A 57,671-nucleotide genomic window follows, 5' to 3' on the forward strand; every position below is an offset into this window, starting at 1 on the left:
TGGTGTGGACGCCGTCGAAGATCAGCTTTTCGTAGCTCTCGTCGACGATGGCGCGGGTGTCGGTGCGTTTCAGCCAGCCGGCGATGCGGTCCAGTTCCGCCTCGCTGAGCACCGCGCCAGTCGGATTGTGCGGATTGTTGATGATGAGGATGCGCGCTGGCGGCAGGCTGTCCAGCACCTGATCGGTGATTTCGGCCGGCAGGTCAAGCAGCACCGGCTCCAGTTCCAGCAGCTTGCAGGTAGCCACATAGGCGGGCCAGTGCGGTTTGAAGATGATGACCGCGTCGCCCGGATCGGCCATTACGTACAGCGCCTGATACAAGGCCTGCTTGCAGCCGTTGGTCACCAGGATCTCGGCAGGCGTGGCGGGAATGCGGTTGTCGTTGACTACCTTGGAGGCCAGCCGGGCGCGGACTTGCGCGTCGCCGCCGACGGCGGTGTAGGGCAGGGAGGGCAGCCGCAGGCCTTGCTGCACCGCGTCCAGCACCATGTCCGGCGCCTGAAAATGCGAGATGGCGATGGAAAAATCGATGATCTGTTGGCCGCCTTCCTTCATGGCTTCCACGCGCCCGTGCATGGCGGTCGTGGCCAGCGGTCTGGAACGTGCAATGCGGCGCGAGAGGTGCATATTGATTCTCTTTTGGAAATATTTATTCTACTTCAATCGGCCCTGCAAGTGAGAGGGAGATTTGGCAATCGTGCGCGAAGGTCTGGTATGCTTACGCCCTTATTTAATTCGGTATGTATGAGGAATTGATGCAATTAATAACAAAAACAGCTTGCCGCGCCGTGGCGCTGGCCTTTGTCGGCACGATGGCTGCCGCACACGCACAGGACACCATCAAGATCGGCCACGTCGCCGCAACATCCAGCGCCATCGCCCACCTGGGCAAGGATAATGAAAACGGCGCGCGCATGGCGGTGGATGAGCTGAACGCCAGGGGCCTGATCATCGGCGGCAAAAAATACAAGATCGCGCTGTTGGCGGAGGACGATGCCGGCGATCCGAAGCAAGCCACCACCGCCGCGCAGAAGCTGGCGGACGCCAAGGTGGTGGGCGTGGTCGGCCACCAGACTTCCGGCACCACCATTCCAGCCTCGCGCATTTACTATGACGCTGGCATTCCGCAGATTACGCCATCGGCCACCTCGCCGCAGTACACGCGCCAGCGCTACAACACCACCTTCCGCAACATCGCCAACGATGAGCAGCTTGGCCCGGCCCTTGCGCGCTATGCGATGCAAACCTTGCAGGCCAAGCGCATCGCCGTGGTGGACGACCGCACCGCGTACGGCAAGGGCCTGGCCGACGAATTCGCCAAGACCGTCAAGCGCACCGGCGCGGCCAGCGGTAGCAGCGTGGTATCGACCCAGTACACCAACGACAAGGCCACTGACCTGATGGCCATCCTGACCGCGATCAAGGCGACCAAGCCGGACATGATTTTCTTCGGCGGCATGGATGCGGTGGCGGCGCCGATGCTGCGGCAGATGAAGCAGCTGGGTATCCCCGTCAAGTTCATGGGCGGCGATGGCATGTGCTCGGACTCGGTGCCGCGCCTGGCCGGTGAAGGCATGAACGACGGCCAGGTGATCTGCGCCGAAGCGGGCGGTATCGAGCCGGCGCAGGAAAAGGGCATGGCAGATTTCCGCGCGGCGTACAAGAAGCGCTTTGGCGTCGAGGTGCAGACCTATGCGGCGTATTCATATGATGCGCTGATGACGCTGGTGGACGCGATGCAGCAGGCGGGTTCGCCGGAACCGGCCAAGTATCTGCCGTTCCTGGCCAGGATCAAGCACAAGGGCATCACCGGCACCACCTCGTTTGACGCGCGCGGTGATGTGCAGGATGGCGCCATCACCATCCACACCTTCAAGGGCGGCAAGCGCCAGAAGCTGGCTGTAATCAAATAAGCCCTATCCAAAGACAGGCTGCCGCAGATTGGCAGCCTGCTACGGTTTGTGTAATAATAGGAATGATTCTTATTCCTTGCTAACCCGACTGTGTCCACTCTTGTGCCTTCCCATCATGACGCCGGCTCGCTGTACAGCAGCCATCATGGCTGGCTGCACAACTGGCTGTGGCGCAAACTCGGCTGCCGCGACGGCGCGGCCGATATCGCCCATGACACCTTCGTGCGCGTGCTTGATGCCGGCACGCTCGACGCCCTGCGCGAACCGCGCGCCTACCTGAGCACCATCGCCAACGGCCTGCTGGTCAACCACTGGCGCCGCCTGACGCTGGAACGCGCCTACCTGGACGCGCTGGCGCAGCAGGAGGAATCGCTGGCTTCGTCGCCGGAGGAGCGCGCGCTGGTGATCGAAGCGCTGGTGCAGGTCGATGCGATGCTCGACAAGCTGTCACCGAAGGCGCGCGAAGCCTTCCTGCTGTCGCAGTTCGACGGCCTGACCTACAGCGCCATCGCGGCGCAGTTGCAGGTGTCCGAGCGCATGGTGAAAAAGTACATGGCGCAGGCAATGCTGCAATGCCTGTTGATCGCCAATGGCTGAACCGGCAATCCTTGAATACAACGTGCTGGAACAGGCGGCTGAATGGTTCGCTGTCCTTGGCGCGCCCAACGCCAGCATCGCGGAGCGCGAAGCCTGGCAGCGCTGGCTGGACGCCGCGCCCGCCCACCGCGAAGCGTGGCGTCGTGTCGAAGAAATCAACGCCCAGCTGCATGGCTTGCCCGGCGTGCCTGCGCGCGCAGCGCTGGCGGCAGCGCCGCGTCGTCGCCGTGCGGTGAAGGCGCTGCTGTTGCTATGCGCCGGCGGCGGCATGGCCGGCCTGGCGCTGCGGCGCGAGCAGGCCGGCGAGTATCTGGCAGCGCTGAATGCGCAGCATCGCAGCGGCATCGGCGAGATCGCCGCGCTGCCGCTGCCGGACCGCACGCTGGCCTGGCTGAATACCGACAGCGCCGCCGATGTCGCCTATGGCGAAGACCAGCGGCGCATCGTGCTGCGGCGTGGCGAAATCCTGCTGCACAGCGGTCACGATGGCCATCTGCCTGCGCGTCCGCTGGTGGTCGAGGTGCGTGGCGTGCGGCTGCGCGCTCTGGGCAAGCGTTTCGCGGTGCGCATGACGGAGCAGGGCACGCGGCTGGCGGTGTACCAGGGCGCGGTGGAAGTGGGTGGCCAGAGCGTGGTGCCGGCTGGTTCGCAGGTCGACATCATCGACGGCCGCCCCGGCGCGCTGACGCCGGCGCATGAGGACAGCAGCGCATGGTCGCGCAAGCTGTTGATTGCCACGCAGATGCGGCTGGAGAATTTCCTCGCGGAGCTGGCGCGCTACCGTCATGGCCATGTGAGTTGCGATCCATCGCTGGCCGATCTGCGGCTGGTGGGTAGCTATCCTTTGAACGACACCGACCAGGCGCTGCAAATGCTACAGGCCGCGCTGCCGGTGCGCGTCGAGCGCACGCTGTCGTGGTGGGTGACTGTCAAACCGCGCTGACCATGAAGAGATTGTTCTTGCTGGCCCTGCTGCCATCGCTGGCGGTGGCGGCGCCCGTCATTCCCGCCGGCTCGCTTGACCAGGTGCTGCGTGACTATATGCTGGCCAGCGGCGCCTTGCTGAGTGCCGACGGCCGCCTGACGCTGGACCGGAGCAGTCCAGGCCTGGCCGAATTGTCGGCGCCAGAGCGCGACCTGCCGCGCATTCTCAACGGCACCGGACTGGAAGCGGTGCGGCTGGCCGACGGCAGCTATCTGTTGCGCGGGCAGACGCCACCACCTGAAGCCGAGCTGCTGCCGGAAGTGGTGGCGCGGCCGGCAGCGCAGGCGCCGTTCGATGCGATCAGCTATTTCGCGGTCAAGGGCGGAGCACCGCTGCGCGACGTACCGCAGGCTTTGAGCGTGGTGGAGGCGACGCAACTGCACGAACGCGGTCTGCTCAGCATGGGCGAAATGCTGGCCTACGTGCCAGGCGTGCAGGCGACGCTGGGTGAGGGTAATCGCGACAGCGCCGTCTTCCGGGGCTATAACACCAGCGCTGATTTCTTTGTCAATGGGCTGCGCGACGACGTGCAGTATTACCGCGATTTCTACAATACCGAAACGGTGGAGGTTCTGAAAGGGCCGAACGCCACGGCGTGGGGGCGTGGCGGTTCCGGTGGCGCCGTCAACCGCACCACCAAGCAGGCCCAATGGCGCGATATCGGCGAGGCTGATGTGCAGCTGGGGACGTGGCAGGACCGGCGCGTCAGCGTGGATGTCGGCGGCGCCTGGAATCCGCAACTGGCGTGGCGGCTGAACGCTGTCGACGAAAGCGCGCGCTCGTATCGCGATGGCGTGTGGCTCAAGCGGTATGGCGTTGCGCCATCGCTGTCCTGGCGCGATGCCGGCGGCACGCTGGTCCAGCTGAGCTATGAGCATTTTCACGACCGGCGCACGACTGATCGCGGCGTGCCTTCTTATGCGGGCCGTCCCGTGGACAGCGATCCATCCACCTTCTTTGGTGACGCCGCCAACAGCTACAACGGCGTGGATATCGATGCGATGACGCTGCGGGTCGAACGGCAGCTGGCGCCGTCGCTGAAATGGAGCAGTCAGCTGCACTATGCGGTCTACGACAAGTATTACCAGAACGTGTTCACCGGCGGCGTGGTGGACAACGGCGCGACTGCGCTGCTGATGGCCTACAAGCGCAGCGCGAGGCGCAGCAACCTGCTGTACCAGGGCGAGCTGGAAACCGTGGTGGACACGGGCACCCTGCGGCATCGCCTCAACGTTGGTATGGAACTTGGCCGACTGCGTACCGATAACGCCCGTGCCACCGGCTATTTCGACAGCCTGGGCACGGACGTGCAGTATGCCTATGTGCCGGTGGCGCAGCCGGCCATCCATCTGCCGGTGAGCTTCCGCCCCACCGCGACCGATATGCAGAACGCCAGCCGCGCAGAGAATGCCTCGTTGTACATCCAGGACCAGATCACGCTGTCGCCGCAGTGGCAATTGCTGGCCGGCTTGCGCGCGGAGGCGGTAAATGTGGATTTCCGCGATATCCGCAACGCACAGCAACTGGCTAGCCATGATCGCCCGCTGGCGCCACGGCTGGCCTTGACCTATCGTCCGCTGCCGCCGCTGTCGCTGTACGCCAGCCTGAGCAAGACCTATGTGCTGCGGGTCGGCGAGCAAATGACATCGCTGACGGTCGATAATCAGTCGCTGGTGCCGGAAGTGGTGCGCAATCAGGAGATCGGCGCCCGCTGGGATGATGGCGGGCTGTCGGCCAGTGTCGCGCTGTACCAGCTGCGGCGCGGGAATGTGCTGGTCGAGGACCCGCTCAACGCCGGCGAGACCATGCTGGTGGAAGGGCAGCGCGGCCATGGCGTCGAGATGGAGCTGGCGGCACGCATTCATCGCGGCTGGCGGCTGAACCTTGGTTACGCGCGCCAGCATTCGCGTCTGTCATCGGTACTGGATGGCGCGCAAATGCCGCATACGCCGCATCAGACCCTGTCTGCCTGGAGCAGTCATGCGCTGGTGCCGGGAGTGGAGGCGGCATTTGGTGTGATCGCGCGTAGCGCCATGTACACCTCGACCAGCAATGCGGTGCAACTGCCAGGTTATGCACGGCTGGATGCCAGCCTGGCGTGGCAGCTTGACCAGCGCAGCCGCTTGCAGATCCGCGTTGAAAACCTGACGGACCGCGCTTATTTCGGGGCGGCGTACAGTGACAATAATATTATGCCGGGTTCTCCGCGCGCCGTGCGGATAGGGCTCAACAGCCACTTTTGAAAATATTTTTGTATTTGTGGTTCCCTTTTTTGCGTCTCGCTTGGCAAAGGAGATGTAAGGAGGAGAGTGACATATGCAACAGCCGACGCATGGAAGCGCAGCGCACCAACGGGTGCAGGAATGGATACGCAAATCGCCGTTGCGCATCACGAAGGCCCGGTCGGCCGTCGCCAGCGTGCTGCTGCGCCAGACGGAGCCGATCAGCGCCGAGGTGGTGTTCCGCCAGTTGATCGAAGATGACAAAAATATCAGCCTAGGCTCGGTCTATCGCATCCTCAAACAAATGGAGGACGAGGGACTGGTGCTGCGCGACCGCCATGTGACCTCGGGCGGCATCAAGGCGATCTACTCCATCCAGTCCGACACGGCGCACAACCGCAAGTATGTGTTCCGCTGCGATGTCTGCGGGCGCCAGCAGCGCATTGCCGATGCGGTACTGGCTGGCCAGCTGGCGAATGTGGCAGCGCTGGAAAGCTTCGATCTGCCGGAAGAGATATTGATTCCCGCCCGTTGCCGGGGATGCAACCCGGCCTGAAGGCTTTTTAACTCGCCGTTAATGATGGCTGAAATAGACTGCGCGCTTTCCTACGCAATCTGGTTCGTCCATGCCTGTCTTTTCCCGCTCTGCGGTCGCGCTGCTCGCGCTGGCTACCGTCTTCATCGTCTGCTCGCTATTGGTGCTGGACGTCCGTACGCTGATCCCTCCTGATGAGGGCCGCTACGCCGAAATGGCGCGCGAGATGTTCCTCACTGGCGACTGGGTTACCACCCGCCTGAACGGCATCAAATATTTCGAAAAGCCGCCGCTGCATTCCTGGATGAGCGCCGTGGCGTTCACCTTATTTGGCCTGGGCGATTGGCAGGCGCGTCTGTGGAATGGCTTGTGCGGCATCGCTGGCGTGTTCATGGTGGCCTACACCGGGCGGCGCGTGTTTGGCGGTCGCGCTGGTTTGTACGCGGCGCTGGTGCTGGGCTCCATGCTGTTCTGGGCGGCGGCGTCGCAATTCAATTCGCTGGACCTGCCGGTGGCCGCTACCATGGCGCTAGCCCTGTGCGCGCTGCTGCTGGCGCAGCGGGATGGGGCCAGCGATGCGCAGCGGCGCAACTGGATGCTGGTGTGCTGGGCGGGCATGGCGCTGTCTGTGCTGACCAAGGGCCTGATCGGCGTGGTACTGCCGGGAGGCGTGCTCGCGATCTACCTGCTGGTGAGTGGCGATCGCACCATTCTGCGCCGCCTGCATCCGCTAGCCGGGCTGGCGTTGCTGCTGCTGATCGCCGTCCCGTGGTTCCTGCTGGTTGGCGCGCGCAATCCGGAGCAGCCCCAGTTCTTCTTCATCCACGAACATTGGGATCGCTTTTTCCTCAAGACCCATCATCGTGAAGGTCCGTGGTACTACTTCCTGGTGCTGATGCTGCCGGCGGCGGTGCCGTGGCTGCCGTTGCTGCCGACAGCGCTGGCTGCCGCGCGCAAGCGGGTGGCAGGCCGCTTCCAGCCGATGCAACTGTTGCTGGTGTGGACGCTGTTCATCCTGTTCTTCTTCAGCTATTCGAGTTCAAAGCTGCCGGGCTATATGCTGCCGGTGTTTCCCGCCATGGCGCTGCTGATCGGCGTGCATCTTGAACGGACCACACGCGCAATGGCCGTTCTGGCTGCGGTCCTGCTGGCAGTGGTGGGAGTGGTCGGGCTGGCGTGCGCGCCATTTATCACCACCCTGGATACGCCGTTCCTGCACGCCGGCTTCGCGGCGGCGCTGCTGTGCGGGCTGGCGGCCTGGCTGGCGGAAGTACGAGGACAGCGCCTCGGCATGGTGCTGGCGGTGGCGCTTGGCGGCTGGCTGATGACGCAATTGCTGATGGCGTCGCACGAGCCGTTTGGCCGCCGCAAGGCCGGCCTGGATGCGGCCATGGCGATCCGCAGCGAACTGCGCGCCGATACGCCGGTCTATTCGGTCGGCACCTACGAACAGTCAATGACGTTCTACATGGGCCACACGGTGATTCCGGTGGCCTATGAGGGCGAGCTGGAGTTCGGCCTGGCACAGGAGCCTGTGCGCGGTATCGTGTCCCTGGAAGAGTTCTACAAGCGCTGGCGTACCGCCGCCGCGCATGGCCAGCCGCAGTACGCCATCATCCGCAACGACCTGTATTTCGAGGCACGCAGGCTAGGCTTGCCGATGCGCGAACGGGCGCGCGGCAACGAGATGATCGTCATTTCGTCGCCTTAATGCGCCGTTAATGATTGCTTCGGCAGAATCGCAGACTTCAATGATTACCTGATGGTGCAGCAAGTGAAAAAAGTATTGATCCTTGGCGTGAACGGCTTTATCGGCCACCACCTGTCGAAACGCATCCTGGAAACGACCGACTGGCATGTGTATGGCATGGACATGAATACCGACCGTATTCCGGACCTGCTGGCGCATCCGCGCATGCATTTCTTCGAGGGTGACATCACCATCAACAAGGAGTGGGTTGAATACCACGTAAAGAAGTGCGATGTGATCCTGCCGCTGGTGGCGATCGCCACGCCATCGACCTATGTGAAAGCGCCGCTGCGCGTGTTCGAGCTGGATTTCGAGGCCAATCTTCCCATCGTGCGCTCGGCAGCCAAGTACGGCAAGCATCTGGTGTTCCCATCGACGTCGGAGGTGTATGGCATGTGCCATGATGACGAATTCGATCCGGAGAATTCGGAACTGATCTGCGGCCCGATCAACAAGCCGCGCTGGATCTATTCGAACGCCAAGCAGCTGATGGACCGCGTGATCTGGGGCTATGGCATGGAGGGTCTGAATTTCACGCTGTTCCGTCCATTTAACTGGATCGGTGCAGGGCTGGATTCGATCCACACGCCGAAGGAAGGCTCGTCGCGCGTGGTGACGCAGTTCTTCGGTCACATCGTCCGTGGCGAGAATATCTCGCTGGTCGACGGCGGCCATCAGAAGCGCGCCTTTACCGATATCGACGACGGCATTGATGCGCTGATGAAGATCATTGAAAACAAGGACGGCGCCGCCACCGGGAAGATCTACAACATCGGCAATCCGGTCAACAATTATTCGATCCGCGAGCTGGCTGGCATGATGCTGGACCTGGCAGGCAAGTATCCAGAATATGCGGCTGGCGCACGCCAGGTCAGTATCGTCGAAACCACGTCGGGTGCGTACTACGGCCCTGGCTACCAGGATGTGCAGAACCGTGTGCCGAAGATTACCAACACCTGCGAGGAACTGGACTGGGCCCCCAGGACCAGCATGGCCGGCGCGCTGAAGAAGATCTTCGACGCCTATCGCAGCCAGGTCGCCGACGCCAAAGCGCTGGTGGAGTAAGATAAGGTGTTGATAACGGTTGGGAGATAGCGGCGTGCGTCTGCTTCTGGTGGAAGACGATCCGATGATCGGCGAAAGTATCGTGGAAGGACTGCGTAGCGAGAGCTACGCGGTCGACTGGGTGCGTGACGGCCGCGATGCCGAACTGGCGCTGAAGACGGTCGATTATGATCTGATGCTGCTGGACCTGGGCCTGCCGGGCAAGCAGGGCATGGAGGTGCTGCTGACGGCCCGCAAGCGCGGCGCCGATCTGCCGGTGCTGATTATCACCGCGCGCGATGGTACGCCGGCCCGCGTAGCAGGGTTGGACGCCGGTGCCGACGATTATCTGGTCAAACCTTTCGACCTGGATGAGCTGCTGGCGCGCATCCGTGCGCTGCTGCGCCGCCGCGTCAACCGCACCCGTTCGGTCATCGAACACGGCGCGTTGACGCTGGACCTGGCCAGCCACGAAGTGACGTTCGAAGGTGCACCGGTCAAGCTGTCGGCGCGCGAGTTTTCCGTGCTGCGCGCCTTGCTGGACAACCCGGGCAGCGTGGTGTCCAAGAGCCAGCTGGAGGAAAAGCTGTACGGCTGGAACAGCGAGGTGGAAAGCAATACGGTGGATGTCTACGTTCACCACCTGCGCAAGAAGTTCGGCACCGACTTTATCAAGAACGTGCGTGGCGTCGGCTACAAGATCCCGGTGGCGCAATGATGAGCATCCGCCGCCAGTTGTTGCTTGGCCTTTTGGGCGCGATGCTGTTCTGCGTGCTTGGCGCAGGCGCTTCCCTTTACCGCTCGCTGCTCAGCGAGACCAATGAACTGGCCGACCTTCAGCTGCGCCAGCTGGCTGCCGCGCTGCCGCACGAATTTTCACCTGATAGCGGCCTGCCCGTCGCCGAAGATCCCGAAGAAGAATTTGTCCTGCAAGCCTGGGATGAGGAAGGCAATCCGCAAACGCTGCTGCCGGGGCGGCTGGAACTGCCACGTTACGCAGTGCAGGGCTTTTCGATGGCGATGGTCGGCGGACAGCAGTGGCGCCTTTATGGCGAGACGCGGCGTGGTCGCTACGTGCAGGTGGCGCAGCAGATGGCGGTGCGTGACGAACTGGCGGCTGCCATGACCTTGCGTGCAGGTGCGCCGTTACTGGCTTTCGGCGTGGTGCTGGGCGTGCTGATTCTGGTCGTCGTGGCGCGCGCGCTGCGGCCAATGAACCGTCTGGCGCAAGCGGTGGCAGGGCGCACGCCGGATGCGCTGACGCCGCTGGACACTGACGACATGCCGCCGGAGCTGCGTCCGGTGGTGCTGGCCTTGAACGGCTTGATGCAGCGCTTTGAAGCGGCGCTGACGGCGCAGCGCACCTTTGTCGCCGATGCGGCGCATGAACTGCGCTCACCGCTGACGGCACTCAAGCTGCAATTGCAACTGGTGGAGCGTGCCGGCAGCGACGAGGCGCGGCAAGTGGCGCTGGCCAAGCTGCATGAACGGCTGGATCGCGGCACCCATCTGGTGCGGCAGCTGTTGAGTCTTGCGCGGCACGAGACGCCACTGGGCGCGGCGCAACGGCGCCAGGTCGATCTGGGCCTGCTGCTGGAAGCAGCGGTGGCCGATCATTCCGCGCTGGCCGATAGCCGCAATATCGATCTGGGTATCGAAGCGCCAGCGCAGGTGACCATCGTTGCCGATGCCGACGGCTTGCGCGTGCTGCTGAATAACCTGGTCGACAACGCGCTGCGCTACACGCAACAGGGCGGCAAGGTGGATTTGCAGGCGGCGTATGAGAATGGCCGCCCGCTACTGCGTGTGCGCGACAACGGGCCAGGTGTGCCGGCCGAGTCGCGTGCGCGCCTGTTCGACCGTTTCTTCCGACCGGACGGGCAGGAGGTGTGGGGTTGCGGCCTTGGCCTGTCCATCGTCCGCAACATCGCCGACCATCATCAGGCCGATATCGTGCTGTCCGAAGGTGAAGCAGGGCGCGGCTTGTGCGTGACGGTGTTGTTCAAGACGTAGAACGCCTCCTTGTTTTCGACGCGTTCCAGCGTCCATCCTTGGCGCGCGTAAAAGCCGTCGGCGCGGGTATTGGCGCCCGTGCTCAGGCGCACCGCCTCGCAGCCTTGCGCAAACAGCCAAGCTACCGCCAGGTCCAGCAACTGGCGGGCAATGCCACGGCCCTCGTATTCCCGCGCCATGAATAGCGCCCAGATAGACGCGTCCTGACTGTTTGCGTAGCAGAAGCCGGCAATCACACCGTCTACTTCCGCCACCCAGCCGCGCCCCAGCTTCTGTAGATAATCCTCGTACATCTGCTGGGTGATCCGGGCTGGATCGGACAGCTTGTTCTCCGCGACAGCTAGCCGTATCCGCGACATCGCCGGGATGTCTGCGGAAACGGCGAGGCGCAGGGCTGTTGGCATTATGCGCCTGGCGGCGGGCCGCCAGCGCCAGGACCGCCTGGGCCGCCGGGTCCGCCCGGGCGCGGGCCCCAGCCGCCTTCTTCCTGTTTGTCCGAGCTGGACGAAGTGCCACCGAAGCGGTACGACAGGCCGACATACACCACGCGGCCATCGAAGCGGCGGATGCTGGTCTCGCGCAGCGTATTGCTGTTGATGATGGTTTCCATCTTGTTGGTGTTGAACAGGTCCGTCACATTGGCCACCAGCGTCAGTTGCGACGTCACGTTATGGCGCCAGCTGGCGTTGAGCGTGCGGTTGGGCGAACGATAGCCCTGGCCGGATAGCTGCTTGCCCATCATTTGCAGCGCCAGCTGGAACTGGTTGGCCGGATCGTATTGATAGTTCAGTCGCACGCGGCCGCTCAGCGAATTGGCTGTGCGCTCCACCAGCACGCCGGTGTCGTCGTAGAAGCTTTGCTGCGCGCGCATCAGGTTACCGCTGGTGTTCAGCGTCAGCGATGGCGTCAGCTTGCCGTTGACGGTGAATTCGAGGCCGCTTGAATGGCTGCCTTCACCATTGGCCTTGGTGGTCAGCAGCACATTCGGCGCCACGAAGTAACGGTAGTCAACGATGGCGTCGGTGTCGCGGCGGTAGTAGCCACGCAGATTGGTTTCGAGGCCGCCGAAGCGCGTTTCGTAGCCGATCTCGAACGAATCGGTCTTGGTTGGCTTCAGGGTCGGATTACCCGAAGAGACGTTGAACTCGTCGCGGTAGGTCACATACGGATTCAGGTCATTCGCGTTCGGGCGGCGGATGCGGCGCGCGTAGGAGAAACGCAGGTTGGCATCGCTATTGACCTTGTAGGTAGCATACGCGCTCGGGATGTAGTTGATGTAATGGTTCCTGGCCTGGGCATTGCCGGTGATCTGGTTGATGTCCATATCGGTGTACTCGGCGCGCAGGCCGGCCAGCGCACCCCAGCGCTCGTTGAGGCGCATCTGGTAACTGCCGTACAGCGCGTACACCGTCTCATCCAGCTCATAGGCATTGGTGCGGCCATTGTTCACCTGCGCGACGCCGGTGAGTGGATCGATGTCGGTGTACAGCGTATTGAACGAACTGTCGTTGGTTGCCACCTTGTAGCCCGCCTTGGCGGTGCCGCCCCACAGCGGACGCTCGTAGTCGCCGGTGAAGTCGACGATGCGGGTGCTGAACTGGTTGTGCTGCGTCGCGCGGGTATCGACCATGCCGGCGGTGGCGTAGTCGTTGGTGTAATCGCTGTCGTTGTCGTTTTCCGAGGCCGATACACGCAGGTCGATCTTCAGCGTTTCGCCCGGCAGCTCGCCCTTGTGGTCATAGCGTCCGCCCCAGCCGAAGTTGGTGCTGTCGCCGGTGCGCACGGTGCTGCGCACATAGTCGCTGGCCGAAATCAGGCTGGTGGCGCCATTGATGTAATGGTCGCTGGAGCGCTGGTCGTTGGTGCGGCTGTTGTAGGAGACGGTGCCGGTCAGCGTGTCGGTCTGGTTCAGGTTATAACTGGCGCTGCCGTTCAGGCCTGCCATGTCGTTCAGGCCACGGCCGGACGACTGCTGGCTGCTGTGCACAAACTCGCCGGTGGTGGCGTCGAGGCGGTCGCGGGTAACATCGGCCACCGAGTTGCGGCCGTCGTGACGCACATTGGCGCTGCCCTGGAAGCCCCAGGCGCCTTCATTGTAGCTGCCGTTGACAGCGCTGTTATAGCGGCCGGCTGTACCGGCATTGCCGTTGACCGTCGCCATGCCGCCCGGCTTGCGGTTGCGGCGCATGACCAAATTCAGAATAGGGCCGCCACCAGCCTCGTTGCCGAACTGCGCGCCGGGATTATTGATGACCTCAATCGATTCGATATCGTCGGCCGCCATCGCCTGCAACGCCGGGCCGCGGTTATCTCCTTGCAGCATCGCCGACGGTTTGCCGTCCACCATGACCTGTACATTGCTGCTGCCGCGCAGGGTGATGCTGCCGTCCGGATCGACATTGACCGACGGGACATTGTTCAGCGCATCGGCGGCGCTGCCGTTGGTGCTGGAAACGTCGGACTTGACGTCATACACCTGGCGGTCGATGCGGTTGGTCGGGCGCTCGGCCGACACGGTCACTTCAGGCACCACAGGCACGACTTCTTTCGCCTTGATGGCGGCAGGTTTGCCGGCTGGCTTTTCGGGAGTGGTGTTTTGGGCGTAAGCTGGCAGAATGGCGCTGCCGGTCAGGCAGCAGGTAAGCAGTATCTTTTGCATGGTCTGGACGGCACACCGTCTCTGTACGGTAGAGTTGCCATTATACCAGCGCGGTATAGGGCAAATCGCCGCATTTACGCTTCTTTACCTCGGCTTTACATAGAATGGGAACACCATGGCACGCGGCTCCGCGCATATCGGCAGCGACACTTATACCACCCAAATCGAGGTTGGCGGCCACGCGCTGACCGGTGATGAACCGGCCCGCAACGGCGGCCATGACGCCGGCCCCGCACCGTATGATTTTCTGCTGGCCGGGCTGGCGTCCTGCACCGCCATCACCTTGCGCATGTACGCCGACCGCAAGCAGTGGCCGGTCACCGCTGTCGGCGTCGACCTGCACCTGACGCACGCCGAGGATGGCAGCATGCTGATTCGCCGCACGCTGGCCATCAGCGGCGAGGTCGACGCGGCGCAGAAAGCACGCATGAGCGAGATCGCCGAAAAAACGCCGGTCACGCTGACACTGAAGGCCGGGATGCGTATTGATACCCAGCTGGTGTGAGGAAGGTTACGCCGGCGCCGTGGTCACGTAATCAACGATCCGGTCGGCGCAGACTTCGGAAATGGCGATGAAACGGGCGCCGTTGCGGTAGCGTCCCTGCGATCCCACGGAATTACTATGTAATACGGTGAGCGTGATCTCGTTGCGGATTGCGCTGCCGGGGAAGCTGAAATTGAGCAGCAGTTGTTCGTCGGTTGGCATCGCATGGTCGCTGACAAACGCCACGCCCATGCGCGAGATATCGATGATCTGCGTCGGCTGCGTATGTTGTCCATGGATGTCAGTAATGTAGGCGTCCACCTGCAGCAGACGCCTTACATGTTCTCTTCTCGGGTCCATCGTTTTTTGGGATAGCCACTAAAAGCGATAGTATAGTGTGCCGCCGTACATACCGGCTATCTGTATTTCACTACGCTGCGGGCATGGCTACCTCTCTCAATACCCAAATCGACCGTCTGCTGCGTAAAGTATTCGGCATTGAAGCGCTGCGCGACGGCCAGCGGCGTGTCATCGACAGCGTGCTGGCCGGCCGCGACACGCTGGCCGTGATGCCCACCGGCAGCGGCAAGTCGCTGTGCTACCAATTGCCGGCGCGGCTGATGAAGGGGATCACGGTGGTGGTTTCGCCGTTGATTTCGCTGATGAAGGACCAGGCGGAGAAGCTGGAAGAAGCGGGCATCGCCAGCGCCGCGCAGGTCAACAGCAGCCTGTCGCGGGCCGATGAGCTGGAGGCGCTGGCAGCGATCGAGAAGGCCGGCAAGGATATCGTGTTTTGCACGCCAGAGCGGCTGGCGACGCCGGAATTCCAGCAACTGCTGCGGCAAACGCAAATCGCGCTGGTGGTCATCGACGAAGCACATTGCATATCGCAATGGGGCCACGACTTCCGCCCGGCGTATCTCGACATCGGCGCCGCGCTGGAAACGCTGGGCAGTCCACAGGTGCTGGCGTTGACCGCCACCGCCACCGACGACGTGATTGCCGACATCCGCGTGCAGCTCGGCCGCTCGCGCCTGCGCGTCGTCAATACTGGCATCTACCGGCCGAATCTGCATTACCGCGTGCGCCAGGTGACCAATCCGGATGAAAAAAATGACGTGCTGCTGGACCTGGTACGTAATACGCCTGGCGTCGGCATCGTGTACGCCGCCACCGTCAAGGCGGTCAAGGAAACCTACCAGCTGCTGGCCGATGCCGGCGAAAGCGTCACGCTGTACCACGGCCGCCTGAAAGCGGCGGAGCGCAGCGATAACCAGAATTTGTTCATGAACGGCGAGCGCCGCGTCATGGTCGCCACCAATGCCTTTGGCATGGGGATCGACAAGTCCGACACGCGTTTCGTCATTCACCTCCAAGTGCCCGGCAATCTGGAAGCCTACTATCAGGAATCCGGCCGCGCCGGCCGTGACGGTGAGAACGCCGAATGCACGCTGCTGTACTACCACGACGATACGCGGCTACAGAAGTTCTTCCTCATGAAGAGCAAGGCGCCCGATGAAAAGCATGAGCTGGACCGCGAAAAGCTGGAGCGCATGATCGGCTACGCGCAAAGCGGCTTTTGCCGCTGGAAGCTGCTGCTCGATTATTTCGGCGATCCTGTGCCCGGCTTTGAACGCTGCTGCCGCTGCGACAACTGCCTGTCGCCGCCGGTCATCTCAGGGGATCACCTCGAACAGCAGGAACTGGGTGACCTCGGACTTGTTAAAGTTGTCGTCGGAGACCAGCATCAGGCTGGCGTGGCCGTTGGCTAGGCGCGGGCCGAAGGCTATGCCTTCCAGATTGTCGATCATCGGCAGACCGAGCGAGTCCAGGTCCAGCACCAGCCGTTTTTTCAGCGTCGTGAAAGTCGCGCCCTTCAGCGTTGGCAGCTGCTGCACGTCGGTGGCGCCGGCGGTATCGACTTCATAAATGCGCACAAACGTGCGGTAGCTGCCGTCGGTGGCCTGCACGCCGGCGCGTTCCAGCACCAGCAGCTTGCTGTCGCTGACGGCGAGGATTTCCGAGATGCCGTTATCAGCCGCCATGCCCGGACCGGGTTTGGCCGGAATCGCATCGAGCGGATACACGTACTGGCCAAGTACCTTGCCATCACGGGTGAAGTGCGTTATGCGGCTCGGCGCGCCATGCTCGGGGTCCGGCTCGGGGCCATCCTGATACATCGGCCCTTCCAGCGACACCCACAGCGTATTGCCATCCGGTGTAAAGCTGATGCCTTCAAAAGCCTGATTGTTGCGCGGGCCGGATTTGTGTTCCTTCGACACCGTGAACATCGGCGGCAGCGGCAAAGTGGCGAGGTAGCGTCCATTGCGCGTGGCGTGGCGCACGAACGGGTCGAGGCCGAGACGCACATCGCCTTCGCTGGAATACCAGATGCTGGCGTCGCGCGGATCAACGCGCATCGCTTCCAGGTCTGGCACAGCGCCGGCGCCCGGCTTGTACGCCTCCTTGGATGGGTAAGGGCTGCCGTCCGGTTGCAGCAGCGTGGCCACGCTGGTCAACTGTGCCGACTTGAAGGCGTGCAGGTCGAACTCCAGCCTGGCGCGATAGTAGCGCGCCGCATTGTGCTGCGAACGGTCGTCGCAGATCATCACCCATTCGTCATTGGCGGCATCGTAATCGATGCCGGACAGGCCGCCGACCAGCGTGCCCTGGTACTGCTGATGCCAGGGCAGGCGCTGTTCACCGATGAAGCGGAGTTGCGCAACGCTGCCGGCGGTGCGCGATGGCAGCTGCGCGCATCCGGCCAAGGCCAGCGCGCAGGCGAAGGTGATGAGTGCTCTTTTCATGGGGCGGCATCATACCATCACTCCACGTGCCATTCAGGGAAAGGATCGGTGTAATGCAGCCATGCGGCCTGGCCGGCTGCCTGTTCGGCATCGGTCAGCACACAGTAGGAGAACGCTTCCTCGATCGCCACGCGGTTCATGCCACGGCCGATGAATACCACCTCGTTGACGCGGTCATCATACGGTTCGGCCCAGCGGCCGACTGGTTCCAGCGAGGCGATCTTGCCGGCGCGCGAATACGCCACCGCCCATTCCGGCCGCGTCGCCAGCCACAGATAGCCCTTGGCGCGCACCAGGCCGGGGAAGCCCTGGTTGAGGAAGCGGTCAAAACGCTGTGGGTGCAGCGCGCACGGCTCGCGCAGTACAAAGCTGCTGATGCCGTATTCCTCTGTCTCCGGTGTATGTTCGCCAGCCAGTTCGCGCGCCCAGCCGGCCATCTCGCTGGCCTTTTCGAGATCGAACTTGCCGGTGCCGAGCAGTTTATGCAGCGGCACCTGGCCGCGTTCGGCGTAGACGATGTCGGCGCCGTGATTCAGTGCCTTGATGACTGCGCGGACTTCGCCCATCTGCTCCAGCGTGACCAGGTCGGTCTTGCTGACCACCACCACGTCGGCAAACTCGATCTGCTCACACAGCAGGCCGGCCAGCGAGCGGTCGTCGCCTTCGCCGGCGGTTTCGCCGCGCTGGGCCAGGAAGTCGGTGCTGTTGTAGTCATCCAGCAGGTTAAGCGCATCGACCACGGTAACCATGGTGTCGATGCGCGCCACCTGGTTCAGCGAGCGGCCCTGTTCATCCTCAAAGTCGAAGGTAGCGGCCACCGGCATCGGCTCGCCGACGCCGGTCGACTCGATCAGCAGGTAGTCGAAGCGGCCCTCGGCGGCCAGCTTGTGCACCTCCAGCAGCAGGTCTTCGCGCAGCGTGCAGCAAATGCAGCCGTTGCTCATCTCGACCATTTTCTCTTCAGTGCGGGAGAGGGCGGCGCCGGCGTTGCTGCTGCCGTCACGCAGCAGGCTGGCGTCGATATTCACCTCGCTCATGTCGTTGACGATGACGGCCACGCGCAAGCCGTCGCGATTGGCCAGGATGTGGTTGAGCAGGGTGGTTTTGCCAGCGCCGAGAAAGCCGGAGAGGACGGTGACGGGCAGGCGGGTATCGTGTTGGACGGGCATGGGGAATCTCGCTTAAATGCAAACGAGTTGCATATTAAGCGGATTCGGATGTAAACGCAACCAACTTGCGTTAATCAGTTTTTACGATTGCAATTGGCGCAAGTGCCTTTGATGAGGAAGTCGATTTCTTGCGTCTGGAAGCCTTCCGGCAGCTTGATCTTGCGCGGCAGCGCCAGGTCGGTGAAGCAGGTCACCTGTTCGCACCTGGTGCACTGGAAGTGCGCGTGTTCATGCGCGTGGTGGCCGGCGCCTGCGCTGAAGCGCCACACCTGGTCGGCGCCGGCGATGCGGTGGATCAGTTCATTTTCGGTCAGCCATTCCAGCACGCGGTAGAGCGTGACGGAGTCCAGTTCCTCGTGGAGTTTTTTTGCCAGCAGGGCCTGGATTTCATGGTGGGTCAGGGATTTTTGCTGGCCCAGCAGGAAGTCGAGAACCAGCACACGCTGGCGGGTGACACGGGCGCCGGTGGCTCGGATCTGTGATTCGGCGATAGATGTTTGCATGCCGCTATGGTAACACGCCCCGTAATCCGGTTAGAATATCGCCCATATGTTAAGCCGCCGCCACATAGTCCATGCTTTCCTCGCGCTGTTGCTGCTCCTGACGCAGCAGCTGGGGGTAACGCACGTCTATACCCACTGGGGCGAAGTTGAACATCTGACTGGCCAAACGGCCGCCGCCCAGCTGACCGACGAGGAACAAGCCGAGCACCGCAAGCGCATCGCCGTCCACAAGGTCTGCGCGGAATGCATGACCGTCGCCCAGATGGGCGCCGCCATCACCAGCACGCCACTGACCCTGGCGCTTGCTACCCTCAGCAATGGTCCGGTCACGCTGCAGGTCACGCTGCCTGCATGCGAACGCACCATTTGCGTCTTCCAGTCCCGCGCGCCTCCTCTGGCCTGACACCCAAAATCCGTCCTGAATTTTGAGTTTTTCGCCGCTGCGCGCCCGAAGAGGGCGGCTGCGCGCGATCGTCACCACATTGCTAGAGGTTTTACATGAATATTCAACGTACGCTGCTGGCCAGCGCGATCCTGTCCGCCTATTCCACGCTGGCTTTCGGCCAGACCGCCGCTGCACCTGAAGTGCAGCAAGTGATTGTTACCGCCAATCCGTTCGGCACCGCCGTCAATGAGCAGATCCTGACTCCGGCCAAAGTGCTGGCCGGCGATGAACTGCGCGACAAGGCCGGCAGCTCGCTGGGCGAGACGCTGTCGCAGGAACTGGGCGTATCGGCATCGGCCTTCGGCGCCGGCGCCTCGCGCCCCATCATCCGCGGCCTGGAAGGCGCGCGCGTCAAGATGCTGGAGAACGGCATGGCTGTCTCTGATGTCTCCGGCCTGTCCAACGACCACGCGGTGGCGGCTGAAGGCGCGGTGGCGCAGCAGATCGAAATCCTGCGCGGCCCGGCCGCACTGCTGTACGGCTCGGGCGCCATCGGTGGCCTGGTCAACGTTGTCAATGAACGCATCCCGACCGCGCTGGAACCGAAGCTGACCGGCCAGATCGAGGCGCGGGCCAGCAGCGTGGATAGCGGCCGCAATATGTCCGGCACCATCGACGGCTCGGTCGACAAGCTGGCCTGGCACATCGACGGCAATCTGCGCAACGCCGATGACTACAAGATCCCTGGCAACCGCGTGCAGGGCGATCCTGACTCGGCCTCCGGCCGCCTGCCGCATTCGGACACGCGTGAGCGCAACGTCGGCGTCGGCGGTTCCTTCGTTGATAACTGGGGCTTTGTCGGCGCGTCGGTGTCGCACCTGACCAATGTGTACGGCATCCCTAGCGATGAAGGCTCGAAGATCGACCAGAAGCAAACCCGCTACGATATCGACAGCCTGGTGAAATCGCCGTTCGCCGGTTTCGAAACCTTCAAGTTCAAGGCCGGTTTCACCGACTATGAACACGCCGAAATCGGCGAAGACGGCGCGCCGGAAGTGATCTTCAAGAACCGCTCGACCGAAACGCGCGCGGAGCTGACGCACAAAACGGTCGCCGGCTGGCATGGTACGTTCGGCATCCAGACTGAAAACACCAACTTCTCCGCGCTGAGCGGCGAGGGTGGCCCGGACACCGTGCCGGTCACGCACTCGACCTCGAACGCCGCCTTCCTGGTGGAAGAAACCGACTTCGGCCCGGTCAAGTTCAACGCCGGTGGCCGCGTGGAGCGCGTCAAGCGTGAGCCGGTAACGGGCATGGACCGCTCGTTTACGCTGCAATCGGCATCGGTTGGCGGCCTGTGGCCGTTCGTGCCGGGTTATGCGGTTGGCGCCACGCTGTCGTATGCGCAGCGCGCGCCGTCGACCGAGGAACTGTACTCGTCCGGCCCGCACGATGCCACCGTCACCTTCGACATCGGCAATGCCGATTTCAAGAAGGAGACTTCGCGCAATATCGAGCTGAATGTGCAGAAGACCACGGGCCTGGTGCGCTGGAAGGCCAACATTTTCCGCAACAAGGTGAATGACTTCATCTATGGCCACATCACCGGCAATCTGCTGGATGAAGAGGGCAATCCGGGCGACGAACTGCGCGAGCGTATCTTCGAACAGGCCGACGCCACCATCCACGGCGCTGAAGCGGAGCTGGAATACAACCCGACCGGCGCTGGCTGGTCTGGCCGCGTGTTCGCCGATACCTCGCGCGGCAAGCTGGATCGCGGCGGCAGCCTGCCGTTGCAGCCGGCCACCCGCGTCGGCATCAGCACCGCGTACAAAATGGGCCCATTGCGCGCCGGTCTGTCGCTGGTGCACGCACAGTCGCAGGACCGCCTGGCGTCGTTTGAAACCACCGATACGCCGAGCTACAACCAGCTGAACGCCAATCTCTCGTACACGCAAAAGGTGGATGGCTACGACCTGACCTGGTTCCTGCTGGCGAAGAACCTGACCAACGACGAGATCCGTGTCTCGACGTCGGTGTTGAAGGATATCGCGCCGCTGCCAGGCCGTAACATCGTGTTCGGCGTGCGCGCCAAGTTCTAAACGTGCAGGCTGGCGAGGATGTCGGCTTTGAGCAGCGCCGCATCCACGTCGCCGCGCTTGCGTGGCGACGGGCCGGGATGAAACTCGGTCAGGCCGCCATCCAGCAGTAGCACGCGGTCGCTCAGGTACAACGCTTCATCGATGTCGTGCGTGACCAATAATACGGTGAGCTTGTGTTCGTAGGCCACCTTCAGCAGCAGGTCTTGCAGTTTCATGCGGGTGAAGGCGTCGACGGCCGAAAAAGGTTCGTCGAGCAGCAGCACGCGCGGCTGGGTGAACAGGCCGCGTGCGATGGCTGCGCGTTGTGCCTGGCCGCCGGATAGCTGTTTCGGCAAGGCGTCGGCATGGTCTTGTAGGCCGACTTCCGCCAGCAGGCGCGTTACCAGCCGTTGCGTCGACAGTGCGTTGTTGCTGTCGAAGGCGACGTTTTCCGCTACCGTCAGCCACGGGAATAGTCGTGGCTCCTGGAAGATGAAACCGATGTCGCGGCTGACGCCTTGCAGCGGCTTGCCATCCAGGCGAATCTCGCCGCTGAAGTTGCGGTCCAGTCCCGAGGCGATCGACAGCAGGCTGCTTTTGCCGCAGCCGCTGGCGCCGATCAGGCTCACCACTTCCCCCTCCTGTAGTTGCAGGCGGATGTCGCGCAGGATGGTGCGCGCGCCGTAGCGTTTTTCCTTGACGTAGATATCGAGTGCAATGCTCATGCGTAGCTGTCGCGCCATGCCAGGCTGCGTTGTTCAATGGCGGCCATCAGGCTATCGCTGATTTTGCCGAGAATGGCCAGCAGCGCGATGGCTGCCAGGACGATGTCTGCACGGCTGGTTTCGCGGCCATCGGACAGCAGATAGCCGAGGCCCTTGCTGGCGGCGATCAGTTCTGCCGCCACCATGAACATCCAGGCCAGGCTTAGGCCGTTGCGCAGTCCGGTGAGGATGGCAGGCAGCGCGGCAGGCAGCAGCACGCGCCTGGTCAGCGCCACATTTGACAGCCGGTATAGCCGCGCTACTTCAATCAGTTTGCGGTCGGCGCCGCGTATGCCGGAGGCCACGCCCATGTAGACAGGGAAGAAGGCGCCGATGGCGATCAGCACGATCTTCGGTGCTTCATCGATGCCTAGCCACAGCAGCAGCAACGGCACCCATGCCAGGGAAGGGATGGCGCGCAGCGCCTGGAAAGTCGGGTCGAGGATGGCTTCCGCGTGGCGACTCAATCCAACCGCAGCGCCAAGCAGCACGGCCAGCGCCGCGCCGCCGGCGAAGCCCACCGCCACGCGCGCTGTGCTGGCGCCGATGTGGCCCAGCAGTCCTTGAGCGCCAAGGTCGTGCAGCGTATCGATGATCTGCAATGGCGCCGGCAGCAGATTCGCCGGAATCAGGCCGGCGCGGACGGAGAATTCCACCGCTAGCAGCGCCGTCACTGGCAGCAGCAAGCCAAGCAACGCACGCCGCCAGCGCTGACCTGCGGCCGCCGCGCGTGTCGCCCCATGTTCCGCGTCGCCGTCCCGCACCAGCAGTTCGCCCGGTGCGCGCGTCGTGCGCGCCAGGTCATGCGCCCTGGCGCTGTCCCGCGCCGCCACTTCGCCCGAGGCGACATCGTTCGCCCCAGGCAGGGCGGACGACGATTGCGCTGCCAGCTGGCTGCCCATGCTCGCCGCTCCTACGCGCGTGCGATATAAGGTTGAGCGAAGCGTGTATCCACCAGCTCCGCGATCGCCCGATTCAGATCGGTATCGCCTTTTACCAGCGCTTCATCCTTCAGAATCGGCGCGGCGACCTGCAAGGCCTTGACATGCTCGCTACCCGGTTGCGGATTGCTGAAATCACTGCGCAGCTTCACCTGCAACAGCGCCACCGGCAGCGACACCTTGGCTTCTTCGGAAAGTATCTTCGCCGCCTCGGAGGGATTGGCACGTATCCAGGCGCGTGCCTTCTCATATGCCTTGATGACCCGCGCCACCTCGGCCGGCCGCGTCGCCAGGAAATCCTCGCGCACGTTCAGGAAACCATAGGTATTAAAAGCGATATTCCGGTAAATCAGCTTCGAGCCGCTTTCCAGTTCGCTGGCCGCCATGTGCGGATCAAGGCCGGCCCACGCATCCACCTTGCCTTGCTCAAGCGCCGCGCGGCCATCGGCGTGCTGCAAGCTCACATGCTCGATATCGCTGCGCTTCAGGCCCGCTGTCTGCAAGGATCGCAGCAGGAACAGATAAGGATCGGTGCCCTTGGTCGCGGCCACCTTTTTGCCTTTGAGGTCGGCGACGGTGCGGATGGGAGAATCCTTGCGCACCACCAGCGCAGTCCACTCGGGACGCGAAAAAATGTAGGGAGTCTTGATCGGATTGCCGTTGGCCTTGGCCAGCAAGGCCGCCAGCCCGGCGGACGAACCGATATCGATGCTGTTCGCGTTCAGGTATTCCAGCGCGCGATTGCTGCCGGCGCTGAGTACCCAGCGCACCTGCACGCCATCGGCCTTGAATTCATCTTCCAGCCAGCCGAAGCGCTTCAGCACCAGGCTCGCCGGCGAGTAGTAAGCATAGTCGAGCCGCAGTTCCTTCAGTGGGGCAGCAACGACCAGCGATACAGGAGACAAGCCGGATACGGCGGCACTGCCGGCCGCCAGTTTCAACAGAGTTCTGCGCTTCATGTTTTCCCAAGGTTAGGCGTGGATGCATAAAGTATTACACCCACACCTGACTTGGTACACGAAGAAATCCGGCTTTACATAGTTGAAAAGCGCATCAGGCCAGGGCTTCCGCCGGGCCGAAGAACTCGTAGTAAGTCTGCGACTGCGGCACGCCCAGTTCACGCAGATGCGACTTGATCGCCTTCATGAACGGTGTCGGGCCGAGGAAGTAAGCCTCGACGTCACGCGTCTGCGGCAGCCAGGCAGTCAACGTTTGCGGATTCAGGTAGCCGGTGGCATGCGGCTGCGCATCGTCATCGTTGGCGCTCTCGTAGCAGTAGAAGCGCTGCAGTTGCGGGTGTTTGGCCGCCAGCGCATCGATATGATCGCGGAAGGCGTGCACGCCGGCGTGGCGCGCCGCGTGGATGAAGTGGATAGGGCGGTTGCTGGTCAGTGCCGCAGTCAGCATCGCCAGCGTCGGCGTGATGCCAACGCCGCCGCTGATCAGCACCAATGGCTTGTCGCTATCGGCCAGCACAAAGTCGCCGGATGGCGGGAACACCTCGATGCTGTCGCCAACCTGTATCTGATCGTGCAGGAAGTTCGATACCAGGCCGCCCGGCTCGCGCTTGACGCTGATGCGGTAGTTGGCGCCGTTGGCAGCAGCCGACAGCGAGTACTGGCGGCGCTGCTGGGTGCCGCTCATATCGACGTTGATACCGATGTACTGGCCTGGCTTGTGCAGCACGACCTTGCCGCCGTCGGCCGGCGTCAGCACGAAGGACGTGATCTCGTCGCTTTCCACGGTTTTTGACAGCACCTTGAATTCGCGGCCACCGCGCCAGCCGCCTTCGACCTGTTCATTCTGTTTGTAGATATTTTCTTCGGCGCCGATCAGCAGATCGGCCAACTGGCCGTAGGCTGCGCCCCAGGCTTCAATCACGGCATCGGTGGCGATTTCAGCGCCAAGTACTTCGCGGATCGCCTTCAGCAGCGAGGCGCCGACGACCGGATAGTGCTCCGGCTGGATCTGCAGCGATACGTGCTTGTTGATGATGGTGCTGACCAGCGGGCCGAGGTTCTCCAGCTTCTCGATATTTTTCGCGTACATCAGTACCGCGTTGGCCAGTGCGCGCTGTTGCGTACCTTCGTGCTGGTTAGCCTGGTTAAACAGCGGTATGACGTGCGGCGAGTCGTGGAACATCGACTTGTAGAAATGGCGGGTCAAGGCTTCGCCGCCCTGTTCGAGCAGGGGAACGGTGGCGGTAATGATGGCTTTATGGTCGGTGCTAAGCATGGTTTTCTCTGGTGGTTGTGAAGTTACGACGTAAAGAAGTATATCAGATGAATGTTTATTTTGCAGAGAGAGTTTTAAACCGGCTGTTACTAGAAAGTGAGAATGAGAAGTGTTATCATTTGAAAAGTTTAACTAGAATAAGTCTTCTTTACATGCCTGAACAATTCAAACTGACCGTGCTGGCCGCTGCGGTATCCCTGCTGATCGCTCCCGCCTACGCGCAACAAGCCGACGATGCACCGATGGAATCGATCCAGGTATCGGGCAGCTGGCTGGGCTCTGGCCTGCAAAACAGCGTCAAGAACTTCGCCGGCGCGCGCACCGTGGTCGACAAGGAAGCCATCGACGCCAGCGGCGCCGCCAATATCGGCGACGTGCTGCGCCGTATTCCTGGCGTGCAATCGACCGACAACTCGGGCACTGCCGGCAGCGCGATCTCGCTGAATATCGGCATCCGTGGCCTGACCGGACGCTACTCGCCGCGCTCCACCGTGCTGTTGGACGGCATCCCGCTGGCGGTGGCGCCGTATGGGCAGCCGCAGCTGTCGTTTGCGCCGGTCAGCCTGAACAACGTTGAATCGATCGACGTCGTGCGTGGCGGCGGCGCGGTGCGCTATGGCCCGCAAAATGTCGGCGGCATCATCAACTTCCGCAGCCGCGCGATACCGGAAGGCGAGGGCATCCACGGCGACGCCAACGTCCGTTACAACGACTTCGGCGAAGGCGGCAGCAGCCGTCAGTACAGCGCCTTTGTCGGCGGCACCGCCAGCAACGGCTTCGGCCTGGCGTTGATGTACTCGGGCATGGAAGGGCGCGAGTGGCGCCAGGGCAGCGACGAAAAAGTCAACGACGTCGCGCTGAAATTCCGCTACCCGCTGGACGATCACAGCGAGGTGTACGGCAAGGTGTCGTACTACGACGTCAAATCAAGGACGCCGGGCGGCCTGACGGTGGCGCAGTACAACGCCAATCCCTTCCAGAACACGCGCCCGAGCGACTTCTGGAACGGCGACCGCAAGGGCGCGGACGTCGGTTACCTGAACACCATCTCGGCCACGCAGGAATTTGAAGTCAAGGCCTACTACAACGAAAGCTTCCGCCAGAGCGCGTTGATCAATGCCGCTCGCACGCAGATCACCTGGCAGCCGCGTAACTACCAGGTGCTGGGCGTCGAACCGCGCTACACACAGCGCTTCAAGGCTGCTGGCCTGACGCATGACGTCACGGTGGGCTACCGCTTCCTGCGCGAGCGCGGCGATGACAACAACTACATCCAGAACGTGGCCACCGGCCTGAATGGCGCCACCGCCACCTTCAACAATAGCACCGACGCGCATGCTGCCTATATCGACGACCGCATCGCCGTGGGTCAGTGGCGCATCACGCCGGGCGTGCGTTACGAGAAAATCTCGTCGACGCGCGACGACGTCGCCGCCAAGTCCAGCTTCGAGACCGACAACAACAAAGCGCTGCCATCGCTGAACGTGGCTTATCTGTTGAATCCCGCGCTGACGGTGTTTGTCAACTACACCACCTCGTTTGGCGCGGTGCAGAACACCCAGCTGAATTCGCAAACGTCCACCAATCCGCTGAAGCCTGAACTGGCAAAGACCGCCGAAGTCGGGGCGCGCTGGAAAACCGGCGCCGTGAGCGCCGAAGTCACTGCCTTCCAGCTGAAGTTCGACAACCAGATCGCGCAGGTGCCAGGCATCACGCCGGCCACCTTCCAGAACATCGGCGCGACCAAGCACGACGGCCTGGAAACGGCGCTGGACTACACCTTTGACGACGCCAGCGCGCTGGCCGGCCTGAACGTGTACGCCAACTACACCTACACCAGGGCGATCCAGGAATCCGGCACGACGGCCGGCCTGGACGTACCGTTCTACTCGCGCAACACCGACACCGTCGGCGCGCGCTACCGGGTAGGCGCATGGACGGCAAACATCTCCAGCACGCACCAGACCAAGCAATATTCCGACACCGCCAACACGGTGACGGAAGCGGCGAATGGCGGCGCCGGCATGATCCCCGGCTTCCGCCTGTGGAACGCCCAGCTTTCGTGGAAGCAGCCTGCCTACGAAATCGCCGCCGGCGTCAATAACATTGCCGACAAGCGCTACTACACGCGCAACGTCGACGGCAACGCCGGCCGCATGGTCGGCGCCCCGCGTACCGCCTACCTGCAACTCCGCGTCGCCTACTAGAGCCCTAAAACCGGGGTCAGTTCTGCCAAATGTACATGAGCTCGTGTACGTTTGGCAGAACTGACCCCGGAGTTGGGCGCGTAGGACTAAGATGACATTCTGCAATGTTCGCAGCCTACATAGGACTACAAAGTGGTCCTATACCGCCGGTTTAGCCCGCTGGTTATAGTGTCTACATCAACCAGTCAGACACTTACAGAGGCTTACCATGAACGCAATCCATACCGCACCAGCCGCCCAACAGACCATCAGCCTGATCGGCGCGCAACAGAATGATTTGCTGCGCGCACTGTCGCGTGATGATCTGCTCGCCCTGTTCGGCGACCTGGAACTGGTCACGTTGCCAGAAGGTAAGCACTTGTTCGATTACGGCGATGCCGTTGAATACACTTATTTCCCGACCAACGCCATTGTTTCGCTGCAATATGTGATGGAAGACGGCGCAACTACCGAGATCGCTGTGGTCGGCCGCGAAGGCGTGGTCGGCGTGGCACTGCACCCAACCGAGCGCGCCAGCTACGCCGCCGTGGTGCAGACCGCCGGTTATGGCTATCGCCTGAAAACCTCGCTGCTGCGTGAAGTCTTCTATAGCGGCGGCCCGCTGGCCCAGCAGCTGATGCGCTATACCAGCATGATGTTTGCCCAGCTGGCACAGAGCGTGGCTGGCAGCCGTCACACCAGCATCGAGCAGAAACTGTGCCGCTGGCTGCTGGAACGCCTGGACCGTTCGCTGTCCAATGAGCTGAAAGTGACCCAGGAGATGATCGCCAATATGCTGGGCGTGCGCCGCGAAAGCATCACCGGCGCCGCTGGCAAGCTGGCCCAGGAAGGCTTGATCACCTACCGTCGTGGCCTGGTGACCGTGCTGGATCGTGATGGCATGGAGCGCCGCGCAGGCAGCTGCTACCAGGGCCGCATCAACAATACGGCCGCAGCCCAGCCACGCTACGCAGCGTAAGAGAAGGGTGTTAGTGCAGGACGCGCGACGGCGGATTGATCAGGAAACCACCGAAATCCGCCCGCGCTGGCAGACGCGCTGCCAGGTCCTGATCCAGCTTGCGCTGCACCAGCTTGTGCCAGGCGCTGGCCCAACGGGCCGCAAGCTGGGATTCTTCAGCCGAACGCGCATACAGCGTTCTTTCCACGGCAAGTTTCTGGCGTTGCAGGGCGTAGCTGGCGGATATCAGAGTCGTCATGGCGTCGTAGACCGGAGTAGTTGATCGGAATGCGTTGCCATTGTGCTCCCGGCAGCCCGTTTCTGAATGTGCGCCATTTCACCCATAACGATGAGTAAACCGGGCAAGACGTGTAAAATACCTGTCTGTTGCTTTATCGCACGTTTCTTTTCCGACTTATTCCCCGATGAATTTCTCTAAAAACGCCTTGGCGGGCTTGACCACGTCCTTTGCGCTGGTGCCCGAGTGCATCGCTTTTGCGCTGGTCGCGCATCTCAATCCGCTGATCGGCCTATACGGCGCCTTCTTTATTTGCACCGTTACGGCAATTTTTGGTGGCCGTCCCGGCATGATTTCGGGTGCCGCCGGTTCGATGGCGGTGGTGATTGTGGCCTTGGTGGCCCAACACGGCCTGCAATATTTCCTTGCTACCGTGATTCTCAGCGGGCTGATCATGCTGCTGTTTGGCGTCCTGCGGCTGGGCAAGCTGGTCACGATGGTCCCGCATCCGGTCATGCTGGGCTTCGTCAATGGCCTGGCGATTGTGATTGCGTGGTCGCAATTGCAACATTTTAAGGCGGATGGCGACTGGTTGCCGGGCGCTTCGATGGTCTGGATGTGCGGCTTGGTGCTGCTGACCATGGCGATCGTTTATCTGCTGCCGCGACTGACCAGGGCGCTGCCGCCGGCGTTGGTAGCGATTGTTGGCGTTGGCGTGCTGTCGGCAACGCTGCATCTGCCGGTCCGCACCTTGGGCGACATGGCGCATATCGCCGGTGGTCTGCCGTCGTTTGCGCTGCCGGACGTGCCGATGACGATGGAGACCTTGCGCATCGTGCTGCCCTACGCTTTTCTGATGGCGATGGTCGGCCTGCTGGAAACGCTGCTGACCTTTAACCTGACCGATGAGATCACCGAAACGCGCGGCCTGCCGAACCGCGAGTGCGTGGCGCTGGGCGCGGCCAATGTGGCGTCCGGCCTGTTTGGCGGCATGGGCGGTTGCGCAATGATCGGCCAGACCATGATTAATCTGAGTTCCGGTGGACGCACGCGCGTGTCGGGCGCGGTGGCCGGCATCATGATCCTGCTGTTCATTCTGTTCCTGTCGCCGTTCATTGAGCAGATCCCCTTGGCGGCATTGGTGGGCGTGATGTTTGTGGTGGCGCAGGAGACGTTTGCCTGGGGTTCGCTGCGGGTGCTGGGCAAGGTGCCGCGTCATGATGCGCTGTTGATTGTCGCGGTGACGGCGATTACGGTGGCCACCGATCTGGCGATGGCGGTGATGTGCGGGATTATTATCGCCGCGCTCAGCTTCGCCTGGCGCCACGCGCGCGATATCCGTGCCGATGTGGTGAGCGCCGATGGCGTCAAGACTTACACGCCGCATGGCACATTGTTCTTCGCTTCGGTCACGCATTTCAACGCCTTGTTTGATCTGGCTGGCGATCCACAGCAGGTAGTGCTGGATGCGCGCCACCTGCGCCTGGCCGACCATTCCGCCGTCGTGGCAGTGGCCGCGCTGAGCGAGCGTTACACCAAAGCCGGCAAGACGCTGCAGGTGCTGCATTTGTCCAAGCGCTGCGCAACACTGTTGCAGCGCTCGGGCGTGATGGCTACGGCATGAAGTCGTGATCAAGTAGCTGGGCGACGGAATAGGGCAACTGGCGAGGGAAAGTCGTGATATCGAGTCCGGTTTCCAGTGCAGCGCGGCGGCGTGCGTCCGTATAGCAGTCCATTGAAAATTTCATCACCCTCGGGCGCATGCTCGGACTGCTCTCCAGCAGGAGCAATATGCGGCGACGCTGCTCGATCAAGGTGGAATGCCATTTGTTTCTCGGGTGGTCGGTTTGGTACTCGCACTTGAGCAGGTGCATGATGAGCACGGTAAGCCGGCTATCCAGCTCGTGAGCGTATTGTTTTTTCATGCCGTCGAGCTCCTCGACCAGGTTCCCGAGGTCGAGCTCGGAGAACCTTTTTTCCGACAGTAAGCGGACCTGCGCGTCTATCCACAGTACCCAATCTTCGTCGTAGCATGCGATGGTGCGGGGCTGGGCCAGTGTTTGCATGATGCGCCTCCAAAAGCTTCAGCTTAGGCTGGCGCCATTCCCCGCGTTTGAGGCAGATCAATAGTAATAAGGTGTCTTGGTAGCCCATTCGGTGTTGCCGTAGCGCTTGTGCAGCAGCGAGAAGGCGCTCTTCGACAGCGTTTTGACGTCGGCATCCAGGCAGCCGCCGCGCGTCGACTGGACGGTGACGTATAGCAGCCATGGCAGTGCTGGATCGTTGGGCTGCGCCTTGGCGCGCGCCAGCACGGCGTCGCCGATATAGCCGGTGGCGGTCTTCAGCGTGCCCAGTTGTGCCAGTTCCTTGTCGCGCGTGGCGGTGTCGCCGAGCGATGGCAACGGCAGCGATTCCTCGGCATCGGTATTTTCCATGTAACCCTCGCCAGCTTTGGCCGGCATCTTGCACCACATGTCCGCCAGTGTGTTTTCACGGTCGCGCGGTTTGTCGGCCATGGCGTAACCCTGGAACATCGGTGACATGCCGTAGTTCAGCGCGCCCAGTAACAGCGCGTGGTGCCGCTCCGGCGCCCCTGGCAGCTTGCGGTACTCCGTCGTCAGCCCGGCCAGCGCCGGTGCGATCTGCTCGACCTGCCTCGATGCCGACAACGCCGCTTCGTGCTGGCGCAGCAGGTCAAAGCGCATCCACGCCGCAGTGGCGATGCGCGCGCGCCATTGTGCCGGCAGCGATGGTTGCGCGGCGACCGTCAACAGGTCGGCGGCGGACAGGCCGCTGTTCAGCCAGCGCTGGCCATCGGCGCCGATGTCGACGCTGGGCTGGCGACTCTTCGCCAGCTCGCCGGTGTCCGGGTCGAGATCGATGGCCTGGGTGCGCAACAGGTACTTGGCCGCGTCGGCAGGCGAGGTCGCGACCGCAAAGCGCTCCTGCAAGAACTGGTTGCGTGCGCTATTCGATTGCGCGCCTGTCAGCACAGGGCTGGCCAGCACCGCGTCCGTCAGCGCGCGCGCCTTGTCTGCCTGGCCGGCCAGGCGATAGTGACGCGCCAGCGCATGACGCAATGTCAGGTATTCCGGCGCGGAAGCCGGCACTTGCAGCGCCGCCTGTTCCTGCTCGGGCGTCAGCCTGGTCGAGAGCAGGGCGCTGGCCAGCAGCCAGGCGCGCGCTTGTGGCTTGTTGCCTTCCTTGACGTGGCGCTGCCACTCTGCCAGTGCGTGCGCCGCCTGGTTCTGCTGGATGGTCACGATCCAGTCGACGAAACTGGCACTGCCGCGCAGCTTGTCGCGCGACGGCGATTGCAGCAGATCGTCAGCCAGCACGCGCCAGTCGCCGAGGTGGTCGTCCTTGTAGGGATTCGCGCGCGGGTCGTCGAGCAGCTTGCTCAGTTCCGCAAAGCGCAGCGCGGGCGTCAGGTGTACCTGCATCGAACGGCCGATCGCGCGCGAGGCTTCGTGCAGGGACGCCAGCTCCGGATTGGCCAGGATGTGCGTCACGCTGTCCTGAATGCCCGCAAGTTTTTTCTGCTGTATCGTCAGGCGTGCAGCCGCCGCTTCCGGACTTTCGTTGCGGATGGCCTGCGCTTCGTTCCAGCGCTGGTCTTCCTGCAGATAAACGGCGGCGCGGGCTTGCGCGCGCAGGCTCAGATACTCGCCCCAGCCGCGCAGCGGGTGCTTGTCGGTGGCGCCGATGGCGGCAAACAGTTTCGATGCGCGCGCATAGTCTTCGCTGTAAAAGGCCGCCGACGCCAGCTGGTACTGCTGCATCTGGCGCCAGTACAGTGCCTCGCTTGCCGGCAGTTCCACCGGCGGCGGGATAACTGGCTTCGGCTTTTCATACGGGCTGCGCGTGGAATCGGGATCATCGCCGCACGTCCTGAACACCTGCCGTTGCGACGACACCCACGCCGCCAGCCGCTCCGGCGTGGCGTCCGCACGTTTGGCCAGGCCGTTCAGCGTGGTGATGGCGAAGCTGTAGCTGGTCAGCGGGCAGTTGATATAGCCGTACACCAGACTGTTTCCCTGCCTGGCGGCCATGACCGGTTTTTTAAGGGCGGTGCTGACCGCCTGTTCCCAATCCTTGTAGCCGCCGGCGCCTTCCGAGGCATCCATCCAGCCGCCATGGCGATTGCCGATGGCGCGCAGCAGGCCCGCTTCCTCGACCGGCGCTTTCTTGATGCCATCCGCGCCGAGTATGACGCTGCGCCAGGCGGCGTACAGGTACAAGCGGTTATAGCTGCTCATGACCACGCCCAGATCACCGGTTTCGTAACGCGACAGCGCGATGTCCGGCGCGCTGCGATTCACGTAAGGATCGAACGGGCCGCCGCCGCTGGCGTGCGCGGCGCCGATGCAGGCCAAGGCGGCCAGCGCTGCCAGGATGCGTGGGACAACAGGTTTCATGGTGTGCTCCTTGATAGTGGCGGCTGGTCCGCCCCGTCGCGCTTCCAGGCGTAGCGGTCGAACCAGTAGTTTTTTGCATAGCGTTCGTTGATGGCGCGCGCGAAGGGTTCCTGGGGCGAGAAGCCGGCGCTGCCCGCGCGGCAACTGGCGTGCAGCGTCGCCGGCGATTGTTCGAGGATGGCGCGCATGGCGGCGCTGTCTTTCCCCATGCGGAAGAACATCGGCACGACTTCGTCGGCAGCCAGGCCGTCCAGCCAGGCCGGCGCGCGGCACCACCAGGCCAGTGCGGTGACGCTGAGCTTCAGTTGCGGCGGCAACGCCGTGCGGATGTCCTGCACCAGCGAGCGATAGAACACGCGCTGCGAGGGCTTGGCTTCCATGTCCAGTTGCACCCAGCCGGAGCTGCTGCGTGCGGCGGCGTCCATCATCGCGCTGACGATGATGGCGCGGCTTTTCTCAATATCGACGGGAGGATTGACGGTGCTGACTTCAACGTGCATCACGGGCGTGACCAGCGTGGAGGGCGGCAGGGCGGGCCAGCGTTTGCGCGGCCGCAGCAGGATGTCGTCGCCGCTGAGGAGGATGTGGCGCTGCAGGACGGCCGCCTCGCGCGTCGACCATGCCGGCAGGCGCGCTTCGTCCCACAGCCATGCCGTCTGCTGCGCCAGCGCGCCAGGAGAAAGCAGGACCAGAATGAGTAAAACAACAGGCATCGCGCAATGGGACGGATTCAACCGTCCCATTGTACCGATTTATTTTCCTTCAAGCGCCGCGATTGCAGCGGCGACGCCGGCGCCGTAGGCTGGATCGGCCTGGGTGCAGTTGTCGATGTGACGTTGCTGCACCGGCTTCGATACGCCATGAATCGCACGTGCGGTGTTCTGGAACAGCAGTTGCTTCTTCTCGTCGGTCAGCAGGCGGAACAATTTGCCCGGCTGCGAGAAGTAGTCGGTGTCGACGCGGTGGTTCCAGTGATCTGCCGCGCCTTCCAGCGACAGCGGCGGCTCCTTGAACTGCGGGCTTTCCTGCCATTCGCCACGGCTGTTTGGCTCATACGGCGTCTGGCCGCCGCCGTTCGGCGTCACGCGCATGGCGCCGTCGCGGTGGTAGCTGTGGAACGGGCATTTCGGCGCATTCACCGGGATCTGGTGATGGTTGACGCCGAGGCGATAACGCGCCGCGTCGCCATACGAGAACAGGCGCGATTGCAGCATCTTGTCCGGCGAGAAGCTGACGCCCGGCACCACGTTCGCCGGCGAGAACGCCGATTGCTCGACTTCAGCGAAGTAGTTTTCCGGATTGCGGTTCAGTTCCAGCACGCCGACGTCGATCAGCGGGTAGTCGCCGTGCGGCCATACCTTGGTCAGGTCGAACGGATGGTATGGCACTTTGGACGCATCGGCTTCCGGCATGATCTGCACCGCCAGTTTCCAGCGCGGGAATTCCTTGCGCTCGATGGCGTCGAACAGGTCGCGCTGCGAGCTTTCGCGGTCGGCGCCGACCAGGGCGGCCGCTTCGGCGTCGCTGAGGTTCTCGATGCCTTGCTGCGAGACGAAGTGGAACTTGACCCAGTAGCGCTCATTGGCGGCGTTGATGAACGAGTAGGTGTGGCTGCCGAAACCGTGCATGTGGCGGTAGCCTTTCGGGATGCCGCGATCGCTCATGACGATGGTGACCTGGTGCAGCGCTTCCGGCAGCAAAGTCCAGAAGTCCCAGTTGTTCTCGGCGCTGCGCAGATTGGTCTTGGGATCGCGCTTGACCACGTGGTTCAGGTCCGGGAACTTCAGCGGATCGCGGAAGAAGAACACCGGCGTGTTGTTGCCGACGATGTCCCAGTTGCCTTGTTCGGTGTAGAACTTGACGGCGAAGCCACGGATATCGCGTTCGGCATCAGCCGCGCCGCGTTCGCCGGCGACGGTGGAGAAGCGCAGGAAGACGTCGGTTTGCTTGCCGACTTCCGCGAACAGCGCCGCCTTGGTGTATTTGCTGATGTCGTGGGTGACGGTGAAGCTGCCGTAGGCGCCGGAGCCTTTGGCGTGCATGCGGCGCTCAGGGATGACCTCACGCGCGAAATGCGCCAGCTTTTCCAGGTGCCATACATCTTGCAGCAGGACCGGGCCGCGCGGACCGGCGGTCTGGGTATTTTGATTGTCGACGACGGGTGCGCCGGCGGCAGTAGTGAGATTTTTCATGAAACTTCCTTCGCCTGATTTGGGATGAATGGAAACTTCCAGCATAACGACTACAGCACGACTTCGCCGCTCCCTTTAGGGAGAGGACGTCTGCGGCAGGCGCATTAATTGCGCCTGCGCGAGATTGGCATACAACGGAGGACTGAGCACATGCGATACGCTGCGCGCCACCAGCGCACACGCCATCAGGCTAAGCACCATGGCGTGGCCGTCGACCATTTCCATCACAATGATAAACGAGGTCAGTGGGGCTTGGGTAGCCGCCGCCAGAAAGCCCACCATGCCCAGCGCGATCAGCGTGCTGGCGTGCGGGTAGTGCAGCAGTAGCGCGATGTCGTTGCCCAGTGCGGCGCCGATGGCCAGCGATGGGGCGAAGATCCCGGCCGGCACGCCGGACCACGCGGTAAACCAGGTGGCGATAAATTTGAGGAAGAAGAATAGCCCTGGCTCGTGCTCCGCGCCGGCGAGGATGGCGCGCGTATGGTCCGAACTGCTGCCGAATACCGTGCCGCCCGAATAGACGCCGATCACCGCCACCGCCAGGCCACAGCCGGCGGCAAACCATACCGGCCGGCTGGCGCGCATGCGGCTGAACCAGTCGCGCGGCGCGCCGCTCAGCGATGCCAGCAGCAGCCGGGAGAACAGGCCGCCGGCAAGGCCGCTGGCCAGCGTAACGATCAGTCCAGGCACGATCAGCGAGGCGTCGATGCCGGTGGCGTGTATCCAGCCGAAATAGGTGGCATTGCCGTTGATTGACACGGCCATCAGCCCGGCCAGCACGATGGCGGCCATCAGCAGGCCGCTGCTGCGCTGCTCGGGCGTGCGCGATAACTCCTCGATGGCGAACATGACGCCGCCCAGCGGCGTGTTGAAGGCGGCGGCGATGCCGGCCGCGCCGCCAGCCACCAGCAGGCCATGCGCGCTGACGCCGCTGCGTTCCGGCAGCCAGCGGCGTGCGGTCAGCATGATGCCGGCCGCCACCTGCACCGACGGCCCCTCGCGGCCCAGCGACAGGCCGGCCAGCAAGCCCCAGGTGGTCAGCAGCACCTTGGCGACGCTCAGCTTCAGCGAGACAAATAATCCTTGTTTTTCAGGCGCGGTGACCGGCTCCAGCGCGGCCATCACCTGCGGGATGCCGGAACCGCCCGCGCCGGCGGCGTAGCGGCGTGTCAGCCAGACGATGGCGGCGGTGCAGGCCGGCGTCCACAGCAGCGGCGACCACCACCAGCGTCCGGCCATGGCGGAGAAGTGCTCGAAGGCGAATTCGGACACCGCCGTGAAACCGACCACCGCCAGTCCCGCCAGCACCGCAAACGCCATCACCAGGCAGCGCGAGCGCCACACCCGCCAGTCGCTGAATTCTTTGCGGAAGGTGCGGCGGATATTGTGGTTGGGCTGCATGGCGTATCGGGTCCGGAAATGAAAAACGCCCGGCTTGAAGGCCGGGCGCTCTATCTTACATCACTTCAGCAATGGATTACTTGCTTGGGTAGACGATGTCGTCGCGACGGTCGTGGGCGCGGGCTGCGTCGTCGGTGCCGGAGACTTTCTCTTTACCGTACGATACGGCTTCTACCTGGCCATCTTTCACGCCTTGTGCTTTCAGGGCGGTTGCCAGGGCTTGCGCGCGCTTCTGGCCCAGGGCCAGATTGTATTCTGCGCCGCCGCGGTCATCGGTGTTGCCTTCGACTTTGATCGCTACGTTCGGGTTAGCCGACAGGAACTTGGCGTGATCCGCTACCAGTGCGTCGAATTCTGGCTTGACGGTGTATTTGTCGAAGTCGAAGAAGACGCTACGGTTTTTGTAGATCGAGCTGTTTGGGTCCAGGTAGGCTGGCAGCGGTGCTGGTGCTGGCGCTGGTGCCGGTGCTGGAGCAGCCACTGGTGCTGGTGCTGGCGCCGGAGCTGGCGCTGGTGCTGGGGTTGGAGCAGGTGCTGGGGTCGAGCAAGCGCTCAACAGAGCGATGGTGCAGGCTGCCAGCAGGGTATTGGTTTTAGCTTTCATCGAAATTACTCCCGAATTGGTTTTGTTTGTGGGGACACGCTAGGGTGTGAGGCTGTTCCGCAGCCCGCGAGCGACATTATATAAGGGTTTCCCTTTGAAATATTGGTGTCTTGCATTATTTTTTCAACCAAGATAAAAAAGGCGCAAGATCGGTATCGTTTTCGACGTACCACGCACGCCGGGCAATGTCGAATTTCGCGCCCAGCGCCTTGACCTGGTCCTTGTCCTGGAAACTGGCGGTCAGGTAGTAACGCGTAGGCGGCGTGGCAACGGGCGCGCGCGCGTTGCGCTCCAGGGCAGTCTCGGCGGCTGCTGAAGATTTAGGCAAACGCATCTGGGCGATGAAGCTGCTGCGCTTGCCGGCGTCCGTGGGCGACAACAGCGTCAAGCGTGTGCGGGCGCGGGTTGCAGCCACATAGAACAGATTTTCTTCTTCCCGCCGAGGCTGCGATGGATGGGGGAATTCGCCTTCCTCCAGAAAAGCCAGGATGACGTGATCGAACTCCTTGCCCTTGGCGTTGGCTGCACATTCGATGAGCACCGACTTGCGGTCGCGCTTGCGGCGGATGAAGGCTTCACGGCTGTTGACCGCGTTCCAGAACTCGCGCAGGGTCTGGCCTGAAGTGGCGGCGGCCTGCAACAGGCTGTCGATCGATCGGGTGATAACGCTGGCGTCGTAGGCGCGCACAAAGATGCGGCGCGCGGTGGCAGCCAGCTGCACCCGTTCGCACAATTCGGTCAGCACGGCGGCGGCTGGCGTGGCCGGATCGACGCCGGACAGCCAGGCCAGCGCGGCGATCACCGCGCGCTTGGTGCTTTCGCTGGCGACATCGCGGTAGTCCGGCTCAACGCCATCGCGGCGCTCGTCGTCGATCAGGAACAGTTCGCCCAACAGGTCCGGGCTTTTCAGGATCTGCTGCTTGAAGTTGTCCATGCTGCGCGCATGGAACTTCATTTCGCTGAAGGCGACCAGCGCGTCGACGATGGCCACGCGCACCTGTTCCGACTTGACGGCGGCAAAATCCTTGAGCGCGATCGCCAGCAGGCCACGCAGGAACAGGATCTCGTCGCGTTGCAGGTAGCCGGCCATCGGCGGCGTGCGGTAGTCGATATCGGCTTCGATCAGGGCGTTCTCGATGGCCATCGACTGGTGGCGGTCGCGGATCAGGATGGCGCAGCCGTCGTAGTGATGGCCGTCGGCCTTCCACTGGCGTACGGCCGCCACCGCGCGCTGCGCGCAGCCGGCGGCGTCGTCGTAGTGGGCGTGCAGGATCTCGGTGCGCAACGGCAGTGCGGATTCCACCTGCTTTTGCTTGAACTCGGCCATGGCGTAGGCCAGGTGCGGGCCGTGGCGCCAGGTCTGCGTCAGCGGATAGCGGACCAGTTTGGGGAAGCGTTCGACGAAGCGGCGGTTCAGGTAGGCGTCGCTGGCGCCCAGCCTGGCGTGGATGACCTGGTCCTTGTCGCCGGCGCCGACGAAGAAGCATGGCGGCCGGTCGATCAGCGCTTCCAGGATGCGGAAGGCGGCTTCATTGAGATCGTGCAGTTCGTCGCACAGCACCAGCCGGTAGTCGGGGAACTGTTCGGCCAGGCGCGCGCCGCCGTGCAGGTTGCAGGCCAGGTCGTAAGTGGCGTCGAACGGGCCGCGGAACACCGCGCCGGCACCGCCGTCCAGGCGCAGTGTTTCATATTCGATGGTGGTCAGGTAGTCGGTCAGCGTGATGCCTAAAATTTCGGCAGCCTCGTCATGACCCATCAGTTCGACGTCGGTTTCCAGCGCCATCGTGGCTTTCAGACCGAGCTGGACGTCGAGGAATTGCGCCAGCGCCAGGCTGTGCGTGTGCAGTTCCAGGCCGTCGAGGCTGCCGGCGTAACGCTCGCCGGTGCGGTCGATGGCTTGCAGCGCATAGTCCTTCAGCGTGCGCGGATCGCGGCACTGGCGCACGTCGTCGCCATCGGCCAGGTCCATCATCCAGGCGGCAAAATCTTCAAACGTCAGCACGGCGATGCGCTCCACCAGCGCCGACGGTACGCCCACTTCCAGCAGGCGGCGGCGCAGCACGTCGCGCGCTTCAGGCGTGAAAGTCAGCGCCAGCATCTGTTCCGGCGCCAGTTTGCGCGCCAGCGCCTCGCCGATGCGCAGCGCCAGTGTGGTGGTCTTGGCAGCGCCGGCGTTGGCGTCGACCAGCACGACCTTGTTCTGTGCCAGCTGAATGGCAGTCTGTTCAGCGGTCGGGATCAGGCCTTGCGGAGTGAAGCGGGGAGTATTGGGTGGTGTCGGCTGGTTCATCCGCTACATTATAGCGACCGGCAGCGGCAAGCCGGTAGCGGCCAGGCTTGGCGTGTGCGCCCCGGCCGGCGTCAGGCGCGCGGTGGCGCCTTCGATGAACTGGGCGCTGAACACGCGCTTTTCGGTGTCCGTTTCGTGCTGGTCTATGCGCGCGCACAGCAGTTCGGCGGCGGCAGCGGCCATTTTTGGCATCGGCTGGCGTAGCGTGGTCAGGTTGTAGCTGATCCAGTTGGATGGCTCGACCGCGTCGAAACCAGCCACCGACAGCTGGCCCGGCACGTCCAGCCCCAGCTCGTGGCGGGCGCAGTCCAGGCAGCCGATGGCCATGACGTCGCTGCCGCAGATGATGGCGTCCGGCACGCTGCCCAGTTGCGCGATGATGGCCTTCAGCCCCAGCGCGCCGCTGCGGTAATCGTATTCGCCCGGCACCACCACCGGCGCTGGCAGGCCCAGTTCGGCCAGGCGTTCGACCGCGCCACGGCGGCGCTCGCTGGCCACGCTGGAATCCATATTGCCGCCGATGATGCCGAACTGGCGGTGGCCGGCGGCGGCCAGGCGCGAGGCCAGCATGCGGCCGGCCTCGGCATGGTCGCAGGTGACGGTGTTGACCGAGCGGTCGCGCAGCGTGCGGTTGAACAGCACCACCGGCATGCGGCGGCGGTCGAATTCGGCGATGTGCTCGTCGGACAGGCGGGCGGCGGCGATCACGCCATCGACCTGGTATTGCCAGACATCGGCCAGTACGCGGTCGACATCGGCCTCGCGCTGCAAGGTGAACAGCAGCACGCGCTTGCCGCGCACGGTCAGCTGCTGGCTGACTTCAGCCAGCAGCTCCGGGTAGTACAGGTTGGCCTGGTTGGTGATCATCAGCGCCACCATATTGGAGCGGCGGGTAATCAGGCTGCGGGCGGCGGCGTTGGGGATGTAGTCGAGCAGGGCGGCGGCCTTCATCACCAAGGCATAGGTAGCCTTGGAAACGCTGGCGCCGGGCTTGAAGCAGCGCGATACCGCTGATTGCGATACGCCGGCCACTTGTGCCACGTCATAGGAAGTCACTCGGCGATTTTCACTGGCGATCACGGCTCGCAACTCGGTCGCGCAATGCTCAACTGTCAGCTTGGATTTGCTCATCGTCTGGAACGCAGGCCCGCTTATTCTTTTGTTAGTTAAACGAGGATATTAAAAAACTTACCCAATGGCAATAAGTATCGCATTTCTGCAAAGAAATATCCTCTCTATTGTGGCTATACCGCAATGGTTGCCGAAATTGGGCTTTCTCTGATAAAATCTCGCCCCTTTACCTGAACGGAAGGGGCAAGATGTCCATCGCTTGCGGCGTCGATTTCGGCACGTCCAATTCCACCGTCGGCTGGGTGCGTCCCGGCCAGCCGGTGATGCTCGGACTTGAGGATGGCAAGACGACCTTGCCGTCGGTAATTTTCTTCAATGCGGATGACGACCAGGTCAGCTACGGCCGTGCCGCGCTGGCCGAATATCTGGCCGGCTACGAAGGGCGTTTGATGCGCTCGATGAAAAGCCTGCTCGGCACCAGCCTGATCGACGGTCAGACCGAGGTGGGCGGCCGCGCGCTGCCGTTTCGCATGCTGCTGTCGCAGTTCATCGGCGAACTGAAGCACCGTGCCGAACGGTCGGCCGGCCGCGAATTCAGCTCGGCGGTATTTGGCCGTCCGGTGCACTTCATCGATGACAGCCAGGAAAACGATCAGCTGGCGGAAGACACGCTGGCCGAGGTGGCACGCTCGGTCGGCTTCAAGGACATTGCCTTCCAGTTCGAGCCAATTGCCGCTGCGTTTGATTATGAATCGCAGATCGACCGCGAGGAACTGGTGCTGATCGCCGACATCGGCGGCGGTACGTCGGACTTCTCGCTGGTGCGCCTGTCGCCGCAGCGGGCAAAAAAGGCCGAGCGCCGCGATGACATCCTGGCCAACGGCGGCGTCCACATCGGCGGCACCGACTTCGATAAATACCTGAGCCTGTCGTCCATCATGCCACTGCTGGGTTATGGCAGCCGCCTGCGCAACAACAGCGAGGTGCCATCCAGCTACTTCTTCAACCTGGCGACCTGGCACACCATCAACCAGGTCTACACCAAGAAAATGTGGACCCAGCTGTCCGATTTGCTGCGCGATTCGGCCGAGCAGGAAAAACTGCATCGGCTGCAACGCCTGATCGACGAGCGCGCCGGCCACTGGCTGGCGATGAAGGCGGAAGAGGGCAAGATCGCGCTGTCCGCCGCCGAGCAGGTGCAGCTGGACCTGGACCGCCTGGCGCCGCCGGTGATGCTGGAACTGCAGCGCGCCCAGTTCGACGGCGCTATCGATCATCTGGTCGGTTCGGTGGAAAACACGGTGCTGTCGCTGCTGCGCGATGCCGGCGTCAAGCCGGAAAATGTCGACACGGTGTTCTTCACCGGTGGTTCCAGCGGCGTGCGCAAGCTGCGCGAGCGCATCGGCGCGCTGGTGCCGACTGCGCGCAAGGTCGAAGGCGACCTGTTTGGCAGCATCGGCGCCGGCCTGGCGCTGGATGCCGTGCGCAAGTTCGGATAAGCCATGCTCGATCAACCGATTGTCATGCTGGACTTTGAAACCACGGGCCTGACGCCAGTGCAGGGCGACCGCATCACCGAAGTGGCGGCGCTGCGCATCGTCGGCGGCCAGGTGGTGGAGCGCTATGTGTCGCTGGTGAATTGTGGCGTGCGCATTCCATCCTTCATCACCGGCCTGACCGGCATCACGCAAGCGATGGTCGACAGCGCCCCGCCGGCCGCACAGGTGGTGCCGGCGCTGCTGGACTTTATCGGCAGCGATCCGCTGTCCGCCCACAACGCCAGCTTCGATGAAAAATTCCTGCGCGCTGAAGCCGCGCGGCTGGACCTGGCGCCACGCCACGCGGCACTGGTGTGCTCGCTGAAGCTGTCGCGCCGGGTGTTTCCGCAACTCGGCAGCTACAAGCTGGGCCAGTTGTCGGGCGCGCTGGGCATCCGCTTCCGCAGCGCCGCCCACCGGGCCGAGGCGGACGCCGAGGTCGCCGCACAGGTGCTGATCCATATCGGCCAGCACCTGCGTGCCAGCTATGGTATCGGCCAGGTCGACACGGATCTGCTGGTTTCCGTCAACAAGCTCGCGGCCGCCAAGGTGCCGCAATTCCTGCAAAAGCGCGGCCAGCCCGTTTGAGCCGCGTCAAACTCCATCGGGGAGCGCGTTTTACACTTCAATCAACAATGTTGTCATGTTGTTCAGGGGTGTATGATGAAAAAACAGTGCTCGGCCAAGCAAGGCCATGACGTTTACCTGTGGTTCCTCGACGCTGCCGAGCGCGGCAATGCCTACGCCCAGTTCAACCTCGGCCGCATACTGAGAGCGGGCGAGGGCGTCGCGCGGGACGAGGCAGCGGCCTTCCTGTGGATGAGCAAGGCTGCCGGCCAGGGCTTGGCCTATGCGCAGAATCATCTGGGCACCATGTACTACCACGGCCGTGGCGTCGATAATAACGACCAGCACGCGTTGCACTGGTTCCGCTGCGCGGCCCGCCAGGGCGATGCCTCCGCCCAGCAAAATCTCGGACTCCTGTACAAGAAAGGACGTGGCGTCGCGCAGAGTGACGATCTGGCGCTGTCGTGGTTTTGCCGTGCCGCCGATCAAGGGCTCGCCAGCGCCCAGACCTTGCTCGGCGAAGTCTACGCCAACGGTTGCGGCGCGCCGCGCAACTATCCGATGGCGCTGGCATGGTTCCGCAAGGCCGCGCTGCAAAACGACGCCAACGCCCAGCTGCACCTGGGCCTGATGTACAAGCATGGTCACGGCGTGGCGCGCAACGAGGCGCAGGCGGTTGCGTGGTTCCGGCAAGCGGCGGCGCAGGACGATCCGGTGGCGCAGCGGCTGGTTGGTGTTGCTTATGCTGAAGGCCTGGGCGTGCCGTCCGACGCGCGGCGCGCCTTCGCCTGGCTGCTGCGCGCCGCCGAGCAGGACGACGCCGATGCCCAGTTCAACCTCGGCGTGATGCTGGCCCATGGCAAAGGTGTCGAGCCGGATCACGAACAGGCGTTCACCTGGTATCACCGGGCGGCCGAGGCTGGCCATGCGCTCGCCCAGTACAACCTCGGCGGCATGTACGCGCGCGGTCGCGGCGTCGAGCGGGACGAGCGGCGCGCGCTGGAGTGGTACAGGCTGGCCGCAGAGCAGGGCACGCCGCACGCGCAATTCAATGTCGCCGTCATGTACGCCAACGGCCATGGCGTGACCAAGGACGACGTGCTGGCCGCCGCCTGGTATCGCAGCGCCGCCGAACAGGGGGACGCCAGCGCGCAGAACAACCTCGGCGTCATGTACGCCAACGGACTCGGCGTCGAGCGTGATGATGCGCAGGCGGTGGACTGGTACGGCAGGGCGGCCGAGCAGGATCACGCGCTGGCGCAGTTCAACCTGGGTGGCATGTATGGCAGCGGACGCGGTGTCGAGCGCGATCCGGCGCTATCGTTCATGTGGTTGACGCTGGCGGCGCAGGGCGGCGATGTCGCCGCTGTCAGCAACCGCCGCAAGATGTCGCTGGCGATGACGCCGCAAGCCATCGCCGCCGCCCAGGAACTGGCGCGCCGCTGGCGCGATGCGCATCCGCTACGGATGAGCGTCCGCAGTTAAATCCAGATAATCAACGCCACCAAACCGATGATCAGGGCGGCCTTGGTGATCTGATAGGCGGTTTTATTCCAGGCCTTGTAGCGACGTCGGTACTGCCCCATGACATAGGAGATCGTGAACAGTTTGCTGATCAGGCCAGTCTGGTCGCCGGTTTCGTTGGGTGAACTGGCGGCGGTCATCAATGTGCGGCCGAGCCAGGCGTTGACCGCCTGGGCCCAGCGGAAACGCATCGGACGTTCGATATCGCAGAACAAAATCACGCGGTCGGTCTCGCTGCCGTTGACCGCCCAGTGGATATAGGTTTCGTCGAAAATGACGCTCTGGCCATCGCGCCAGCTATGACGCTGGCCGTCGACCTCGATGAAGCAGCGGTCGTCGTTCGGCGTCGCCAGGCCGAGGTGATAGCGCAGCGAGCCTGCATACGGATCGCGGTGCGGGTTGAGCTTGGCGCCGGGCGGCAGCTCGGCAAACATCGCCGCCTTCACCGACGGAATAGCGCGCAGCAGCGCCACCGTCTGTGGGCACAGGCGTTCAGCGGATGGGTGACTGGCACCGTACCACTTCAGGTAGAAGCGCTTCCAGCCGGTTTTAAAGAAGGAATTGAAGCCAGCGTCGTTGTTTTGCTCGGCCGCCTTGATTTTTTGCAGCGCCAGCAGATTGATCGCCTCGGTGCGGATGATTTCCCAGTTCTGCTGCAAGGGCGCCAGGTCGCCCCATAGCTTAGGCTCTGGAAACGGCTGCGCAGGCACACGCGAAAACACCTGCATGAACAGATTGATCGGCGCCATGAACGACGAGTGGTCGAACAACTGGCGCATGAAAGGCAGCCGCACCTTGCCGCGAAAATGGACGTGCAAAACGCAAAAAAACAGAAAACCCACGCCGACATACTTCATAACTCATCCTTCGCTAATACCGTGCTGATACACGTTGGCTAAACGCCATTGTACTGTCGTTCGCGGGAAGGCGCTGGAGAGCATGAAAAAACTTCATCTCGGGTGCAGTTTTACAATCCCTGACAAATGTCACTGTCGTTCGGGATGTTTGTCGGATGTGCGGCGGCGATACGGTGCGTAGAATGTCTTACATCGGCAGCACACAAGCAATAACGCAGTACCTAAAACCTGAACCCCGTTTTAGTTGAAGTAGTAACCCGTTACTCAACCAACTTTTACGAGGCTCATCATGAACGCAATCACCAACTTCATCCGCAACGAAGACGGCATCACCGCTATCGAATACGCCCTGATGGCAGCAGCCATCGCCGCAGCGATTACCGCTGGCCTGGCTATCCTCGGCCCTAAGATCACGGCTTCGCTGACCTACATCTCCGGCCTGATCAAGTCTTCGTAATCGCCGTCTGCTGCAAACAAAAAGCCGGAACTGTTGTTCCGGCTTTTTTTGCTTCTTAAAAATAATAGTTGGCCAGACTTCCGCTTCCGCCCCCCCCGAGCGGACGCTCAATGCTCACTCGGTATGAGCACGATCTGAATGTGAAGCTGCGATGCTAACGACGACCAAATAAGCTTTTTACAAAACCGGACACGCGGCGCAGCACGCGCGCCTCCAGCGCGACCCAGCGCGTCAGCCAAGTCGGTAACTTGACGTCACTGGTCAGTTTTTCAGCGATTTGTTCAGGCGTTTTGTCAGACGCGAAAATTGCCTTGTAAAAGCCGAACAGGATTCTGATCTCGATCAGTACAAGCACGACCATCGCCGTCGTGCGCAGCCAGCTGAGGGAACCAAGCAAATGCTGATGTTCAAGGGGAACAATGTGGCCAGCTGCCCAGATTCCGAGCGAAGCGAGACATACCGCGCGTATGGTCGCCGCTGCTCCTCGGGCGCGGTAGCACCAAAGGTAGAGCAGCGGCAGCACAACCGCCAAGTCGAATACCACTGCGGCTTCGAGCAGGCGTGGATGACTCCAGTCCTGGAAGTGAAGTGCGCTTACGTCTCCAAGGGCAACAGCGATCGCCAGTGGGTAGAACCAGTTGTTGCGCAACCATGTATGCCCCATCCGCTCTTCTGGAAATAATCGTGCCATTGCTTTCCCTAAATTAATAAATGCTGAAGCTACGTATTGGAGAAATACGCGACCGTCCGCAACTGGCCGCAGACAGCCATGCTTCTAAGCAGCCTACTCGTATTTTGCTAAGTCTTCCTCCAGACGTAGCTTTCATTCAAGGCAAGAAGTAGTCGAAATGATAATAGTGCTTTCCGCTCGTGATCTCTATTGTCATAGCGCCGGTAAGGCCCATCAGCTCGCCCGTTCCGGAATCTGGTACTACCGTCAACACGAGCGACAATGCGCCGCGATTCATCGTACCGCTATGTTGCAACACGAAACTGCCCTTGTGCCCGTTTAGACTGCCTTCCACGCGCTCCATCGCCACGTAGCCGGCGGAACCGGACACCGCAGTGCGAAATGCCAGCATCTCGCCCAAGCTGTGCGCCACAAGATCCCCATCGAATTGTTTGTCAATGGTCATCCGGCCGAGACCAGTGGGCTCGAGGCCCGGAGCCGGCGGCTGCGGTGTCAATTTGACGTCGAATTGTCCTGAAGCCTGCATTGTCTTCTCCTTAGTTCCGATGTTTGCCTCCGCGTGACCTATAAATGCCAACAGAGCGAAGATTCCTGCCAGTCGTTTGATGATCATCGTAATGTCCTTTGCGTAAAATACGCGAGACACTGTATGCCGCTGGGTCTCATTATGATTGGAAAAACGCGAACCATTTTCGTGAGGGGCGGACTCTATTGAGCTAATGTCCGCATGTGGCCGCTTGACGATGATGCTTACATCTCATATGAGGCTGCTGTTTTGTAATCCAGTCCATACAGTTTTTCTAAGGCGGTTTGTTCAGCCGGAGAATTGACTAAGGTGCAGTTTTTTATATCAGCATTTTCGACGCTGACCGGTCCAAACCAGTCGTATACACCAGAAAGGCCGCCCGTACGCAAAATCCATACTTTGCGTAGTGAGCGGTGAACGAAGAGCGTGTGATGGAAGCCGTCCATTATGCCAGGAGCCTCTGGCAAAACTATCTGAACCAAACCACCGCTCATGTAAACGGTTGGCTTAGCCGTCAGAGGTATCTCGACGTCAAAACCCGAAAAAGATATTCCATATTTGCTCACCAGCGTATCAGACAGGCTACAGCATAATGCATCAATTGACGCCAGTCCTATTGTAAGCAAGAAGAATAATTGTTTCATTTTCATCGCCCTAGCGCATCGATATAAAGGTTGAATTGAACCGCTTCAGGTCGCAAGTTTTGAAGGTTAGTGCCACATCCACCGAGAACACAGAAGACGAGAAATCGGGTTGGATGATCCGCCCAGACAATTATCTGTTGACCAGACCTTCCGCCGAGGTAAAGTACGCCGCTAAATACATCCCCAACCAATTTCGCATTCCCACGCATCCAAGCACTAAACCGATAAGTCCATAAAGTACCAACTTTAAATCTGAGTGCATGGCTTGTAATTTTCTTATAGCGTTCATCGTTAGAATTAGTCGAATTTCTATCAAGTAATAATTGTGCGCTAAAACCATTGGCGGCGGCCGACCTATGCATAACTTGGCCGAGAAATCAGATAATAGCATCTTGCTAAGCTGAAATTTTCGCGAATTCTCACCAACTCCCCCAAGCCCATCTAGCGGTGGGCTTGGGGCCGCAATGTCGAATCAGCCTTGCGCTGGCTGGCGGCGGTCGAGGAACAGGCTGTTGCCGTGAATTTTCTTGGCCTGTTTCTTGGATTCCGCAGCCGCCGTGGCGATCTGGTGGTGGGTGTAATACTGGTGCGGTTCGACGCGGATGGCGCCGATCGACAGGCTCATCAGGGAGTAGAACACTTTCTTGCCCTGGCGGTCTTCGCTGAGATAGCCGCCACGCTCGCGGTCGTCGGCGTTGTAGAAGTCCAGTACATTGTGGCTGAAGTCGTCCAGCACCGCCTGGCAGCGGCGCTCCCAGTCTTCGCTCTGGAACAGCACCATGAAGTCGTCGCCGCCGATATGGCCGACGAAGTCGCGGTCCGGGTCGATATAGCTGCGCAGGAGGTTGCCGGTCAGCTGGATCACGTCGTCACCGCGACGGTAGCCGTACACATCGTTGAACGGCTTGAAGTGGTCCAGGTCGAAGTAGCAGACCCAGAAGCGGGTGCCGCTTTCCAGCAGGCGATCGATGTGTTCGTTGATCGGCACATTGCCGGGCAGCTGCGTCAGCGGGTTGGCGTAGCGGGCGGCGTGGATCTGCATCTGCGTGATCTCGCGCATCAGGTCGTGGCCGGTGCCCATGCCGAGATAGCGCCCCTGATCGGTGATGATGAAGCCGTTGAACAGGTGGTGCGCGTCGGCCTCGGCCATGCGGTAACTGAGTTCCTGCAGGCTGGTGTTGCGGTCGGCGATCAACGGATTGCGGTCCATGAACTGCTTGCACGATTTTTTGCCGTACAGTTCGCGCTCGTAGGGACGGGCGAAGTGTTCGATCATGTCGAAGCGGTTGATCAGGCCCAGCGGCTGCCCATTGTCGACTACCGGGATGATCTGTAGCTTGGGCTCGTGCTGGAAAATCTCATAGACCTCGTTGTTGGTGGTGCCGGTCGATACCGCCTGTACCTGGTGCAGCAGCTTGTGGATGCTGACGGCGTGCTTGTCGTTGCTGCGCTGCGGGTAGACTGCGACGCCGTTGCGCGACAGTGCCTTGACCACTTCGGCCGGCGCGGCGCGGGCTGGCAGCGGGTGAGGGCGGCCCAGGTGGTAGCCCTGGCCCAGGGCAACGCCGACGTCGCGCAGCACCAGCAGCTCGGCCTGGGTTTCGATGCCCTCGGCGATCACGCGGGTGTTGGACTTTTCCGCGATTTCCTGGATCGAGCGCACGAACTGCAATTTCACCGGGTCGTGGTTGATACCCTGGATGAAGTGCATGTCGATCTTGACGTATTCCGGGCGCAGTTCGGACCACAGGCGCAGGCTGGAGAAGCCTTCGCCGAGGTCGTCGATAGCGATCTGAAAGCCCATTTTGCGGTAATGCAGTACCGCTTCGCGCATCAAATCATAGTCGTAGGTCGGCTGGTTTTCGGTCAGTTCGATGATGACGCGGGCCGGGTTGATGCCGATCTGGTGGATCACTTCCAGCGTCTCGCCATGGCGGGCGTCGCGCTGCAACAGCGATTCCGGGCTGACGTTGAGGAACAGCTTGCCCGGCAGTTGCAGTTCGGCGAAGCGCTCCAGCACGACCTTGCGGCATAGGTGCTCGACCTCCACCGTCAGGCCGTTGATACGCGCCACCTTGAACAAATTCATGGGTGAATGCAACGGACTGTCGGATGGCCCGCGTATCAAACCTTCATAGGCGATGATTTCGCCCGTCTGCATGTGTACAATCGGTTGAAACAGCGCACTCAGCTGCTTGCGCGCCAAAATGTCATATAAATGCGCGCGCAGCATGGCATCCTCATCCTCTTCGCGAGGTTTAAGGTAGGTGACGGTAGCGCCACCGGATGGCTGGAGTGCGGAAGTCACGATGAATCGTTTGCCAAATGTCGGTTTAACTGTACGATCATAGTTTCCGTTTGTGACCGGATGATGAATTTAGGAAATAAATATGCCAGGCTGTCTCCGCCGTAATGTCGTTGTGAGTTTCCTTTTTGCTCCCGCCGTCGCCGGTGCGACCGGCGTTGCAGTGCAAGTGCAAGACGCCACTGGCAAGGTGCTACCCGATACCGTCATCTATATTGAAGCGGAAGGTGGCGCGGCCACCGGCAAGCCCGGCACCGCGCTGATCGAGCAGAAGGGGCTGAAGTTCCTGCCGCTGGTGACCGTGGTGCAGACCGGCGCCATGATCAATTTCCCGAATAACGACAAGGTCCGCCACCACATTTATTCGTTCTCGCCGGCGCACAAGTTCGACCAGAAGCTGTATTCGGGCCAGGCGGCGTCGCCGCAGGTGTTCGACAAGGCCGGCACGGTGGTCCTCGGCTGTAATATCCATGACAAGATGATCGCCTACATCAAGGTGGTCGATACGCCGTATTTCGCCAAGACCGATGGCGCCGGCGCGGTGCGGATCGATTTGCCGGCGGCTGGCAAGTACGTCGTCAAGGCCTGGCACTACAATACGGTAGGCGGCGCCACACCCGAGCAGGTCCTGACGGTGAAAATCGGCGAACTGGCCACCGCCATCTTCAAGCTGCCGATGAAGCCGATCGTGGTGGGGGACCCTGGCACATGAAAATGGATTTCCGTTTCCGCAGTCTCGAAAGCCGCATCGTCACGCTGTTCCTGGTGCTGATCGTTGCGGTGCAGCTGATTGGATTGCTGGTGATCCAGCGCGGCATCGACAACAATGCGCGCCTGGCCATCAGCGCCGAACTGAATAACGGTGCCAAGGTATTCAGCCGCCTGCTGGAGCAGAATGCGCAAAGCCTGCGCTTCGGTGCGCGGCTGCTGGCGCGCGACACGGCTTTTGTCGCGGCCATCGGCAATAATGACGAGAGCGACCGCGCCACCATCGAGTCGGCGCTGGAGAACAGCGGCCGGCGCATCAAGGCTTCGCTGTCGATGCTGATCAACGACGAACGCAAGATCACCGCCACCACCAATCCCGCGCAATCGGCAGCGCTGGAGAATATGGCGCTGTCGCTGCTGGATGCGGCCGAAGCGGCCGACGGCGCCATCGGCATTGCGATTGTCGATCACCGGCCGTTCCAGATCGTCGCCATGCCGGTCAAGGCGCCGATTACCATTGGCTGGATCGTCATGACTTTCCCGATCGACCGCCAATTGGCGAACGATATGCGTGAAGTCAGCGCGCTGCACACCACGGTGCTGACCCGCGACCAGCAGGGCAAGTGGCTGCAGGCTGGTTCCACCTTCGTCGGCCCGTCGGCGCAGGCAGTGGTCGACCAGTTGCAGACGCTCGGCCCGACCAAGCCCGCACTGCCCTTCGATATGACGGTGGAAACCGCCCAATACAGCGCCCGCCTGCTGTCCATCGGCGAAGACAACGGCCAGACCGCCAGCGTACTGCTGGCGCGCTCGATCGATGAAGCCACCGCCGAATACCGGCGCCTGGAACGCTGGCTGGTGGGCCTGACGCTGGCTGGCATCGTTGCCTCGGTGCTGGCCATCGTGTTCACCGCCAAGCGCATCGCCCAGCCGATCAGCGCACTGGTGACCACCGCCAAGCGCCTGGAGGGCGGCGACTACAAGACGCCGATCGACAGCACGCGCGAGGACGAAATCGGCCAGCTGGCGCACGCCTTCGATGCCATGCGTGAAGGGATCTCCAAGCGCGAGCAGGAAATCCGCCGCCTGGCGTACTGGGACACGCTGACCAACCTGCCGAACCGCGCGCAATTCGTGCTGCTGCTGAATGACGCGCTGCTGGAAGCGAACCGCCGTGGCGAAGCGGTGTTCGTGCTGATGATGGACCTGGACCGCTTCAAGCACGTCAACGACGTCATGGGTCACAGCTTCGGCGACGCCTTGCTGCGCCAGGTGGCGGGGCGTTTGCAGCTGCTGCTGGCGAACCGTCGCCAGTCGTCGGCGCAGGTGGCGCGGCTGGGCGGCGATGAATTTGCCGTGCTGCTGCCGGCTGCGAATACCGATGCGGCGCAGGCGATGGCGGCTGAAATCCTGCTGGCGCTGGAAACGCCGCTGTCGCTGGAGGACCAGATGGTCGACATCGGCGCCGGCCTGGGCATCGCCGGCTATCCGGATCATGCCGATGATGGCGAGACGCTACTGAGCATGGCCGAAGTGGCGATGTACACCGCCAAGCAGCGCAACGACGGCGCCGTCATCTACGATGCGGCAATGGACAAGGGCAGCGCCAAGAGCCTGTCGCTGCTCACCGAGCTGCGCAACGCGGTCGAGCGCAACGAGTTCCGTTTGCATGTGCAGCCGAAGATATCGCTGGAAAGCGGTAAAGTGGTGGGCATGGAGGCGCTGGTGCGCTGGGTGCATCCGGAGCGCGGCAATGTGTTCCCCGACGAGTTCATTCCGTTCGCCGAGCAGACCGGCTTTATCCGCGTGCTGACGCGCTGGGTGATGGAGCGTTCGGCCGAATTGTGCCGCGAGCTGGCCAGCAAAGGACATCACCTGAAAGTGTCGGTCAACCTGTCTACGCGCGACCTGCTGGACCAGGACCTGCCTGCCAAATTTGCCGAGCTGCTGGCACAGCACAAGCTGACGCCTGGCTCGTTCTGCCTGGAGATCACCGAGAGCGCCATCATGGACGATCCGGTACGCGCCCAGCTCACGCTGGAGCGCCTGAGCGCCATGGGACTGGACCTGTCGATCGACGATTTCGGCACCGGTTATTCGTCGCTGGCGTATCTGAAGCGCTTGCCGGTGAATGAGCTGAAGATCGACAAGTCCTTCGTGCTGAATATGGAGAAGGACGAGGGCGACACCAAGATCGTGCGCTCGACCATCGACCTTGGCCACAACATGGGCTTGCGCGTGGTGGCGGAGGGGATCGAGAGCGAAGCGGTCTGGCGGCTGCTGGCGGAGCTGGGTTGCGACCAGGGGCAGGGCTATTTCATGAGCCGTCCGATTCCGGGTGACCAGATGATCGCCTGGCTGGAGAAGTGGCAAGCGCCGGTGATGATCGCCGCGCCGGTGGAAACCGAGGAAACGATCGATAGCTGAATTTGCATTTCGTCTATCGAAAAATGCATTACATCGCATTTTCGCGCGGATGATGGCGTGGCCAGCTTAAGCTGGCGGCACTGTCATCCTCCCGGAAAAATTATGAACCGTCTGCTCGCCGCCATGATCGCGGCTGTCGCTCTGCATAGCCATGCCATTGCCGATGATTTCTCTCCTGGCGCCTTCAAACTGAAAAATGGCCAGCCGAACCAGCTGCTGGTACTGGGTACCGCCCATCTGTCGCAACTGCCGAAAACCTTCGACCCATCCAATCTGAGCGCGTTGCTGGACCGGCTGGCAGCGTGGCATCCGCATGCCATTGCTATCGAAGCTTTGTCCGGTCCTCAATGCGCCTATCTGCGCAGCTATCCGGAACGCTATGCGGACACGATTAAATTCTACTGCTGGGACACCACGCCCGCGCGCGAGGCCAACGGCCTGGATGTGCCGGGAGCGACTGCGCTGGCGGAACGCATGCTGGCGTCCTGGCCGGATGCGCCAATCGCTGCGCAGCGGCGCCAGCTGGCATCGCTGCTGCTGGCGGCGGGTGAGCCGGCATCGGCGACGGTGCAGTGGCTGCGCCTGCCGGTTGCGGAGCGTCGCGCCGGCGATGGCCTGGACCAGAAGCTGGTCGAGATCCTGGAAACGCTGCGACAGAAACGCAATGAAGATTATCTGATCGCGGCACCGTTGGCCGCGCGGCTCGGCCACGAACGCGTCTACCCGATGGACGATCACACCTCCGACGCGCCGGCCACCGATGAAAAAGCCGCTGGCGAGGCAATCATGAAAGCGTGGGATAACCGCCATACCAAAGAACGCAGCAAGACCTCGGCGGAACTGGAGGCTCATCTGGACACGCCCACTGGCGTGCTGGCCATGTACCGTGCCTACAATGGCGCCGAACAAGGAGAACTGACCTTCCGCAGCGACTTCGGCGCGGCGCTGGAAGAACCGTCACCGCAGCGCTTCGGCCGTAACTACGTTGGCTCGTGGGAGACGCGCAACCTGCGCATGGCAGCCAACATCCGCGAGGTAATGACCACGCAGCCGGGCGCGCGCATGCTGGTCATCGTTGGCGCTTCGCACAAAGGATACCTGGATGCTTATCTGAATCAGATGCACGACGTGCGCGTCATCAGCACCGAAGCGCTTTTGCGCACCGAATAAAACACGCTGATCATGCCCGCATGGCGTTGCTTATTTATTACAAAGCGCGCTATGATCGATAGACATTCCTCGACTACACGGACCCTCGAATGAAGCAATTGAAACAAGCAGCGCTGGCTGCCGCAGTACTGATGGCGCAGGGCGCCACCGCACAAACCTGCAACGTCGCTGGCGCAGGCCTGACTTATCCGGTCACCCGCACGATGGAACAGCAGGACAATTACCATGGCACGGTCATCGCCGATCCTTACCGCTGGCTGGAAGACGCCAACAGCGCGGAGACCAAGGAATGGGTGGACGCACAAAACAAGCTGACGCAGGGCTACCTGTCGCAGATTCCAGGCCGCGAGGCGATCAAGGCGCGCCTGACCAAGCTGTGGAATTATGAGCGTTTCAGCGTGCCGTTCAAGGAAGGCGGCCGCTATTTCTACAGCCGTAACGACGGTCTGCAAAATCAGGCGGTGCTGTACACCACCAAGACACTGGCCGACGTGCCTCGCCTGCTGCTTGATCCGAACACGCTGGCCGCCGACGGCACTGTGGCGCTGGCCGGCCTGGCCGTCAGTCCGAACGGGCGTTACCTGGCGTACAGCACTGCGGCGTCGGGCTCCGACTGGAACGAGATCAAGGTACGCGACATCGACAGCGGCAAGGATGTCGAGGACCACATCAAGTGGGTCAAATTCTCGCGCACCGCCTGGCTGCACGACGGTTCCGGCTTCTTCTACAGCCGCTACGACGAACCGAAGGAAGCCACCAAGCTGGCCGACGTCAACTACTTCCAGAAGCTGTACTTTCACAAACTGGGCACGCCGCAAAGTGCGGACGTGCTGGTGTACGAGCGTCCCGACCACAAGGACTGGGGCTTCGGCGCCGAAGTCACCGAAGATGGCCGCTTCCTGGTGATTCACGCCTCGCAAGGCACGGAGAACAAGAACCGCATCTTCTACAAGGACTTGAGCAAGAAGGATGCGAAGGTGGTCGGGCTGCTGGAGGAATTCGACGCCGCCTATGACTTCATCGGCAATGACGGTCCGGTGTTCCTGTTCCGTACCGAACGCAATGCGCCGCGCGGCCGCATTGTCAGCATCGATACGCGCAAGCCGGGTGTGCTGAACTGGAAGCAGATCGTCCCGGAAAGCAGCAACACCATGGTGTCGGCATCGCTGGTCAACAACCAGCTGCTGGTGGATTACCTGAGCGATGCGCATAGCCTGGTCAAGGTCTTCGACCTGAAAGGCAAGGCGCTGCACGACATCGAACTGCCAGGCCTGGGCACCGCCGGCGGTTTCAGCGGCAAGCGTTCGGACACCGAAACCTTCTATTCGTACACCAGCTTCAATACGCCGTCGACCATTTATCGCTACGACCTGAAGACCAACCAGAGCAGCATCTATCGTCAGCCGAAGGTGGATTTCGACCCGGGCGCGTTTGAAACCCGCCAGGAATTCTTCACCTCGCGCGATGGCACCAAGGTGCCGATGTTCATCGTCTCGAAGAAGGGGCTGAAGCTGGATGGCAGCAACCCGACCTATCTGTATGGCTACGGCGGTTTCAATATCTCGCTGACGCCGGCGTTCTCGGTGGCCAACCTGGCGTGGCTGGAAATGGGCGGCGTCTATGTGGTGGCCAACCTGCGCGGCGGTGGCGAGTATGGCGAATCGTGGCACGCGGCCGGCACCAAGCTGCAAAAGCAGAACGTCTTCGATGACTTCATCGGCGCCGCGGAATGGCTGGTGCAGCACAAGGTAACGTCGCCGGCCAAGCTGTCGATCGGTGGCGGCAGCAACGGCGGCCTGCTGGTCGGCGCGGCGATGACCCAGCGCCCGGACCTGTTCGCGGCGGCGATTCCGCAAGTGGGCGTGCTGGATATGCTGCGCTTCCATAAGTTCACCATCGGCTGGGCGTGGACCTCGGACTATGGTTCGTCCGATAACGCGGAAGAGTTCAAGGCGCTGGTCAAGTATTCGCCGCTGCACAACCTGAAAAGGGGCACCTGCTACCCGGCGACCATGATTACCACCGCCGACCATGACGACCGCGTGGTGCCTGCGCACAGCTTCAAGTTCGCGGCCACCGCGCAGGCCGACCAGGCGCCCGGCGGCGCGCCGATCCTGATCCGCATCGACAGCAAGGCCGGTCACGGCGCCGGCAAGCCGACCAGCAAACAGATCGAGGAAGTTACCGATCGCTGGGGCTTCCTGACGCGCGCGCTGAACATGGCTGACGGCCAGCAGACGCCAGCCAGCACCCACGCAACGGCGGGTCAGTAATGCGGGCCGCGCCGACCTTAAGGCCGCTGCTGCTGGCGGTGGCAATTGCCATAGCGTTCCCGGTCGGCGCAGTCGCCGCCGGCGCGGAGGCCGCCGCCAGTACGCCGGCGGTGAAGCAGTTCACTGATGTCACGCGCGGATTGCAATCGCAGCCGGGCTTCATTGACGTCTGGCGTGACATTGCCAAGGGCAGGGTGCTGCTGTCGGTCGGCGCATTGGAACAACCCTTCCTGCTCGCCAGCTCCTTGCCGTACGCGCTGGGCTCCAACGATGTAGGCCTGGACCGCGCACAGTCGGGCGACATGCGCATGGTCCACTTTGAGAAACACGGCGGCAAGCTGTTCCTGGTGCAGGACAACACCGGCTACGTCGCCAACTCCGCTGACGGCGACGAGCGCGCGGCGGTGCGCGAGTCGTTCTCGAATTCCGTGCTATGGTCGGGCGACATCCTTGCCAGCGACAATGACCGCCATGTGGTCGACTTTTCCAGCTTCCTGCTGGCGGACCGCCACGGCATCGCCGCGCGGCTGGCCGGCGCAAAGCAGGGCGCCTACGCTATCGATCCGGCGCGCAGCGCCGTGCTGGCAGCTGAAGCCAAGGCTTTCCCGGACAACGTGGAACTCGAAGCGCAGCTGACCTTTGCCGGGTCCGGGCAAGGTGAGTTCGTGCGCCAGGTGGCGGCCGATCCGGCCAGCCTGTCGATGCGCCAGCGCATCAGCATCATGCGCCTGCCGAAGCTGGAAGCGGCCGGCGGCTGGCAACCACGCACCTACCACCCATACTCGGGCGGTTTCGACACCAGCTACTTCGACTTCGCCACACCGCTCGCCAGCAGCATCGACGTACACTGGCAGGTGCGGCACAAGCTGGAAAAGACCGATCCCGCCGCTGCCGTCAGCGGAGTGAAAAAGCCGATTGTTTACTATGTTGATCGTGGTGCGCCCGAGCCGGTCCGTTCGGCGCTGATCGAGGGCGCGTCGTGGTGGGCCAGTGCGTTTGAAAAAGCCGGCTTCAAGGATGCCTACCGCGTCGAGCTGCTGCCGGAAGGTGTGGACGCGCAGGATATCCGCTACAACGTCATCACCTGGGTGCATCGCGCCACGCGTGGCTGGTCTTACGGGAGCGCGCTGGCCGATCCGCGTACCGGCCAGATCCTGCGCGGCGCCGTCACGCTGGGTTCACAGCGCGTGCGCCAGGACATCCTGATCGCCGAAGCGCTGCTGGCGCCCTACGGCAAGAACGCGCCGGCCGACAAGGCGAAACTGGCCGAGCAAATGGCGCTGGCGCGCCTGCGCCAGTTGTCGGCGCACGAAGTGGGACACACGCTGGGCTTTGCCCACAACTTTGCCGCCAGCCGCATCGGCAATGGCTCGGTGATGGATTACCCGCATCCGATCCTCAAGCTGAACGCGCAGGGCGAGGTCGACCTGTCCAACGCCTATGGGATCGGCGTCGGCGCCTGGGACGATTACATCGTCAAGTACATCTATGGCGACTTTGGCGGCGGCGCGCAGGAACAGGCGGCGCTGGCCAAGTTG

Annotated in this window: 50 protein-coding genes (2 of these 50 only partly in view); 25 read left to right on the top strand and 25 right to left on the bottom strand. The window is 62.3% G+C overall.

The annotated features are described in order from the left end of the window. A protein-coding gene (locus tag BLS51_RS20445) for a pyridoxal phosphate-dependent aminotransferase (protein WP_090187538.1) crosses the window boundary here: on the bottom strand, positions 1-628 show its 5' portion. 527 nt of this gene lie to the left of the window's left edge; only the first 628 of its 1,155 coding nucleotides appear in the window; it begins with the start codon at positions 626-628; the stop codon falls past the left edge of the window. A gap of 128 nt (positions 629-756) precedes the next feature. On the opposite strand from BLS51_RS20445, the gene BLS51_RS20450 reads away from it, so the two are divergent. The 9 genes from BLS51_RS20450 (at position 757) to BLS51_RS20490 (ending at position 11,060) form a co-directional block, all read left to right on the top strand. Then, a complete protein-coding gene (locus tag BLS51_RS20450; protein WP_090188434.1) occupies positions 757-1,914 on the top strand; it encodes a branched-chain amino acid ABC transporter substrate-binding protein in 1,158 nt (385 codons plus the stop codon). Between the two features lie 102 nt (positions 1,915-2,016). After that, a complete protein-coding gene (locus tag BLS51_RS20455) occupies positions 2,017-2,511 on the top strand; it encodes a sigma-70 family RNA polymerase sigma factor (RefSeq protein ID WP_229207661.1) in 495 nt (164 codons plus the stop codon). Beyond that, complete coding sequence (locus tag BLS51_RS20460) at positions 2,504-3,454, top strand: FecR domain-containing protein (protein ID WP_090187546.1); 951 nt, start codon at positions 2,504-2,506, stop codon at positions 3,452-3,454. Before BLS51_RS20455 ends, BLS51_RS20460 begins: the two co-directional genes overlap by 8 nt. 2 nt (positions 3,455-3,456) lie before the next feature. Further along, complete coding sequence (locus BLS51_RS20465; RefSeq protein WP_090187550.1) at positions 3,457-5,739, top strand: TonB-dependent siderophore receptor; 2,283 nt, start codon at positions 3,457-3,459, stop codon at positions 5,737-5,739. A gap of 73 nt (positions 5,740-5,812) precedes the next feature. Beyond that, positions 5,813-6,274, top strand: coding sequence for a Fur family transcriptional regulator (locus tag BLS51_RS20470; RefSeq protein WP_090187555.1), 462 nt, complete (start codon positions 5,813-5,815; stop codon positions 6,272-6,274). A 70-nt stretch (positions 6,275-6,344) separates the two neighbouring features. Then, a complete protein-coding gene (locus tag BLS51_RS20475; RefSeq protein ID WP_090187560.1) occupies positions 6,345-7,964 on the top strand; it encodes a glycosyltransferase family 39 protein in 1,620 nt (539 codons plus the stop codon). Between the two features lie 63 nt (positions 7,965-8,027). Then, positions 8,028-9,068 (top strand): bifunctional UDP-4-keto-pentose/UDP-xylose synthase, encoded by a 1,041-nt coding sequence (locus BLS51_RS20480; protein WP_090188438.1) that lies wholly within the window; start codon positions 8,028-8,030, stop codon positions 9,066-9,068. Positions 9,069-9,102: 34 nt separating this feature from the next. Further along, complete coding sequence (locus BLS51_RS20485) at positions 9,103-9,765, top strand: response regulator (RefSeq protein ID WP_090188442.1); 663 nt, start codon at positions 9,103-9,105, stop codon at positions 9,763-9,765. After that, positions 9,762-11,060, top strand: a complete 1,299-nt coding sequence (locus tag BLS51_RS20490; protein ID WP_090187564.1) for an ATP-binding protein — start codon at positions 9,762-9,764, stop codon at positions 11,058-11,060. The genes BLS51_RS20485 and BLS51_RS20490 overlap by 4 nt, the downstream gene beginning before the upstream one ends. Here the strand turns inward: BLS51_RS20490 and BLS51_RS20495 are convergent. Together BLS51_RS20495 and BLS51_RS20500 are read right to left on the bottom strand one after the other, a co-directional pair. After that, positions 10,988-11,464, bottom strand: coding sequence for a GNAT family N-acetyltransferase (locus BLS51_RS20495; RefSeq protein ID WP_229207662.1), 477 nt, complete (start codon positions 11,462-11,464; stop codon positions 10,988-10,990). The genes BLS51_RS20490 and BLS51_RS20495 overlap by 73 nt on opposite strands. Beyond that, positions 11,464-13,719 carry an outer membrane beta-barrel family protein gene (locus BLS51_RS20500; protein WP_090187569.1) on the bottom strand — a complete coding sequence of 752 codons (2,256 nt, stop codon included), beginning with the start codon at positions 13,717-13,719 and terminating at the stop codon, positions 11,464-11,466. Before BLS51_RS20500 ends, BLS51_RS20495 begins: the two co-directional genes overlap by 1 nt. Before the next feature lie 115 nt (positions 13,720-13,834). On the opposite strand from BLS51_RS20500, the gene BLS51_RS20505 reads away from it, so the two are divergent. After that, positions 13,835-14,224 (top strand): OsmC family protein, encoded by a 390-nt coding sequence (locus tag BLS51_RS20505; protein WP_090187573.1) that lies wholly within the window; start codon positions 13,835-13,837, stop codon positions 14,222-14,224. A 6-nt stretch (positions 14,225-14,230) separates the two neighbouring features. On the opposite strand, the gene BLS51_RS20510 is transcribed toward BLS51_RS20505, so the two are convergent. Continuing rightward, on the bottom strand, positions 14,231-14,563 hold the full coding sequence (locus tag BLS51_RS20510) for a PilZ domain-containing protein (RefSeq protein ID WP_090187578.1): 333 nt from the start codon (positions 14,561-14,563) through the stop codon (positions 14,231-14,233). A gap of 83 nt (positions 14,564-14,646) precedes the next feature. On the opposite strand from BLS51_RS20510, the gene BLS51_RS20515 reads away from it, so the two are divergent. Next, a complete protein-coding gene (locus tag BLS51_RS20515) occupies positions 14,647-15,975 on the top strand; it encodes a RecQ family ATP-dependent DNA helicase (protein WP_090187583.1) in 1,329 nt (442 codons plus the stop codon). Here the strand turns inward: BLS51_RS20515 and BLS51_RS20520 are convergent. The 3 genes from BLS51_RS20520 to BLS51_RS20530 all read right to left on the bottom strand — a co-directional run bounded on the left by BLS51_RS20520 (position 15,880) and on the right by BLS51_RS20530 (position 18,682). Beyond that, entirely contained in the window at positions 15,880-17,010 is a 1,131-nt protein-coding gene (locus tag BLS51_RS20520; RefSeq protein ID WP_090187588.1) for an esterase-like activity of phytase family protein, read from the bottom strand. The two genes, BLS51_RS20515 and BLS51_RS20520, sit on opposite strands and share 96 nt — an antisense overlap. Positions 17,011-17,027: 17 nt before the next feature. Further along, positions 17,028-18,179 carry a GTP-binding protein gene (locus tag BLS51_RS20525; protein WP_090187592.1) on the bottom strand — a complete coding sequence of 384 codons (1,152 nt, stop codon included), beginning with the start codon at positions 18,177-18,179 and terminating at the stop codon, positions 17,028-17,030. A gap of 74 nt (positions 18,180-18,253) precedes the next feature. Then, positions 18,254-18,682 (bottom strand): Fur family transcriptional regulator, encoded by a 429-nt coding sequence (locus tag BLS51_RS20530; protein WP_090187596.1) that lies wholly within the window; start codon positions 18,680-18,682, stop codon positions 18,254-18,256. A gap of 88 nt (positions 18,683-18,770) precedes the next feature. Between BLS51_RS20530 and BLS51_RS20535 the strand changes: the two genes are divergently transcribed. Then, positions 18,771-19,085, top strand: a complete 315-nt coding sequence (locus BLS51_RS20535; protein WP_090187599.1) for a hypothetical protein — start codon at positions 18,771-18,773, stop codon at positions 19,083-19,085. A gap of 95 nt (positions 19,086-19,180) precedes the next feature. Continuing rightward, positions 19,181-21,169: a TonB-dependent receptor gene (locus BLS51_RS20540; protein ID WP_090187602.1), complete on the top strand. Its 1,989-nt coding sequence runs from the start codon at positions 19,181-19,183 to the stop codon at positions 21,167-21,169. Here BLS51_RS20540 and BLS51_RS20545 read toward each other — a convergent pair. The 4 genes from BLS51_RS20545 to hmpA all read right to left on the bottom strand — a co-directional run bounded on the left by BLS51_RS20545 (position 21,166) and on the right by hmpA (position 25,088). Further along, entirely contained in the window at positions 21,166-21,873 is a 708-nt protein-coding gene (locus BLS51_RS20545; RefSeq protein ID WP_090187605.1) for an ABC transporter ATP-binding protein, read from the bottom strand. The genes BLS51_RS20540 and BLS51_RS20545 overlap by 4 nt on opposite strands. Next, the gene (locus BLS51_RS20550) at positions 21,870-22,814 is read right to left on the bottom strand and encodes an ABC transporter permease (RefSeq protein WP_090187608.1); all 945 of its coding nucleotides are present in this window, start codon (positions 22,812-22,814) and stop codon (positions 21,870-21,872) included. Before BLS51_RS20550 ends, BLS51_RS20545 begins: the two co-directional genes overlap by 4 nt. Before the next feature lie 11 nt (positions 22,815-22,825). Further along, positions 22,826-23,812: an aliphatic sulfonate ABC transporter substrate-binding protein gene (locus BLS51_RS20555; protein ID WP_090187611.1), complete on the bottom strand. Its 987-nt coding sequence runs from the start codon at positions 23,810-23,812 to the stop codon at positions 22,826-22,828. Positions 23,813-23,906: 94 nt separating this feature from the next. Next, entirely contained in the window at positions 23,907-25,088 is a 1,182-nt protein-coding gene (gene hmpA / locus BLS51_RS20560) for an NO-inducible flavohemoprotein (RefSeq protein ID WP_090187614.1), read from the bottom strand. A gap of 152 nt (positions 25,089-25,240) precedes the next feature. Here hmpA and BLS51_RS20565 point away from each other — a divergent pair, with 152 nt between their 5' ends. Beyond that, complete coding sequence (locus tag BLS51_RS20565; RefSeq protein WP_090187622.1) at positions 25,241-27,295, top strand: TonB-dependent receptor family protein; 2,055 nt, start codon at positions 25,241-25,243, stop codon at positions 27,293-27,295. 208 nt (positions 27,296-27,503) lie between these two features. Next, the gene (locus BLS51_RS20570) at positions 27,504-28,253 is read left to right on the top strand and encodes a Crp/Fnr family transcriptional regulator (protein ID WP_090187626.1); all 750 of its coding nucleotides are present in this window, start codon (positions 27,504-27,506) and stop codon (positions 28,251-28,253) included. Positions 28,254-28,263: 10 nt separating this feature from the next. On the opposite strand, the gene BLS51_RS20575 is transcribed toward BLS51_RS20570, so the two are convergent. Continuing rightward, a complete protein-coding gene (locus BLS51_RS20575; RefSeq protein WP_090187632.1) occupies positions 28,264-28,491 on the bottom strand; it encodes a hypothetical protein in 228 nt (75 codons plus the stop codon). Between the two features lie 166 nt (positions 28,492-28,657). Between BLS51_RS20575 and BLS51_RS20580 the strand changes: the two genes are divergently transcribed. Beyond that, the gene (locus BLS51_RS20580; RefSeq protein ID WP_090187636.1) at positions 28,658-30,094 is read left to right on the top strand and encodes a SulP family inorganic anion transporter; all 1,437 of its coding nucleotides are present in this window, start codon (positions 28,658-28,660) and stop codon (positions 30,092-30,094) included. Here BLS51_RS20580 and BLS51_RS20585 read toward each other — a convergent pair. The 8 genes from BLS51_RS20585 to BLS51_RS20620 all read right to left on the bottom strand — a co-directional run bounded on the left by BLS51_RS20585 (position 30,084) and on the right by BLS51_RS20620 (position 40,431). After that, positions 30,084-30,536: a DUF29 domain-containing protein gene (locus BLS51_RS20585; protein WP_090187641.1), complete on the bottom strand. Its 453-nt coding sequence runs from the start codon at positions 30,534-30,536 to the stop codon at positions 30,084-30,086. The genes BLS51_RS20580 and BLS51_RS20585 overlap by 11 nt on opposite strands. Positions 30,537-30,593: 57 nt before the next feature. Further along, positions 30,594-32,888 (bottom strand): hypothetical protein, encoded by a 2,295-nt coding sequence (locus BLS51_RS20590; RefSeq protein ID WP_090187645.1) that lies wholly within the window; start codon positions 32,886-32,888, stop codon positions 30,594-30,596. Continuing rightward, positions 32,885-33,601, bottom strand: a complete 717-nt coding sequence (locus BLS51_RS20595) for a hypothetical protein (protein WP_090187650.1) — start codon at positions 33,599-33,601, stop codon at positions 32,885-32,887. Before BLS51_RS20595 ends, BLS51_RS20590 begins: the two co-directional genes overlap by 4 nt. A gap of 39 nt (positions 33,602-33,640) precedes the next feature. Next, positions 33,641-35,080 (bottom strand): catalase, encoded by a 1,440-nt coding sequence (locus BLS51_RS20600; RefSeq protein WP_090187654.1) that lies wholly within the window; start codon positions 35,078-35,080, stop codon positions 33,641-33,643. A gap of 75 nt (positions 35,081-35,155) precedes the next feature. Beyond that, complete coding sequence (locus BLS51_RS20605; RefSeq protein ID WP_090187658.1) at positions 35,156-36,481, bottom strand: chloride channel protein; 1,326 nt, start codon at positions 36,479-36,481, stop codon at positions 35,156-35,158. 76 nt (positions 36,482-36,557) lie between these two features. Then, complete coding sequence (locus BLS51_RS20610) at positions 36,558-37,085, bottom strand: OmpA family protein (RefSeq protein ID WP_090187662.1); 528 nt, start codon at positions 37,083-37,085, stop codon at positions 36,558-36,560. Between the two features lie 115 nt (positions 37,086-37,200). Beyond that, positions 37,201-39,375, bottom strand: a complete 2,175-nt coding sequence (locus tag BLS51_RS20615) for a 3'-5' exonuclease (RefSeq protein WP_090187666.1) — start codon at positions 39,373-39,375, stop codon at positions 37,201-37,203. A 3-nt stretch (positions 39,376-39,378) separates the two neighbouring features. Then, on the bottom strand, positions 39,379-40,431 hold the full coding sequence (locus BLS51_RS20620) for a LacI family DNA-binding transcriptional regulator (protein ID WP_229207664.1): 1,053 nt from the start codon (positions 40,429-40,431) through the stop codon (positions 39,379-39,381). A gap of 263 nt (positions 40,432-40,694) precedes the next feature. Between BLS51_RS20620 and BLS51_RS20625 the strand changes: the two genes are divergently transcribed. The 3 genes from BLS51_RS20625 (at position 40,695) to BLS51_RS20635 (ending at position 44,036) form a co-directional block, all read left to right on the top strand. Beyond that, complete coding sequence (locus tag BLS51_RS20625; RefSeq protein ID WP_090187674.1) at positions 40,695-41,945, top strand: Hsp70 family protein; 1,251 nt, start codon at positions 40,695-40,697, stop codon at positions 41,943-41,945. A 3-nt stretch (positions 41,946-41,948) separates the two neighbouring features. After that, complete coding sequence (locus BLS51_RS20630; RefSeq protein WP_090187677.1) at positions 41,949-42,572, top strand: 3'-5' exonuclease; 624 nt, start codon at positions 41,949-41,951, stop codon at positions 42,570-42,572. 75 nt (positions 42,573-42,647) lie between these two features. After that, positions 42,648-44,036: a tetratricopeptide repeat protein gene (locus BLS51_RS20635; RefSeq protein ID WP_090188450.1), complete on the top strand. Its 1,389-nt coding sequence runs from the start codon at positions 42,648-42,650 to the stop codon at positions 44,034-44,036. On the opposite strand, the gene lpxO is transcribed toward BLS51_RS20635, so the two are convergent. Further along, complete coding sequence (lpxO, locus tag BLS51_RS20640; protein WP_090187680.1) at positions 44,033-44,932, bottom strand: lipid A hydroxylase LpxO; 900 nt, start codon at positions 44,930-44,932, stop codon at positions 44,033-44,035. The genes BLS51_RS20635 and lpxO overlap by 4 nt on opposite strands. Before the next feature lie 289 nt (positions 44,933-45,221). Between lpxO and BLS51_RS20645 the strand changes: the two genes are divergently transcribed. After that, entirely contained in the window at positions 45,222-45,389 is a 168-nt protein-coding gene (locus tag BLS51_RS20645) for a Flp family type IVb pilin (protein WP_154360730.1), read from the top strand. 154 nt (positions 45,390-45,543) lie between these two features. Here BLS51_RS20645 and BLS51_RS20650 read toward each other — a convergent pair whose 3' ends face one another. The 4 genes from BLS51_RS20650 to BLS51_RS20660 form a co-directional block, all read right to left on the bottom strand. Next, positions 45,544-46,080: a hypothetical protein gene (locus BLS51_RS20650; protein WP_139168746.1), complete on the bottom strand. Its 537-nt coding sequence runs from the start codon at positions 46,078-46,080 to the stop codon at positions 45,544-45,546. A 136-nt stretch (positions 46,081-46,216) separates the two neighbouring features. Continuing rightward, the gene (locus tag BLS51_RS20655) at positions 46,217-46,606 is read right to left on the bottom strand and encodes a DUF3224 domain-containing protein (RefSeq protein ID WP_090188453.1); all 390 of its coding nucleotides are present in this window, start codon (positions 46,604-46,606) and stop codon (positions 46,217-46,219) included. A 224-nt stretch (positions 46,607-46,830) separates the two neighbouring features. Further along, the gene (locus BLS51_RS29520; RefSeq protein WP_139168747.1) at positions 46,831-47,250 is read right to left on the bottom strand and encodes a hypothetical protein; all 420 of its coding nucleotides are present in this window, start codon (positions 47,248-47,250) and stop codon (positions 46,831-46,833) included. Between the two features lie 472 nt (positions 47,251-47,722). Continuing rightward, positions 47,723-49,483 carry a GGDEF domain-containing protein gene (locus tag BLS51_RS20660; RefSeq protein ID WP_090187689.1) on the bottom strand — a complete coding sequence of 587 codons (1,761 nt, stop codon included), beginning with the start codon at positions 49,481-49,483 and terminating at the stop codon, positions 47,723-47,725. Between the two features lie 157 nt (positions 49,484-49,640). On the opposite strand from BLS51_RS20660, the gene BLS51_RS20665 reads away from it, so the two are divergent. From BLS51_RS20665 to BLS51_RS20685, 5 genes are all read left to right on the top strand, one after another. Next, the gene (locus BLS51_RS20665; RefSeq protein WP_090187693.1) at positions 49,641-50,267 is read left to right on the top strand and encodes a methylamine utilization protein; all 627 of its coding nucleotides are present in this window, start codon (positions 49,641-49,643) and stop codon (positions 50,265-50,267) included. 2 nt (positions 50,268-50,269) lie between these two features. After that, complete coding sequence (locus tag BLS51_RS20670; protein ID WP_090187696.1) at positions 50,270-52,690, top strand: putative bifunctional diguanylate cyclase/phosphodiesterase; 2,421 nt, start codon at positions 50,270-50,272, stop codon at positions 52,688-52,690. 102 nt (positions 52,691-52,792) lie between these two features. Further along, a complete protein-coding gene (locus BLS51_RS20675; RefSeq protein ID WP_090187699.1) occupies positions 52,793-53,860 on the top strand; it encodes a DUF5694 domain-containing protein in 1,068 nt (355 codons plus the stop codon). An 89-nt stretch (positions 53,861-53,949) separates the two neighbouring features. Next, entirely contained in the window at positions 53,950-56,133 is a 2,184-nt protein-coding gene (locus tag BLS51_RS20680) for a prolyl oligopeptidase family serine peptidase (RefSeq protein ID WP_175472639.1), read from the top strand. Continuing rightward, a protein-coding gene (locus BLS51_RS20685) for a zinc-dependent metalloprotease (RefSeq protein WP_090187703.1) crosses the window boundary here: on the top strand, positions 56,133-57,671 show its 5' portion. Its footprint extends 957 nt past the window's final position; 1,539 of the gene's 2,496 nt are visible here — the first part of the coding sequence; its start codon is at positions 56,133-56,135; its stop codon lies off the right edge, out of view. Before BLS51_RS20680 ends, BLS51_RS20685 begins: the two co-directional genes overlap by 1 nt.

The organism is Duganella sp. OV510 (assembly GCF_900100205.1).
GTDB lineage: Bacteria > Pseudomonadota > Gammaproteobacteria > Burkholderiales > Burkholderiaceae_D > Rugamonas.

Bases quoted from the DNA above. Each gene is read 5' to 3' on its own strand.
- BLS51_RS20570 (WP_090187626.1), top strand. From the start codon at position 27,504: ATGAACGCAATCCATACCGCACCAGCCGCCCAACAGACCATCAGCCTG.
- BLS51_RS20465 (WP_090187550.1), top strand. From the start codon at position 3,457: ATGAAGAGATTGTTCTTGCTGGCCCTGCTGCCATCGCTGGCGGTGGCG.
- BLS51_RS20630 (WP_090187677.1), top strand. From the start codon at position 41,949: ATGCTCGATCAACCGATTGTCATGCTGGACTTTGAAACCACGGGCCTG.
- BLS51_RS20460 (WP_090187546.1), top strand. From the start codon at position 2,504: ATGGCTGAACCGGCAATCCTTGAATACAACGTGCTGGAACAGGCGGCT.
- BLS51_RS20595 (WP_090187650.1), bottom strand. From the start codon at position 33,601: ATGCCTGTTGTTTTACTCATTCTGGTCCTGCTTTCTCCTGGCGCGCTG.
- BLS51_RS20515 (WP_090187583.1), top strand. From the start codon at position 14,647: ATGGCTACCTCTCTCAATACCCAAATCGACCGTCTGCTGCGTAAAGTA.
- BLS51_RS20550 (WP_090187608.1), bottom strand. From the start codon at position 22,814: ATGGGCAGCCAGCTGGCAGCGCAATCGTCGTCCGCCCTGCCTGGGGCG.
- BLS51_RS20650 (WP_139168746.1), bottom strand. From the start codon at position 46,080: ATGGCACGATTATTTCCAGAAGAGCGGATGGGGCATACATGGTTGCGC.
- BLS51_RS20660 (WP_090187689.1), bottom strand. From the start codon at position 49,483: ATGCTGCGCGCGCATTTATATGACATTTTGGCGCGCAAGCAGCTGAGT.
- BLS51_RS20505 (WP_090187573.1), top strand. From the start codon at position 13,835: ATGGCACGCGGCTCCGCGCATATCGGCAGCGACACTTATACCACCCAA.
- BLS51_RS20470 (WP_090187555.1), top strand. From the start codon at position 5,813: ATGCAACAGCCGACGCATGGAAGCGCAGCGCACCAACGGGTGCAGGAA.
- BLS51_RS20540 (WP_090187602.1), top strand. From the start codon at position 19,181: ATGAATATTCAACGTACGCTGCTGGCCAGCGCGATCCTGTCCGCCTAT.
- BLS51_RS20545 (WP_090187605.1), bottom strand. From the start codon at position 21,873: ATGAGCATTGCACTCGATATCTACGTCAAGGAAAAACGCTACGGCGCG.
- lpxO (WP_090187680.1), bottom strand. From the start codon at position 44,932: ATGAAGTATGTCGGCGTGGGTTTTCTGTTTTTTTGCGTTTTGCACGTC.
- BLS51_RS20645 (WP_154360730.1), top strand. From the start codon at position 45,222: ATGAACGCAATCACCAACTTCATCCGCAACGAAGACGGCATCACCGCT.
- BLS51_RS20610 (WP_090187662.1), bottom strand. From the start codon at position 37,085: ATGAAAGCTAAAACCAATACCCTGCTGGCAGCCTGCACCATCGCTCTG.
- BLS51_RS29520 (WP_139168747.1), bottom strand. From the start codon at position 47,250: ATGAAACAATTATTCTTCTTGCTTACAATAGGACTGGCGTCAATTGAT.
- BLS51_RS20565 (WP_090187622.1), top strand. From the start codon at position 25,241: ATGCCTGAACAATTCAAACTGACCGTGCTGGCCGCTGCGGTATCCCTG.
- BLS51_RS20680 (WP_175472639.1), top strand. From the start codon at position 53,950: ATGAAGCAATTGAAACAAGCAGCGCTGGCTGCCGCAGTACTGATGGCG.
- BLS51_RS20590 (WP_090187645.1), bottom strand. From the start codon at position 32,888: ATGAAACCTGTTGTCCCACGCATCCTGGCAGCGCTGGCCGCCTTGGCC.
- BLS51_RS20490 (WP_090187564.1), top strand. From the start codon at position 9,762: ATGATGAGCATCCGCCGCCAGTTGTTGCTTGGCCTTTTGGGCGCGATG.
- BLS51_RS20530 (WP_090187596.1), bottom strand. From the start codon at position 18,682: ATGCAAACATCTATCGCCGAATCACAGATCCGAGCCACCGGCGCCCGT.
- BLS51_RS20525 (WP_090187592.1), bottom strand. From the start codon at position 18,179: ATGCCCGTCCAACACGATACCCGCCTGCCCGTCACCGTCCTCTCCGGC.
- BLS51_RS20635 (WP_090188450.1), top strand. From the start codon at position 42,648: ATGAAAAAACAGTGCTCGGCCAAGCAAGGCCATGACGTTTACCTGTGG.
- BLS51_RS20615 (WP_090187666.1), bottom strand. From the start codon at position 39,375: ATGAACCAGCCGACACCACCCAATACTCCCCGCTTCACTCCGCAAGGC.
- BLS51_RS20510 (WP_090187578.1), bottom strand. From the start codon at position 14,563: ATGGACCCGAGAAGAGAACATGTAAGGCGTCTGCTGCAGGTGGACGCC.
- BLS51_RS20555 (WP_090187611.1), bottom strand. From the start codon at position 23,812: ATGAAGCGCAGAACTCTGTTGAAACTGGCGGCCGGCAGTGCCGCCGTA.
- BLS51_RS20600 (WP_090187654.1), bottom strand. From the start codon at position 35,080: ATGAAAAATCTCACTACTGCCGCCGGCGCACCCGTCGTCGACAATCAA.
- BLS51_RS20450 (WP_090188434.1), top strand. From the start codon at position 757: ATGCAATTAATAACAAAAACAGCTTGCCGCGCCGTGGCGCTGGCCTTT.
- BLS51_RS20575 (WP_090187632.1), bottom strand. From the start codon at position 28,491: ATGACGACTCTGATATCCGCCAGCTACGCCCTGCAACGCCAGAAACTT.
- BLS51_RS20665 (WP_090187693.1), top strand. From the start codon at position 49,641: ATGCCAGGCTGTCTCCGCCGTAATGTCGTTGTGAGTTTCCTTTTTGCT.
- BLS51_RS20655 (WP_090188453.1), bottom strand. From the start codon at position 46,606: ATGCAGGCTTCAGGACAATTCGACGTCAAATTGACACCGCAGCCGCCG.
- BLS51_RS20475 (WP_090187560.1), top strand. From the start codon at position 6,345: ATGCCTGTCTTTTCCCGCTCTGCGGTCGCGCTGCTCGCGCTGGCTACC.
- BLS51_RS20500 (WP_090187569.1), bottom strand. From the start codon at position 13,719: ATGCAAAAGATACTGCTTACCTGCTGCCTGACCGGCAGCGCCATTCTG.
- BLS51_RS20495 (WP_229207662.1), bottom strand. From the start codon at position 11,464: ATGCCAACAGCCCTGCGCCTCGCCGTTTCCGCAGACATCCCGGCGATG.
- BLS51_RS20580 (WP_090187636.1), top strand. From the start codon at position 28,658: ATGAATTTCTCTAAAAACGCCTTGGCGGGCTTGACCACGTCCTTTGCG.
- hmpA (WP_090187614.1), bottom strand. From the start codon at position 25,088: ATGCTTAGCACCGACCATAAAGCCATCATTACCGCCACCGTTCCCCTG.
- BLS51_RS20675 (WP_090187699.1), top strand. From the start codon at position 52,793: ATGAACCGTCTGCTCGCCGCCATGATCGCGGCTGTCGCTCTGCATAGC.
- BLS51_RS20670 (WP_090187696.1), top strand. From the start codon at position 50,270: ATGGATTTCCGTTTCCGCAGTCTCGAAAGCCGCATCGTCACGCTGTTC.
- BLS51_RS20605 (WP_090187658.1), bottom strand. From the start codon at position 36,481: ATGCAGCCCAACCACAATATCCGCCGCACCTTCCGCAAAGAATTCAGC.
- BLS51_RS20585 (WP_090187641.1), bottom strand. From the start codon at position 30,536: ATGCAAACACTGGCCCAGCCCCGCACCATCGCATGCTACGACGAAGAT.
- BLS51_RS20520 (WP_090187588.1), bottom strand. From the start codon at position 17,010: ATGAAAAGAGCACTCATCACCTTCGCCTGCGCGCTGGCCTTGGCCGGA.
- BLS51_RS20625 (WP_090187674.1), top strand. From the start codon at position 40,695: ATGTCCATCGCTTGCGGCGTCGATTTCGGCACGTCCAATTCCACCGTC.